This window comes from Anaerovibrio slackiae, from assembly GCF_009695585.1.
Lineage (GTDB): Bacteria > Bacillota > Negativicutes > Selenomonadales > Selenomonadaceae > Anaerovibrio > Anaerovibrio slackiae.
Map to the genome: position 1 here is coordinate 1 of NZ_VUNR01000026.1, position 45248 is coordinate 45248.

Consider the following 45248-nt stretch of genomic DNA (forward strand, 5'->3'; position numbering starts at 1 on the left):
AGCGTGTTTTCTATGGGTAGCTGTCCCGCTCAGCCCATTTTTAATCTGAACAGAGTGCACAAACCAACAAAACTCATCCGTTAATGTTCCAAAAGTCTCGTACCTTCACGACGATAAACTGAAATTTAACATTTTTCATAGGAACTTCGCAGATAGTCTTGCGTTTTTCATAGGAAAAACGTAGAATAAGGATGCCGGAGTTAAATTGTTGTGCAATATACTCGAAAGGAATTGATATATATGGAACGTAGCATTATGACAGAGATGCTGGCGTGGAGCCGGAAGTCAAAACACAAACCACTGTTGATTACAGGCGTAAGGCAATGTGGCAAGACATATATTTGTAAGGAATTTGGCAGAAGGTACTTCGAGGACACGGCTTATTTTTATTTTGAAGGAAATCACGGATTGCAATCAATATTCGATTATGACCTTGACCCGCATCGAATATTAAGTGAATTAGGCGGGTTAATATATAAAAAGCCCATCGTCCCCGGGAAAACCCTTGTGATTTTTGATGAAATACAAGCATGTCCCAGAGCTGTCACATCCCTAAAATATTTTTGCGAGCTAATGCCTGAGCTTCATATCATCTGTGCTGGTTCCTTGTTGGGTGTTTCCCTGCAGCGTGATGGCATTTCATTTCCTGTAGGCAAGGTTGAACGTCTAGTCATGTATCCTATGAGTTTTGCTGAGTTTTTGTTAGCTTGCGGCCAGGAACATCTTTTATCGGGCGCGGATAAATATCTGCCGGATAAGCCGTTGGCAGAGGCGTATACAGAGCCTTTAAAAAAATTCTTAAAATATTACTATATAACAGGCGGTATGCCGGAAGCTGTTGCCACATGGCTGGAAACTAAAAATTTTGATGCCGTAACACAGATACAAAACAACATCCTTCATGATTACAGTGCAGATTTTGCAAAGTATGCACCTGTCAATGATGTACCGAAGCTGCAGCTTATCTGGCAATCTGTACCTCAGCAGCTTGCCAAGGAAAATAATAAATTCGTGTTTTCACATGTAAAAACTGGCAAGCGGGCGGCGGATTTGGAGGATGCACTGGAATGGCTGCACTCAGCTGGTCTTATACATCGTCTTCAGCTGGTCAGCAATCCACAGCTGCCACTTGCTTTTTATGCCCAAAGTACCTATTTCAAGGTGTATTTGTCAGATGTTGGTCTGTTGCGCTGTCAGGCCAGTCTATCACCAGAAACTATTCTGCAGGAAAACCAGCTTTACAACAGCTTCAAAGGAGCTTTGACTGAGAATTATGTTCTTTTAGAGCTTCTCAAGCAGAACCTCGAGCCTTATTTCTGGCGTTCCGGCAATACGGCAGAGCTGGATTTCCTCATTGCCAATCAGGAAACTATCATTCCGATTGAAGCCAAGGCAGAAATACATACCAGAGCCAAAAGCTATCAATGTTTTTGCAAGCAATACAAGCCTGAAATTGGTTTCAAAATTTCCATGAAAAATATTGCTGTAAACGATGTGGTGGAAACCGTTACTTACAGCCTGCCGCTGTATCTGGCCAGCTTTGTGAAGAAGATTGCCTTCAATAAGAACTAAACTAATCTGCAAGTGTAGAGAATAAAAACTCCCTTTCGTAAGAATGTACAAATTCTTTGAAAGGGAGTTTTTTAGGAAATTGAAATTTAAATTTGCCAAGTGCCTAATGTGCATATTTTTGCACATTGGGTTTGTTAGAATAGATTTGCAGCAGGAATTTAGTTGCTATTGCCTGGGCAGCCTTGTTTTTCCTTCAGTGATTGTACCAGAATCCTGATGGATTGTATCTCCTGTGTCGTCAGTCCGCATAACTCGACGTGTTCTACAGGGGTTTTAGTGGTCAGTCCCAGCAAAAAATCCGTGCTGCAGCGATATAAGTGTGCCAGCTTCAGCAGTATTTCCACACTGGGCGTTCTTTCAGAGTTCTCATATCCGGAAATAATGCTGGGGCTGACCATGAGCTTGTCAGCTACCTGTTTTTGTGAATAACCATTCTGCCTGCGCAGGTCTTTTAATTTATTCGCCAAGCCTTCTACCATAAGATACCCCCTTCCAAATTAATTTTAAGGGGAGTACAGTTACTTTAGGTGTATCTAATATTCACTAAAAGTGTTGAAAATATTTTATATTATTAGTATAATAAGGCGTATAGCAGGAGTTGTTATGATTGGAGGAATGAAGTTATGGAGGAATGGTTGATATGAAAGTGTGGAGAGATTTTTTATTCAAGTTATTTGGTCTTGGAATGGTTGTAGTGCTTGCAGTTATGATTGCAAGTATTTTACCAAGTAAAACATGCCATGCTGATGATGGGATGAGATTTAAAAGTATAAGCAAGGTGCATTATATAAGTTTTGGCGGGCAGAAGGATATGATGGATTTTTACCAATATGACGGTGAAAAAGTAACCTTTATGATAACTGGGCAGAGAAGATTGACGATGTATTACAAGGGCGGCTCCATGTCGTTTGATTATTATGAAGGGCGCAATGAAGGTTCTTATGGGGTGTATGAAATAATCACCGAAAATCCTAGAATGATACTTTACCAAATTACGGCTACATCAGGTGCTCATGCCATGAACAATGGTTATTGGCTGGTTGGGAAGCATAAGGGAAAATGGGTAAAGTTTATTTCGTTGGACAATCTGGCAAAAATGGGGCATACTCCGCTTGAATGGCATCAGATAGAAAGCCGTATTACGAACACGGGAAATATGAGGATAATTAGTTCCCATGAGTATTTACCGCCAGGTGTTATTTACCAGGTGTATCGCAAGCATGCCGTGGATATGGTGGTAGAGCTGTTTTGGGATAAAAATGCCCAATGGTTTGGCATGAAAAGGGTACTATGAGGATAGGTGTATTAAGAGAAAACAAAAAGTTTGAGGAGGAGCAGTAATGGAAGGAATTATTAAAAAGGTAGCTGTATGTATGTGTGTTATGGCATTGTCTTTTGGATTTGCAGGAGTGAATTGCTCATTTGGTACGTTGTCAATTGCGGAAGCAGGTCAATCGTATTTTCCAGAAACAGAAATGTATCAGAAGACTATTCAAAAATTGCAGGGGCATTGGGTTGATAAGAATGGCAATGTTTTGGATTTTAATGGGAATTACTTAAATGGGTGCTATATAATAAAAATCGGAGAAATGGCTGGTGGAGGAAGTAATTTTGGAGGACCATTTTATATACAGGAAAAAGAAGGTGTTAGAAGATTGATTATTGGGGCAAATTTACATTTTGAAGCAGGAAAGTCTACTTTTGATGATGGTGGTAATGAACCATTGTTAAGATATAACAATTCATATTATCATCGTAGATGATAGAATGTTTCAAAGTATATAGAATATTAATAATATTGTTTTAGAAATTCTATTACATGATATAATATACGAATAGTTACAGAAGGTATAGTTTATGGTGTAAAAGATATGCCGTAGATGGAAATTCATTTAAGTGCTACTATGAGGAGGGGCTTTATGACTGTATGGAGGTTACATGTTAATACTGGCGGAAAAAGTATTGCACAATATTGCTTGCAAAACAATGTAGCTGCAATGGGATGGAGTTTGGATCATTTAACTGCCGAGGAAAGAAAGAGAATAAAGAGTTTCGAGGATTATAAGGTATTAGCTGATCAAATTTATAATGATTACAGTAGCGTTATAAGATTGCATGATGTGCAACCCAATGACATAATTTGGATGCGTTCCGCAGATGAAGGAAAATATTATTTTGGAAGAGTAACAACTGAATCAAAGTGGGTTTTTAATGAATCTGCTGTTAGTGTTGATGCAGCAAATCAGTTGACGAATATACAGTGGCATCCGGCTTCGATAACAGCAGATGAGGAATCAGTTCCAGGTGCTATTTCAACTGCTTTTATACGAGGGTCAACTTTTCAACGTATCCATAAAGAGGGGATAGAAGATTACAGCCGTATGTCGTATAATATGGTATATAAAGCAGGTGATGATGGTTTCAGATATCCTAGCATAGACTTGAAATTAGATGAGGAAAAGTTTTATTCTTTACTACAACCTGAAGATGTTGAAGATTTGTTGTCATTGTGGTTGTTTGATAAGTATGGATATGTATGCATACCTTCTACCAATAAGATTTCTACACCTAAATATGAGTGTGTGATGTTGGATCCTGCTGCTGAGAAAAGAAAGCATATATATTTGCAAGTAAAGAAGGGAAAGGTAGATATATATGCTTCAGATTACAAGAATCTCAATGGAGATGTTTATTTATTAACAACGGAGGGTAATGTAATAGGTGCAGAAGAATATAATCATATTTATGCTGTTTCTTCAACTGATATATATTCTTTTGCAATTGATCCAGAAAAGGCTAATATCATACCAGAGAACATTTTATTTTGGATAAAGTTTATGACAGATGTTGAGAACATAAATTTACCGCCAGGTTCTAATAAAGGTATTATGTTTGATACAAATCTGTCATATTCAGCTACCAATGAATTTGAAATGCTTTCTGAAAATAAAGTTTCTGCGTATGGTGATGCCAAGAGGTTTGTTAATAGCTTTTCAAAGGGAGACTATGTACTGTTTTATTCGAAAGGTAAAGGGATTATTGCTGTTGGTCGTATTAAATCTGATAATCCTATGAATAATGGGAATGAGCGTTATCATGAGGTTGACATGATTTTGCCTAAATCATTACCAGAGGATATATCTGCGTTACCAGCATTGTCACCAGCAGAGATAAAAACAATTTTAAATCGTAATTTCTATTTGGCATCTACCATAAAGACTCCTTTCTTAAATAAATCTCAAGTTGAAAAGTTGGTAAATGCATTGTATCAAAAGTATAGTTAAAGTTTTTATTTTTGGTGAGAATTTTAGTTTATCGTCGTGAAGGTATGAGACTTCTGGAACATTAACGGATGAGTTTTGTTGGTTTGTGCACTCTGTTCAGATTAAAAATGGGCTGAGCGGGACAGCTACCCATAGAAAACACGCTCTCGCTCCTAGTTGTGCCTCGCGTTACTAACATTCATCTATCGCCTGCGGCTCTGATGAATGAAGTAACGAGGCACAACAAAGGTTTTCTATGGGTACTGTCCTCACTCATCCCTTTCTTTGTCTGAACAGATATAGACAAAATGATAAAATGACATACGTTGCTTGTTGCCATAGTGCTACATACAGCTTTACGAGCAAGCCTGAAAAAGGGGGGCGAAGTGGCTGACGAAACCTGTCATTGCCAACCGTTGCATAAACGTATTGTGCAAACAACTCTGCTCATAATAGCAGATTGCCTTGCATAGCAGTTGGCAGTATCAGGTAGCGTCAGCCTCCCAGCCCCCCTATTTCAGGCTTGCTCGTAAAGTATCATCATGTTGCTATGGCAAAATATAAGGAATTGCTGATAAGTAAGTGGGGAGCTGCCGCAGGAGTGTAACTATCAGCAGATAATGCGATGGGCGGAGAAGGCGGTGCCAATGCAAGGCACTGAGACGCGCCTCGGTGCTTAGCGAGTCGCAAGCCGTAGGCGCAGCGAGAGCTTAGCATCCGCTAGGCGTGGATAGTAGCGCGAGCGTGCCTGCATTGGTATTGCCTCTCCGACCATTGGAGTATTTGCTGATGTTTTTCTGACAGCTCCCCTGCACTAATAATTAAAACGTACATATATCGCAAAAGTAACAATCAAGCACTACGACAAACTGAAATTGTTTATATAAAAAAATCAAAGCTATGATATAATAGTGGCATGAAGCGGTACTACACCATAAGTTTGGCAAAAAATGCAGGCTGGCTGGTGCCGGGTGAATTTTTAGTAAAAATGTGAGTTGGCGATATATGGTAAAAGAAATTATCCGTGATGTAAATTTGCTACAAATCAAGGCTGAGGATGCTGTTAAAGAGGATATTGACGGAGTAGCACAGGATCTGCTGGATACGCTGCAGGCTAATAGCCACAGGTGCATAGGTATGGCTGCCAATATGATTGGCATTGCGAAAGCGATTATTGCTGTAGACACGCAGGCAGAGGCAAGAGCTATGGCGGCTAATGCTGCTCAAGGTGCGGGTATGGCGGGGCTTGCTGCTACGGCGGGAAATGGGGAAGGCCTGTTGCTTATGCTCAATCCACGCTATACGAAAAAATCTCCTAGGACATATAGCGTGAAAGAAGGCTGCCTTTCCCTGTCAGGGGAGCGCGTTGCTGAACGTCACCAGTGGGTAGAGGTTATATATCGCGATATGCAGTGGCAGAAAAGGAAACAGCGTTTTGCCGGGCTGACCGCAGAAATCATACAGCATGAGATGGATCATCTAGCAGGTATATTGATATAGCGTATTGCGCATGTATCACCTACCAATCATTGCGTAGCAAAAAGCTGCGGATATTTTCATGCCGGATGCCGTTACGGCTGAAATCCAGTTCATCCGTTGATAAGACATATTTTGGGTAATTATCCTTTACATAATCGTATACTCCAAATTCACGCTTTATAGGTAAGCGTTCAAGTTTTCCCTGTTGTTAATAGGCACTAAAAAAGCAGCCCATACAAGAGCTGCTTGAGAATATTATTTATCTTTTAGGCACATTGGTGTATTCCATGGCAAGTATTTTTGAACAGTTTCATCATTCCTTTACAGCTGTTATAAATTTAATAATGGTAGCTGGCATCACTCCTAAATTTTAAACGGAATTCAAGGTTTCACATGAATAGCATAGGCCGTATGATAACTTGAAATACCTTGCCTGCTATTATTATTGCACATTATCAATCAGGAGGATAGCCGTTATTATCTTGGACGGTTACATTGAAACATCAAGCTATCTTTTAATAAAAATTGATTCTTGCTGTACTCAATAATTCCGTCTTTTTGCATTTTTGAAAGCTCGTTACACATGGTACTGCGGTCCACATTCAGATAATCAGCTAACTGTTGGCGGTTGTAGGGGATGAGGAAAGAATTGCTCCCGGCGCGTTTGGCGCATTCCGAAAAATAGGACATCAACCGCCCCCGAATGGATTTAGAACTGGTATGCTGGATTCTTTGAGAAAGCTGAAGGTTTCTGTGAGCGCAGACAGTCAGCAGATTTCGGACAAGTCTTGTGTGGAATGGACAGGAATTGGTACAAGTAGCCAGGACACGCCCCACATTCATAAACAATATGGATGTATCCTCCGCAGCGGACACCGTAACCAACATCGGCTCCCCAGGAATGCAGGCATACACCTCGGCGAATACAGAGCCGGGCGCAACATGACCCAAAATACTGGTATTGCCCCAGATATCGTTGCAGGAGATCACTGCCAGGCCGGACAGCAAGATCCCGATATTTTCCGTGATGTTTCCTTCTGAAAGGATTACCTCTCCTTTTTGGAAACTACGCGTTGTGGCATTCAGGCAACCCAAAAGAGATGTAATCTCTGCTTCTTCCAGTCCTCGAAACAGTTGTGTATTGGATAGATTCATATTTTTCACTCCTTGTTGTTATAACAACAGACTTTCATTTCATATTATAGTATACTAAATTCAGAAACGCAAGAGAAAGGATGAAGCAAACATGATTCGGAAAATTATTCAGATAGACGATAAAAAGTGCAATGGATGTGGGGCCTGCGCCGAAGCCTGCCATGAAGGGGCTATCGGCATGGTAAACGGGAAGGCAAAACTCCTGCGGGACGATTATTGCGATGGTCTGGGCGATTGCCTGCCCACCTGCCCCACCGGTGCGATTTCCTTTGTGGAACGGGAAGCTGCTGCCTATGACGAAAAGGCTGTGCAGGAAAATATGAGAAAAAAGAACAGAATGAATTCTCCTTCCGTTGGTGTTCATGCGGGGTGCCCGGGCAGCCGAATGCAGCGAATCCAGCATTCGCAGGAATCTGCTCCTTCTGCCCCGATGCAGGCTGAGTCACAGCTGAGGCAGTGGCCCTGCCAAATTAAGCTGGTCCCAGTAGGTGCCCCCTGCTTTGAAGGAGCCAAGTTGCTGATTGCGGCAGATTGCAGCGCATATGCCTATGCCAGAATGCACGAGGATTTTATGCGTGGGAAGGTTACGCTGATTGGCTGCCCCAAGCTGGACAACGTGGATTACAGCGAAAAGCTGACGCAGATTATCCAAAACAACAATATCCAGAGCGTGACCATTGTGCGGATGGAGGTTCCCTGCTGCGGCGGACTGGAGTTAGCTGCTAAAAAAGCATTGCAGGCAAGCGGAAAATTCATTCCCTGGCAGGTGGTCACTATCTCGATTGATGGAAAGATTCTGGAATAACCACTGATTCGTTTCTTCAGTTTTTGGAATATATCCGACAGACAAAACAAATTATATTGCAGGAGGTGACTGTTATGAGTAAAAAAATGAAAAACATTGCGCAAGCCGAGGTTCTGACGCTGAAGGAGCAGATCTCCTATCAGGAGGGGCAGGTAGTCAGCAAGACGCTGGCGCAAAATCCGGCAGTAAGTATTACCCTGTTCTCATTCGCAAAGGGCGAGGAAATCAGCACCCATGAATCGGGCGGCGACGCTTTCATAACCTGTCTGGACGGCGTTGGAAAAATTACCATTGACGGCACAGAATATCTGTTGCATGAAGGAGAATCCATCGTCATGCCAGCTGGACACCCTCACGCGGTATATGGACAGGAAGCGTTCAAGATGCTTTTGGTCGTTGTATTTTAATCAAATGTAAAATTGACAGAGGGAGGTGATTTTATGAAAATAAAAGTAGATCAGAATCTCTGCATTGGCTGCGGGCTTTGCTGTGGGATCTGCGACGAAGTTTTTCGTATGAATGAGTACGAGAAGGCGGAAGCATACCAACCAGCAAACGATGACAATCAAAGCGCCGTGCAGGATGCAATTGATTCGTGTCCTGTGTCTGCAATCGCTTGGGTAGATTAATTCAAGCGCATCTATATACTTTTTTGATTGAAAAGTAACTACATCATTTCAAATCTTAAAAGTTTTTAGGAGGTCTATTATGGAACAAAAAATGTTTTGCTATCAGTGTCAGGAAACCGCCGGGTGCAAAGGTTGCACCATGTCCGGTGTATGCGGGAAGAAGCCTGATGTGGCAGCTATGCAGGATCTGCTGGTCTATGTCACAAAAGGGATTTCAGCTGTTACAACTGCACTGCGTCAGGAAGGGAAGCAGGTATCTGCGGAAATCAATCACTTGATTACCCTGAATCTGTTCACCACCATCACCAATGCAAATTTTGACAAAGAGAGCATTGAGGCAAGAATCCGTGCCACACTGACTGAAAAAGATGTGCTGTTGGCGCAGATTGCCGATCCTTCCGGTCTGCCCGAAGCGGCAAAATGGAATGGCTCTGGCAATTGGGAAGAAAAAGCCGCAACTGTCGGTGTTCTTTCTACTGAAAACGAGGATATCCGTTCTCTGCGAGAACTGATTACCTACGGTCTGAAGGGATTGTCCGCATACTCCAAACACGCAAATGTTCTACTGAAGGATGATGAGGAGGTCGATGCCTTCCTTCAGCGGGCGCTGGCAGTTACACTGGATGACAATCTCAGCGTAGAAGAATTGATTGCTCTGACAATGGAAACCGGAAAACACGGCGTATCCGGTATGGCTCTGCTGGACAAGGCCAACACGGAAGCCTATGGAAATCCCGAAATTACGAAGGTAAATATTGGCGTTGGGACAAATCCCGGTATTTTGGTTTCCGGTCACGACCTGCGGGATTTGGAAATGCTGCTGGAGCAGACACAGGGAACCGGCGTGGATGTTTATACCCATTCCGAGATGCTCCCTGCCCACTATTACCCGGCATTCAAAAAGTATCCCAACTTTATCGGCAACTACGGCAATGCGTGGTGGAAGCAGAAGGAGGAATTTGAATCCTTCAACGGTCCTATCCTGATGACGACCAACTGCATCGTGCCTCCTAAAGACAGCTACAAAGACAGAATCTACACTACTGGCGCAGCAGGATATCCGGGATGTACCCATATCCCAGGAGAAATCGGGGAGCAGAAGGATTTTTCCGTTATCATTGAACACGCAAAAAGATGCGCTGCACCTACTGAAATTGAAACAGGAGAGCTGATCGGCGGATTTGCACACGCGCAGGTTCTGGCTCTGGCGGATCAGGTGGTTGATGCGGTAAAAAGCGGCGCGATCAAAAAGTTCGTTGTGATGGCGGGCTGTGACGGCCGTGCCAAGAGCCGGGAATACTATACCGAATTTGCCAAGGCACTGCCGAAAGATGCTGTGATCTTGACAGCCGGATGCGCGAAATACGAGTACAACAAACTGCCTTTGGGCGACATCAACGGCATTCCTCGTGTTCTGGACGCCGGGCAGTGCAACGATTCGTATTCTCTGGCTGTCATTGCTTTGAAGCTCAAGGAAGTTTTCGGTCTGGACGATATCAACGACCTGCCCATCGCCTACAACATTGCGTGGTATGAGCAGAAGGCTGTCATAGTTCTGCTGGCGCTTCTGTATCTTGGCGTGAAGAATATCCATCTCGGTCCCACTCTCCCGGCATTCCTCAGCCCCAATGTGGCAAAAGTTTTGGTAGAGAACTTTGGTATTGCGGGAATTAGCACAGTAGAAGAAGATCTGAAATTCTTTTTTTAAACTCATGCATAATTGAACTACTCCCTCCTAACGCTTAGCGTTTGAGGAGGGAGATTCCCACTTCTACGAGAACAGCCTTCTGCCTTAGCAAAAGGTCTTACACACTCTCCGTGGGCGTTAATTTCCGTAGTTCCTACGGTATTTTTTTATGCTTTGAAGCTTATGCAGCTATTATTTCTTTTGCTTTAGCCAGAATATTCCTGGCTGCATTCACATCTCTATCGTGATGATACCCGCATACCGGGCAATCCCATGCACGAATAGCAAGATTTTTTGTATCTTTATTCTGATAGCCGCATTTACAGCAAGTTTGAGAACTTGGGTAGAATTTAGGAACCCTTACCACTCTGCAGCCATGGGGCACTGCCTTATATTCAAGCATCCTGAAAAACTCCGACCATGATACATCAGAAATGGCTTGTGCCAGTTGATGGTTTTTCAGCATATTCCTGACCTGCAAGTCCTCTATACCGATCAGTTGGTTTTCCTTGACCAGTTTAGTGGAAACCTTGTTCAGATAGTCCTTGCGGATATTTGCTATCTTTTCGTGTATCCTGTCAACGATGATTCTCTGCTTATTGCGATTATTACTGCCTTTTGCTTTACGTGAAAGCTTTCGCTGCTCTCTTGCCAGTTTTTTGCTATAACACATCGTTCACCTCCTGTCACTTACTATTATATCACCACTATGTTCTATTGTCCACCTCAATTACTTGCGTAAATTCGGTGGACGTGGCATTCATCTCCCTCCTGTAGAGGAAGGGAGTCTTCTGCCACATTAAGATAAAAAAGACAACTTTGCTTCTGTAAAATCAGAATAGCAAAGTTGTCTTTTTATTTTCTTACATTTGTTAAATATGGTATTACTTTAGTAGTAGATTATTACAGTTATGTATTTTATATCGCCATGATTATGCAATTAGACACGTTATTTTTTATCATGTATAACAGACAAAAAACAGAAAAATCAAATTCATACTATCGTAATCGAAGAAATGAAAAATATTAGATATATCATCCTGAGTTCACTAAAGCGGCTATTGGGATATAAGTTCTTTTATTATTATCATCGAAAAAATTTTTCATAATTTTTCACAAAAAGAAGGATTTTTACGATAATTGCAGAATTCAATATATATGAATTATTAACATATTCAGGAGGAAAATATGATGGGAAAAAATAAAGTCTTTATTGCCATAGGCATTATAGTTGCTTTGCTCGCGGCAGCAGCAGGTGGGTATATGTACTATAAGCGTACACCTACTTATACGTTCAATCTCATAAAAGAGGCGGTAGAAAAACATGATTATGATACATTTTCACGTCATGTTGATACAGAAAATATAATATCTTGTGCTTATGATGATTTGATGGCCTCTGCTTTGGACGATGAAGACACGGACGAAACTATCAAAGGGTTTGCTGATGGATTTATAAAAATGCTGAAACCGGGTATTGTCGGAGCATTGGATGATTCGGTCAAGCAGTTTGTAAAGACTGGCAATAGTGATAGTGAAAATGCACAGCAGGAAAAGACGGATAATTTGGACAGCCAGCAGGCGGCTGACAATCTCAAAAAGAAAACGAACTTTGATAACATAAGCTTCAAAGGCATTGGTGATTTGAGAAAAGAGGGTGATTTTTCAGTTGTTGGAGTTATTTTTTCCGATAAGCAGTTAGGCAAAGATTTTACCATTGAGCTCAAGATGCTGCAGCTGGATGATGGAACCTGGAAAATTCTTCAAATTTCCAACATGAAAGAGTATCTGAAAGCGATAGAGGATGCGAAAAAGGAAAAATTGGCAGAAATTAACAAGCCGTTGCAAAGCGAAATTGATTCGCGTATCAGCTTGCAGGCTCCAGTGGCAGAAATAGTCAATCGGGACTCCTGGGGATTTTCTCAGGCGATACAGCTGAGTATTCCTGCTAATATCAATAGTGACAAGCGAATTGCACATATTGCAGGGACAGTGAAGATTACAACAAACGAAGGTAAGAACTTTGCGGTTCCCTATGAGAAGGACCTGAACAATATGAATGGCAATACGACCATTGGCATGCAGTATGACCTCAATCCATTTTTGTCCCGTGATAACAAGATGATAAAGGAAGGCATCAACGGTTACAGCTTTGAGGTGACTGTGTCCAAAGTGGTATTTGCAGACAATAGCAGTATTGAGTTGAAAACAGAATTAGAATAAGCTGACGGCAAAGCACAGCTTTTAGTTTGTCGTAGTGCTTGATCGTTACTTCGTGCATATACTAATGATGTAGTTTGATAGTTCGTGGATTCTGTTCAGACATTATAAAGGGACAGGTAGCGGCAGTACCCATAGAAAACTCGCTCTCGCTCTTAGCACAGCCTCGCGCTTCTAAGCTCCTGCGTCGCTTACGCTCGCACTCGCTAAGAAGCGAGGCTGCACTCAAGGTTTTCTTTGGGTACATGCCGCACCTGTCCCTCTTTTTGTCTGAACAGATATGCACATAATAATCCAACTGCATTCAATTAGTATGTAACTGTAGCAACTAATCTGACTTTACGAAAAAGCTGAAAAGGGGGAGCTAGGAGACTGACGAAGCCTGCTACTGCCAACCGTTGTATAAACTGAAATTCATCATATAATTTTACAGCATAGATAGTATTATGTATACATCATAGAAATTATAGAAAAACTATTGACATTCTTTTTTTAGAGTGGTATTCTAAGTACATCTTAGGAGCGAGGTACTGCAGGCCCCTCCGGAGGCAATAATAAAATATATCTTCAATCAGACGACGGTGTCTAAATATGAATTTTAGCTAGATTCATGTTTAGGCATTTTTTGTTTGAAAAAATGAGTTGAAAGGATTTGATTCTAATGAAAAGCATTAGAGCTTCTATAACGGGAGCGGCGGCGTTTGTGACCGCGATGGTGCCATCCATCGCCTTGGCAGCTGACGATCCTGGCCGTTATTCTTCTGTAGATACCCTGTGGGTAATCTTTGGTGCATGCCTGGTATTCTTTATGCAGCCTGGCTTTGCCATGGTCGAGAGCGGTTTGACCAGGGCAAAGAACGCCGGTAACATTGCCATGAAGAACTTTTCTGACTTGGCACTTGGTTCCATCTTTTTCTGGGTTATAGGCTTCAGCCTGATGTTTGGTGATACTATTGGAGGTTTCATCGGCACGCCGGATTTCTTCTTCCAGCACTGGGATGTAGGTGAGGATGCCGGTTATCCTGCCTTTGCCTACCTGATTTTCCAGACTGTGTTCTGTGCAACCTCCGCCACCATCCTTTCCGGTGCTCTGGCAGAGCGTACCAAGTTCTCCGCTTATCTGATTATCAGCGCGCTGCTGTGCCTGGTGGTTTACCCTGTTACCGGCCACTGGACCTGGGGCGGCGGCTGGCTGGCAGATATGGGCTTCCATGATTTTGCCGGTTCTACCGTTGTTCACATGGTAGGCGGCGTGGCTGCCCTGGTTGGTGCTTATGTGCTTGGCCCTCGTATTGGCAAGTACAACGCTGATGGCACTTCCAATGGTATTCCTGGACATAACCTGACCTTGGCAGGTCTTGGCGTATTCATCCTGTGGTTCGGCTGGTTCGGCTTCAACGGTGCTTCCACCGTTTGCGCAACTGGTGATGATACTTTGGTTTCTATGGGCAGCATTTTGGTGAACACCAACATGGCTCCTGCCGTGGCTGCTGTAACTGCTATGTTTGTCACCTGGGCCCGCTATGGCAAGCCTGATGTTTCCATGACCATGAACGGTGCTCTTGCCGGCCTGGTTGGCATTACCGCTGGCTGCGATATGGTCAGCATTGCCGGTTCTTTCGCAATCGGCCTGATTTCCGGTATTCTCGTTGTTTTCTCTGTTGAGTTCTTTGACCAGAAGCTGCACATTGATGATCCTGTCGGTGCAATTTCCGTACATGGTGCCTGTGGTGCCGCAGGTACTATCCTCACCGGCGTGTTTGCGCTGGATGGTGGTCTTCTGTACAGCGGTTCTGCTGATATGCTGCTGACTCAGATTATCGGTGTAGCTGCTACTGCTGCTTATGTATTCGTGGCTATGGGCATCGTCTTCTATGCTTTGAAGGCAACTGTTGGTGTCCGCGTTACCAAGGCTGAGGAAATTGCCGGCCTTGATGCTACTGAGCATAACCTGTCCTCTGCTTATGCAGGCTTTATGACTGGTGATGCTTTTGAGGCGCCTATCCCTGTGGGCGAGGCTTCCGAGGAAGCAAAGGATATGGCTGTGGAGGTTTCCGCTGCTCCTGCTGCTTCCCATGATGAGGTTGTTGATACCAACAAGACTCATATTTCCTGCGTAACCATTATCACTTCCGAGGAGCGTTTCGAGCGCTTGAAGGTGGCTTTGGAGCGCATCGGCATTACCGGTATGACGGTTACCCGTGTCCTTGGCTATGGCATCCAGAAGGGCCACGGCCAGATGTATCGTGGTGCTGCCGTAGCTTCCAAGCTTGTGCCGAAGGTACAGATTGACATCGTTGTATCCAAGATTGCTCCTGCTGCAATCATCAACGTTGCCAAGAAGGTTCTTTACACCGGCCACTATGGCGATGGCAAGATTTTCGTTCACACCATGGACAATGTTGTGAAGATTCGTACCGGCGAGGAGGGCTTTGATGCTTTGCAGGACAAGCCGTTGCCGGAGGGCAAGTAATCACTGCTGTTATGGGCATGGTGGTTATCCCTGTTGTTTTTATCGGATGCTGGCTTAGTAGTACACAGCAATAGCGTATTCTCTGCGCTATATACTAACTGAGCATCAACCATATATGGTAGCTGTTTGGAGACCCCTAGTTCCGGCAGTTATCGACCAATTATATATCTCCTTTAGAAGACGCAGCTTTCCATCATCCCCGGAAAGCTGCGTTTTTTTTGTTTTTCCTATATAAATTTTCTGCGTTTTGTGGTACAATGTAGATAATATATTCCAAACGTATGCAGGGAGGGTAAAAAATGCTTCCAAAGCTGAATAATATGGATTTTGATAATGACAAGGCGGTGCCATTCAAGGTGGTGGCGCCCTTTGAGCCTATGGGGGATCAGCCTCAGGCGGTGGAGGATTTGGCGGCAGGCATCGAGAACGGGCAGGAGGCCCAGGTGCTGCTGGGGGCTACCGGCACGGGCAAGACTTTTACCATAGCCAAGCTGATTGAGAAGGTGCAGCGGCCTACCCTGGTCATTGCCCACAACAAGACGCTGGCGGCACAGCTGGCCAGCGAGTTCAAGGCTTTTTTCCCTGACAATTATGTAGGATATTTTGTCAGCTATTATGATTATTACCAGCCGGAGGCCTATATTGCCTCTACGGATACATATATCGAGAAGGATGCTTCTATCAATGACGAGATTGATGAGCTGCGGCACTCTGCTACCTGCTCTCTCTTTGAGCGGCGTGATGTGATTGTCGTGGCCAGCGTGTCCTGCATCTATGGCCTGGGTTCCCCGGAAAGCTATCATGAGATGGTGCTGTCCCTGCACAAGGGGCAGGAAACCGACCGTGATGCCATCCTCAGGCGGCTGGTCACCATGCAGTATGAGCGGAATGATATGGTGCTGGAACGTGGCAATTTCCGGGTGCGGGGGGATGTCATCGAGGTCTTTCCGGCCGGGTACAACAACAGGGCAGTGCGCATCGAGCTGTTCGGGGACGAGGTGGACAGGATTCTGGAGTTTGATGTGCTGACAGGGCAGGTTATTGGCGAGCGCATTCATTCCATGATTTTCCCTGCCTCCCACTATGTCACCAACAGGGAGGATTTGGAAACAGCTATGGGCACCATCCGGCAGGAGATGGAGGAACAGGTCAAGTATTTTAAAGGGGAAAACAAGCTGATTGAGGCACAGCGGATTGAGCAGCGGGTGAATTATGATTTGGAAATGATTCAGGAAATGGGCTACTGCTCCGGCATTGAGAATTATTCACGCCATCTGACTCAGAGGGCGGCAGGGGATGCGCCATATACGCTGCTGGATTATTTCCCGGAGGATTTTCTGATTGTCATTGATGAGTCCCATGTTACCCTGCCTCAGATTCGCGCCATGTATGCAGGGGACCGCTCCCGGAAGGAATCCCTGGTCAATAACGGCTTCCGGCTGCCTTCTGCCTATGATAATCGTCCCTTGAAGTTTGAGGAGTTCGAGAAGCGTATCAACCAGATTGTCTATGTATCGGCAACCCCTGCCAAGTATGAGCTGGGGCAGGCCCAGCAGATTGCCCAGCAGATTATCCGCCCTACGGGGCTTCTGGACCCGGAGATTGAGATTCGTCCTTTGGAAGGGCAGATGGATGACCTGCTGGGGGAGATTCATCTCAGGGTGGCAAAAAATCAGCGGGTACTGGTGACAACCCTGACCAAGCGCATGGCGGAAAACCTGACGGATTATTTGAAGGATATGGGGGTAAAGGTGCGCTACCTGCATTCGGATATTGCTACTATTGAACGGGCGGAGATTATCAAGGAGTTGCGCCTGGGGAAGTTCGATGTGCTGGTGGGCATTAATCTGCTGAGAGAAGGGCTGGACATGCCGGAGGTATCGTTGGTAGCGATTCTGGATGCGGACAAGGAGGGCTTTTTGCGTTCTGATACTTCCCTGATTCAGACCATCGGCAGGGCGGCACGGAACGCCGAGGGCAGGGTTATCATGTATGCTGACGTGGTTACTGACTCCATGCGCCGGGCTATTGACGAGACATCGCGCCGCCGCCAGGTGCAGCAGGAGTACAATCAGGCTCATGGCATTGTGCCAAAGACCATTATCAAGCCGGTGAAGGATTTGATTGAGCTTACCCTGGTGGCAGAGTCCAGTGGTGAGTACAAGGTGGATGTGGATGCCACGGCACGGGCGGCAGCCAAGAAGCTGCAGGTGCCGGGGAAGAAGATGACCAAGAAGGAGTCTGAGGCACTGTTGAAGGCATTGATGAAGGAAATGCAGATGGCGTCCCGTTCCCTGGAATTTGAACGGGCGGCGCAGCTGCGGGATATGATTTTTGAGCTGGAGGATGCCATGGGGAAGAAATCCAGCAGGAAGAAGAAAAGCTGAAAATATTAGCTTAAACTATTAGCTGAAAATATTAGTTGAAATATCAGCTGAAAATAGTATTTGCGAAGAAGCAGGCATAAAAAAGCGTGTGAGAAAGAGCCGGTCTGAATGGCTGGCATGTATTGGAAAGGATAAAGCAGGTTAGCTATGGATAAATATATCAGGATACGAGGTGCCAGGCAGCACAACCTTAAAAATATCAATCTGGATATTCCCAGGGACAAGATGGTGGTGATTACGGGGCTGTCCGGCTCCGGCAAGTCATCACTGGCTTTTGATACGATTTATGCCGAGGGGCAGCGGCGGTATATGGAGTCCCTGTCCTCCTATGCCAGGCAGTTCCTGGGGCAGATGGACAAGCCGGATGTGGACTATATAGAGGGGCTTTCCCCGGCGATTTCCATTGACCAGAAGACCACCAGCCGCAATCCCCGTTCTACGGTGGGGACAGTGACGGAAATTTACGATTATCTCCGTTTGCTGTTTGCCAGGGTGGGGCATCCCCACTGTCCGAAATGTGGCAAGCCGGTCAATCAGCAGTCCATCGACCAGATGCTGGACCAGCTTCTGCTGCTGCCGGAGCGGACGAAGCTCCTGGTGATGGCCCAGGCTGTCCGGGGCAAGAAGGGGGAGCACAAGAAGCTTCTGGAGCATATTCGCAAGGAGGGCTATACCCGTCTGAGGATTGACGGTGAAATGCGGGATGCCGGTGAGGAAATCCTGCTGGAAAAGAATAAGAAGCATACTATTGAGGTGATAGTGGACAGGCTGGTGATTCGCGAGGAAATCCGTGCCCGTTTGGCGGAGTCCATGGAAACTGCCCTTAAAATGGGACAGGGGGTTGCCTATGTGCAGATTGTGGATGGGGAGCTGCTGATGTTCAGCCAGAATTTTGCTTGTGAGGACTGCGGCATCAGCCTGCCGGAGATTACGCCGCGGATGTTTTCCTTTAACAGTCCCTTCGGTGCCTGTCCAGTGTGCAGCGGCCTGGGCAGCCAGATGAAGCTGGATCTGGATATGGTGCTGCCGGATAAGTCCCTGAGCCTGGCTGGTGGAGCGGTGGCTCCTTTGTCCAGCAATACCAAGTCATATTCCATGTGCCAGATGAAGGCGGTGCTGGAAAAGCATGGCTGTGATTTGGATACGCCTTGGCAGGATTTGCCAGCCAAGGTGCAGGATTTGCTGTTGTATGGCACCGGGGAGGTGCGGTATGATTTTGGCTATGAGAACATGTTCGGCATTTACAAGATACATAATGGCCCCTTTGAGGGGATTATGCCTCTGCTGGAACGCCGCTACAAGGAGTCCGACTCGGATATGATGCGTGAGGAATACGAGAATTACATGAGCATCAGCCTCTGTCCTGAGTGCCATGGCGCCAGGCTGAAGCCGGAGGTGCTGGCGGTGACGATTGGCGGCAGGAATATCCAGCAGGTGACGGATATGACGGTACGGGACTGCCGGGAGTTTTTCCAGCAGGTGGATTTTTCTGACAGGGAGCGCACTATCGGCAAGCAGGTGCTGAAGGAAATCAATGCCCGGCTGGGTTTTCTGGTAACAGTGGGACTGGAATATCTCACCCTCTCCCGGGCGGCAGGTACTTTGTCCGGCGGCGAGGCCCAGCGCATCAGGCTGGCTACCCAGATTGGCTCAGGGCTGGTAGGTGTATTGTATATACTTGACGAGCCAAGCATCGGGCTGCATCAGCGTGACAATAATAAATTGCTGGAAGCGTTGCAGAATTTGCGTAATATGGGCAATACACTGCTGGTGGTGGAGCATGACGAGGATACCATGCGTGTGGCAGACCATATTATAGATATCGGTCCCGGTGCCGGTTCCCAGGGGGGCTATGTGGTGGCACAGGGGACGGCTGAGGAAATCATGCAGGTGCCGGAGTCCGTTACCGGCCAGTATCTGAGCCACAGGAAGGAAATTCCTGTGCCGGAGGTGCGGCGCAGGGGCAACGGCAAATTATTGGAAATTGTGGGTGCGGCTGAGAATAATCTGAAGGATGTGCATCTGAAGCTGCCCCTGGGGGTATTTACGGTGATTACCGGCGTGTCCGGCTCCGGCAAGAGTACCCTGATTAATGAAATTCTCTACAAGGCTGTGGCATCAAAATTGTATCGTGCCAAGGGCAGGCCGGGGAAATTTAAAAAGCTGCTGGGCATTGAAAATGTGGACAAGGTTATTGATATTGACCAGTCGCCTATCGGCAGGACGCCACGCTCCAACCCTGCTACCTATACCGGGGTATTTGATTTGATCCGCACTCTTTTCAGCCAGTGCTCCGAGGCGAAAATGCGGGGCTATAAGCCTGGGCGTTTCAGCTTTAATGTGAAGGGGGGACGCTGTGAAACCTGCAAGGGGGACGGTATCATCAAGATTGAGATGCACTTTTTGTCCGATGTGTATGTGCCTTGCGAGGTCTGCGGCGGTGCCAGGTACAACCGGGAAACCCTTGAGGTAAAGTACAAGGGCAAGTCGATTGCTGATGTGCTGGACATGACTATTGAGGAGGCGGTGGAGTTCTTTAAGAATGTGCCGCGGATTGCCAACAAGCTGCAGGTGCTGCAGGATGTGGGGCTGGGCTATGTGCGGCTGGGACAGTCGGCTACTACCCTGTCCGGCGGTGAGGCGCAGCGCGTCAAGCTGGCAACGGAGCTGTCCCGCCGTTCTACCGGCAAGACACTGTACATTTTGGATGAGCCGACTACGGGACTGCACACGGCTGATATTCACAAGCTGCTGGGAATTCTCCAGCGATTGGTGGATGGCGGTGACTCGGTGGTGGTTATTGAGCATAATCTTGATGTAATAAAGAGTGCCGACCATATCGTGGATTTGGGACCGGAAGGCGGTGACAAGGGTGGCACTATTGTGGCACAGGGAACGCCGGAGGAAATCGTGCAGGTGACGGAGTCTTATACGGGCAGGTTTTTGAAGCCGCTGCTGGAGTGAGTGGTTAGATGGTGGCTGTGGTGCACTGTGTTTTTTCGTGTGCCACAGTACTGGTTTTTGGAAGACTGCTAGTAAAAATAGTGTCCATAGATGGCACATGTGATATAATGTAATTGTAATGGTTAAGTTCGTTAAGGAAGGGCAGGTGATTGCCATGTGGAAAGCAGTTACAAAACCTTTTATGAATATAGAGAAAATACATCCTCAGCAGATGGAAGATGTAAAGGAGTTTTCAAAGAAATAATAAAAGATGTGTTCTACTTCATTAGATAGAATACATCTTTTTTCAATAGTGAATATTAAGTGCGCAATAGGGGATTAGACCAGTCTTTCAATCATAGCTAGACATTTTTGTTTTCCACCATTAGCTGGATGCCTGATGTAATGGTCATCATTGAGCTTTAATTGTTTCTGGGCAGTTCTGCCAATGGCATAAATATTTGATGAGTCTATGTTGAACATTTCGCAAAGAATCTGGAGCTGTTGTAATCCGAAATCAATTTCTGCTTTTGTCGGTTTGCGGTTGGACCGGATATTTCCAGCTTTATATGGGTGGAACGGAAAGGCGTTCCACATAAGCGGTATAATCTTAGTATTTCGTAACCCTTCCCATATAACATTAGCAGATATTTCGGATGTATCGCTAGTGTCAGGATGACGTTTCCATTTACCAAGGCCAAAGTAATTATCGGGACTTATTAGTTGTTTTTCATCGGTGAAGGGAATGCCGGTAAGCTGGCAGCCTCTATAGCCGGGTGCTTCGCCAACCAGCATAATGCCTGAACCGTGTTTAGCAACATGCAAAAGGTAATTTTCAAGATTATACCTGCAGTTTTCTTTTTCGTATGGATTTTGTATGGGATGATTACTGATTGTACTGTCAAATTGGCAGAGGCTTTCAACAAAGGAATGAATTGCTTTTTCCATAGTAAACCTTCTTTCTATATAGTAAGTTTATGTATCTCATAAGGCTATTATAGGTCAAATGTTAAGAATCCTCAAGAGAAGTATGTATTTATTCAAACTCTTTTTTCTCAGGTGGTATCATAAAGTCAATAATATGATATGCCCCTTCGATTTCTTCATAGGTCTTTTCATCGCTTGTCAGTATGTCGAGCAGGTAGACATCAATGAACATATTTTTTTGCATTGAGTTCATGGCAAGCAGGGATTCTGGGGTAAAGCCTGCCTTGAAAATAATGTCAGTGGCACATTGCAGAATCAGCTCATTGTTACTGGGACGACATTCTATAACCTCATCGTTTTCTTTTTTGCTTTCATTTTCATTTTCGTTGTTCATGTAATCACCTCATAATGCAGCTTGGATTTTGATTTTTGGGTTTCAATTGCTTCTGTCATCATTGTACATCAGATGAATAACAAAAATGTCCTAAAATACGGACATTTTGACTTCGGGGATATGCTAGAATATGCATGTAAACAGGTGATGTGATGATATGTGCAGGCTTTGAAAAATTGAAGGGGGCTACTGCATTATGAATGAGGCAATAACTAAAAAGAAATATCGTAGCCAGGGCAGTTATACCGAGAGAATGAGGTTGAAGAAAATTGCGAAAGAGACCATGAAGATTACCCGGCAGGGCTATTATGAGCTGAATGGTATGCGCATTGAGCTGCCAAAGCGCAAATATGATGAAGTGATTGCTATCACGCCTGAACAGGCTGATGCGGCAAGATGGTCCCTGCTGGGGCGCAAGCTGTCAAAAAACTATCCTGGTAATATTTATGTATGGTGTATCAGTTCCTTTGGGGCTGTGGCATGCTTTGACAGGTTTCTTGTGCTGAATTTTGCCAATGCCTTTACGCCTGGGGGTGGTTTTATGAATGGTGCCGAGGCGCAGGAAGAAAGCCTGTGCCGTGAAAGTACCTTGTATGCATCCCTTGTCACTGAAAAGGCTGTCGGCATGTATGAGTATAACCGCAGCCTGAATAGTCCGGCTGCTTCAGATTATATGCTCCTTTCGCCAGAGGTGTGCGTATTCCGTGACCATGACAGCCATAAGCTGCTTGAAAAGCCATATACGGCTTCTGTTCTTACTGTGCCTGCCGTAAACCTGCATGGCTACGATGACTGCGTTCATAAGCCTGCTTCGCAGGAGATTGATGAGCTTATGTACAGGCGCATTGAAAATATGCTGGCTGTTGCTATAGCGCATGAGTATAAAAATCTCATTTTGGGGGCGTGGGGGTGTGGTGCCTTCGGTCATGATGCCAGGCGTGTGGCTGAGTATTTTTACAATCTTTTGGTGACAAAAGGGTATCGCAATTATTTTGACAATATCTGCTTTGCCATTCCTGACGATGCTCCGCAAGCCAATCAAGAGAATAATCTCGAACAGCATGCTCATTCAGATAAAGAAGATAATTTTGATGTTTTTGACGAGGTTTTTGCTGATGTGCTGAGATATGACATTGATACATATTTCTCATCATCCAAGCCGGAGGCAGCTGAGCTGCTGGCTGCTAAGGCTGCCGATGTGGCACAGGTTGACTATCGTGAGTTTGCTATTAATAATGTCTTAAAAGGGTATTATCCGGCACAAGCTGCCTATGTGCGCTATAATTTTCCGCCTGCCAATATCAGTAAGCTGAATATCGGCTATGCCTATGGTGTTACCAGGCTGTGGGATGCCTATATGGCAGAGCAGTGGGGGTGTGAGGGCGATAAATCCGTGTGTTTCTATCTGTCTGACATTCATGATATATGGTGCAGCAGTTATGAAGATATAGACAAGCCCTATCCTTTTAATGAGCGTTCCGAGGCAGAGCCTTTTACGGCTGATACCCTGGGGAAGGGGCACCATGTCCTTTGCCGCGGTATGCGCTATCTGGGGTGCGTAGACGATGTCTATCGCATCAGTCCATATCTGTCCTATCTTGTTGACAGAGGGCTGTTAGAGTTTTTGACAGAAGAACACAATGGGTATGTTTTGATGCTTAAAGATGCAGATAATAATTCGGTGGTGGGCGTTACAGTAGCCCTTGAAAAAGCAGGTGAGCTGCTTGCCAAGACACCGCTGGCATGGAAGAAGTTTCCAGGCTGCAAGAGTTAAAAACGATAAATTGTAAATATAAAAGGCAGATAATGCTGATATATGCGAGGTGCTTGTTATGCCAATGGTTGTTGTGAGAAATGATATTACCAGAATTGAGGCTGATGCTATTGTCAATCCTGCCAACAGGCGGCTGGAGCATGGCAATGGCACCAGCGATGCCATCTTCCAGAGGGCAGGGGCAGAAAAGCTGGAAAAGGCTTGTCATGCCATCGGCACCTGCGAGCCGGGCTGTGCCGTGGCAACGGAGGGCTTAAGCCTGCCGTGCAGGTATATTATTCATGCAGTGGGGCCTCTGTATGTGGATGGAGGCCGCGGCGAGGAAGCGTTGCTGCGCAGTGCTTACCTGTCTGCCTTGAAGCTGGCACAGGAAAAGGGCTGCAAGTCCATTGCTTTTCCTCTTTTGTCCAGTGGCAACATGAAATATCCGAAGGAGGAGGCGATGCGTGTTGCCCTGACTGTGATTGGCGAGTATGTGATTCAGCATGATTTGCTGGTGTATCTGGTGGTTTACGATAATGAATCCTTTGAGCTTAGCAAAAAATTATTTGCCCAGGTGCGCAACCATATTGATGAAGAATATATCGCCAAAAATCCTGAGAAGCATGTTGATGACAGGGATTATAAGCTCCATGAGGCACTCTGGTCCTGGCAGTATGAGAATGAGGCAGAGGCTGGCAGCACTGACAATGAATACTGGGAGCGCGTGATGGCAAGGCGGCTGGCAGCTCCCGGGGAGGATTTTCAGCAGATGCTGCTGCGGCTGATTGATGCCAAGGGGGTAAAGCCGTCAGTGGCTTATGATGGGGCAGGCATTGACAGGCGTGAGTTTTCCCATGTGATGAATTATGAGCAGAAGCCTGACCGCCAGTTTGTGGCAAAATTTATTTTATACTTTGGCATGGGGCTTGAGGAAGCAGAGCGGTTTATGGCAAAGGCTGGCATGGGCTTGTCTGATGCAGATGATTTTGACATAATTTTACGGGTGTTTATCGAAAACAGCATTTTTGAAATAGATACCTTTCAGGCGGCACTGGCACAGCGGGGCATTAAGCTGAAGGTAAAGTACCGGGAAAGAAAGGCGAGGCGCAAAAAAGGCAGATAGCTGATAGATAACAGATAATAGATAATAGATAATAGATAATAGATATTTGATAATATTTGCCAGATAATAGATGCGAATTATGGCTGGTTAGTGTATTTGGCAGGCTGATAAGCTGGGTGAAAGGAGTGCATTGGCATGAGCAGGGCAAGAAGATATGATGACTTGCGCAGGATAGCTGCGGAGTCTATGCAGGTAATTGAGCAGGGCTTCTATGAAAATGAGCAGGGCAGGCAGCGTCTGCCTGAATATAATTATGGGGAGGTTCTGTGCATTACCCCGGAAAAGGCGGAGGCAATCCGTCAGGCGGCAGAGCAGCATATCCCGGCAGGTCATAGGCCTTTGATGCTGCTGACAGATGCGGATAGCTTTACGGTGGCACAGAGCCTGGATAATTGCCTGGTAATGAATTTTGCCAATGCCTATCATCCAGGGGGCGGCTTTTTGGAAGGCTGCAATGCCCAGGAGGAGTGCCTGTGCCGGGAAAGCACCCTGTACAAGTCCATTGGCAGTGCTGAAGCTGCCAAAATGTATGATTATAACAAACAGCTGCACAGCCCGGCTGAGTCGGACTATATGCTCATCTCCCCTCATGTGTGCGTGTTCCGGGATGTAAAGGATAATTTCCTGCCGGAGCCATTTATGACCTCGGTGGTGACGGTTCCTGCCCTGAATCTGCGGCGGCAGGCAAGGCATATCCCCATGGATGAGGTTGACCGCATCATGAAGCATCGCATTGAGTGCATGCTGGCGGTGGCTGCTAACTATGGCTACCGGGATCTGGTGCTGGGGGCGTGGGGCTGCGGTGCCTTTGGGCATGATCCTTACCGGGTGGCAGGATATTTTCGTGAGGTGCTGATAGACAAGGGTTATATGGGCTTTTTCGATGGGATTATTTTCGGCATTATGGATGATGGGCGGACTAATAATTACCTTGCCTTTATTCATACTTTGGGCGACTGTGCACATCTTTTTGACCTGAAAAGGGCGGAGCCGGCACATGCCAATGCTGATGATGATACTGATGATGCTAATAATGCTAATGATGGGATTGCTATGGCTGATAATGTAAGTGATATTGATAATATTGATAATATTGATGACGTTAATGAAGATAACGAAGCTCATGTTGCTGATTTGGCTGGCAATAACGCTGCTGGTGGGGGAGAATATTATCAGCAGCAGTTCCAATCTGATTTCCCTTATATACAGTACAATTTTTCTTCGCGCAATATCGGCAAGGAGAATATCGGTTATGCCCACGGCGTAACGATTGATGGCATTCCCTATATGGCTGAGAAGTGGGAGATTGATGGCAAGGTTGATGTTTGCTTTTATCTGCCTGTGCTGGATGATTTAATTGATGGCATGGATGAGGAGGAAGTGGAAAAATGCGAGGCGATGGAGCAGAGTGCGGAGTGCCATGATGTAAAAGGCGGCCAGATGCTGTGCATAGGCATGGTGGATAATTGCGTAGAAAATGAAATTCCTGTTATGGAAGCGTATTTTGAATATCTTGATACTGTGGGGCTTTTAGAATTTACCACTCAGGTTCGGGCTGCATATTACCTTTTGCTGACAGATGTTAATGGCAATGATGTATTCGCTTTGACAATTACCATTGAGGAAGACGGCAATGTGCTGGCTGTTACGCCGCTGCGGTGGATTCCCTTTGACAATGGCTATGGCCAATCTGGCAATGTTAGTGGTAAAAGCGGCAATGCTTGTGAGAAAAATGGTAATGGTAATGGTAATGGCTATGGCTATGGCTATGGTAAGCAGGAGCCTGGGAAGGCGGCACCTGTCCTGAGGCTGGTGAAGAAATAATGGTTTTTGGTTAGCGGCATGTGTGCCAGCAGTTAATGGCTTCTGCTGGCACATGGCACAACTGGCGGTTTGCATTGGCGAAGGGAAACGGGGAAAGGATGATTTATGATGGGCGGTATGAAATCAAAGGTAGATTTGCACATGCACAGCAGTGCTTCTGATGGCGTGGACAGTATAGCCGAGCTGCTGGCGAAGGTAAAGGCGGCTGGCATAGAGTGCTTTGCCCTGACCGACCACGACACGATTGCAGGTGTGCTGGCAATGGAAAAGCTGCTGGCAGAGCAGCAGGCTGGTGACGGCAATCGTATGCAGTTTATACGGGGGATAGAGTTTTCCTGCATTACGGCACTGGGAAAATGCCACATTCTTGGCTATGGCTACGATTATAATGATGAAGCGTTTCGGTCAGTGCTGGCAAAGGGGGAAGCTTTGCGCAGGGAAAAGCTGGAGAAGCGGCTGGATTTTCTGAGGAAGGAATATAATATTGTCTTTGCACCACAGGATGTGGAAGCCATGCGTGGCATGGGCAGCGTGGGCAAGCCTCATCTGGCAGAATTGATGGTGAAAATGGGCATAGCGGCTTCTGCCTCGGAGGCTATCAGGAATTATATCAATCATTGCCCTGCCTTTGACAGCCGTCTGCCTGCCGGAGAGGCAATCAAGGCTATCCGCAGTGCGGGCGGTGTGGCAGTCTGGGCGCATCCTTATGGCGGTGTGGGGGAGCCTGTGCTTACGGAAAAAGAGCTTGTCAGCCAGCTTGAATTGCTGCTGTCATTTGGCTTGCAGGGGCTGGAATGTCATTATTCTCGCTACGACATGGCGCAGACAGGCAGGCTGGCCGGATATGCCAAAGAGTATGGTTTGTGTATATCCGGTGGCAGTGATTACCATGGGCGGAAGAATTTCCCGGAGCTGGGACAGCTGAACGCGGAAGGATTTGCTGTTGATATGGCAGAGATTTCCGTCCTGGCTGTTGTTTAATTTTTTGCATAAACGTAAGTATTTATTATTTTGTTGTTTATTATTTATTGTTTATTGTTTATTGTATTTATCGTATATATGTATGGAAGCGGCTTTTAGCTTGCTTCGCAGGCTTTCTGGTTTTAGCACTTCTGCGTATTGACCGTACTGCAATGCCCAATAGAGCATGGCTTCCTCGTTGCATTGCAGCTCAAGGGTGAGGGAGTCCTCCCGGTTTTCTGTTATGATGAAGTCCTTGCCGAACCAGTCGATAATTTCATCCAGAATAAATGGCTCGATGCGCAGAGTGATGGAGATGCCTTTGCCTGAGAACATGTAGATGTGCTCTGCCATGTGCCTGGGGAGATCGTAGCCATTGGCATATTCCGGCAGGGTGCGCAGGGGCTTTGCCGGGGTATCACCAAGGATGCATACATCGGTGATTTTGTCCACGCGGTAATGGGATATATCGCTGTGATGGCTGTGATTGGCAATGAGATAATACCTGCCGTTGTTGGCTACCAGATAGTAGGGGCTGACGGTATATTTGTAGTTGGCAGCCCGTCTTGAGTGCAGTTTTAGGTCACTGCCGTAGGAATTGTAGGTAAAGCTGATTTGCTTGTTTCCAGCGATGGCATCGCTTATGCGGTCGATGTTCAGCATGGTCTGGGGATTGCTGTTGTGCTGCAGGGCCTGCAGGTGGCAGATGTGCTTTACTTTGCTGGGAAAATAGGCATTGCCCAGCTGCTTTAGCTTTTTTATCAGCCTGTCCGCCTGGACATGGGAAATGCTTTTATTGAATAATACACTGTCTATCAGCATGCGCAGCTCGGCATCATCAAACTCCCTGTCGCTGAGGTAATAGCCTGAGCCTGTGCGCTCAATGGCGTAGCCCAGGTCCCTCAGGGAGTCAATGTTTGCCTTGATGGTTCTGCGATCATATTCCATGGCGTATTTGCTGTGCAGTATGCCCAGGATTGCCTGTTGTGTCAGGCAGTGTTCTTCATCGGTATATTCCCTGAGAATTTTTAAGATTAGGATATTCAGGCATTTTTTATCGGTGGGGATAATGTTTTCCAGTTCCATGATGTACCTCCATGTATGATGCATTTTATTGTGGGATATGTGTTATTATAGGATGTGTATTATTATAAGATGTGTACTATTATAGGATGTTGCAATGTATAAGGCTTTTATTTTTGTGTCGTGTGTTATATTACCAGTATTGATGTACATTTTTTCGTACATCAAAGAATGGACAATATGATTATAGCACGGATATACATCAGAAACATTGGGGATTTCAAGGAATTGCTGTTTATGTGTTTATGTTAGTTATATCATTTGTCAGGAGATGGCTTATTATGGAAAAGTTTGCTGATTTTATGCAGGTGGAGAATTTTAGTGAAAATGATTTGGAGTATGCAGTGGGCAGGCTGCTGGCAGCAAGGAAGCTGACGATTGCCTGTGCTGAGTCATGTACTGGGGGCTTGCTGTCCGGCAGGCTGACGGCAGTGCCGGGGAGTTCTGCTTATGTGATGGGGGGCGTGGTGTCCTATACGAATGAAGTCAAGGTCAGCCATCTGGGAGTGAAGCAGGCTACGCTGGATGCCGTGGGGGCTGTAAGCCAGGAAACTGCCGGGGAGATGGCAGAGGGGATACGCTGCCGCATGCACACGGATATTGGCGTAGGTATAACAGGGATAGCCGGTCCTGGCGGTGCTACGGCAGACAAGCCTGTGGGGCTGGTGTATATCTCCGTGTCCGGCTGTAATGGTACGGTGGTTACACGCAATGTTTTTCATGGCAATCGCCAGCAGGTGCGCTGGCAGGCAACAGAAAAAGCTCTGGAGATGGTAGCGGAGTACGCTGGTGGATTGCCAGATAAGTCATAAACAGCAAAATATGTGCAATATAAGTAAACGCAGGAGCTGTCTCCTGCGTTGTTAATTAATTATGCTTATAATGTGTGCGGCATTGATATATGATGATGGTATCATCAGTGGCAGAGTAGACTAAGCGATTTTCTGCATCAATTCTGCGGCTCCAACATCCCTGAAATTCATGCTTCAATGGTTCAGGCTTTCCAATACCGTCAAATTTGTTTCTAAGGATATCCTGAATTAACATATTTATGCGTTTTAGTGTTCTTTTATCCTGAGTCTGCCAATACAAGTAATCCTGCCATGCAATTTCCGTCCATGTAAGGTTCATGTTCATACCTCGATTAATTCATGAGATGCAAGCTGCCCGTTTTGAGCCTGTTTTATGGATTGGCGAAGCATGTTTAAATTTTCTTCATTGTAGAATGGATCAGCAGAGATTTCAAATGGAAGCTTCTGCTTTTGCAGTACAGCTTTTACATAGAGATTTATTGCTGAAGAAACTGTCAGCCCGACTGTGCTGCAGAAGGCTTCAAAGTTTTTTTTGTCAATGGGATCTATTCTCGCCGTTAATGTTGTCTGTGCCATAATTATCACCTCAAGGACATTATATGACAAATGTATTACAATAGCAATAAAATATGCGATATTGGTTGAATGGGAGCCGCACACTCGTGACTTTAGTCGTGAGTTAGGTGACCAAACTAGTTAGCGCATATTAGCTTTCCTGCTATCTGCTGATGCCGTAGGCGGCTGCGTACATGACAGGCAGTACCAGCAGCGTCAGTATGGTGGCTGCCAAAAGGCCGCTGGCGATGGCTACGGCCATAGGCCCCCAGAAGGTGCTGGTCATCAGGGGCAGCATGCCCAGGATGGCTGCCGCAGCCGTCAGCATGATAGGGCGGAAGCGCAGCACCGCGGAGTCGATGATGGCATCCCAAGGGGCTTCGCCTGCCGCCAGATGTTTTTGAATCTGGTCGATGAGAATGACGGAGTTGCGGATAATCATGCCGCTGAGTGCCAGCACGCCCAGGATGGCTACGAAGCCCATGGCCTGGTCAAGGAGCAGCATGCCGAAGGCAACGCCGATAATCCCAAGGGGTGCCGTCAGCAGGGTAAGGAGCATGTCCTTGCCGCTTCTGAGCTGGAACATGAGCAGTGTCATGATGATGAATATCATGGCAGGCAATGGCACCAGCAGGTACTTCATGGAATCGTCGCTGTCAGCCTGAGCTCCCTTCATCTTTATCTGATAGCCGAAGGGCAGATTTTCCCGGATGTCCTTGACGGATTCAAAAGCCTTGACGGTGGCATCGTTGGCTGTGCCTTCCTTGATATTTGCCTGTACGGTGATGGTCGGCAGCATGTTTTCACGCTTGATGAGCCCGTCCTCGGCGGCGAAGGAGATTTTTGCCAGCTGCTCCAAAGGCACATAGCCACCGGCAGAGTAGATTGGCAGCTCCTTTATCCGGGACAGGTCGCTCCTGTCTGCCTCACGGAGCCGCAAATCCACGCTGATGGTCCTGTCCCCGGCATAAAACTGGGCGGCAGAGGCACCGCTGATTTCCGTGTAGGCGGTCTGTGCCACCACCTGGGGGGAGAGCCCCAGCTGCCGGAGCTTCGCCTGGTCAAAATCCAGGTGCAGCACCTTGGCTTTTTCGTTCCAGTCCATGCTCACATCGTAGTTGTTGCTGTCCTGGATGAGCCTGTCTGTGACCTGAGTGGCAATCTGCCGTACCTTTTCCTCGTCATAGCCGGAGATGCCCAGCATTACAGGATAGTCTGCCGGAGGCCCGGTCTGTAGCACGGTAACATTGGTGCGTACCTCCGGGAAGGAATCAGCCAGCTGGCTGCGGATTTTCTCCATCAGGGCATCCCGGTTTTTTGGGTCCTTTGCTACTACCACAAACTGGGACAGGTTGTCGGCAGGCAGCTCCGGATCCACGGTCAGCACGAAGCGCGGGCATCCCTCCCCTACATAGTAGGTGTAGTTTTCGATTTCGTCAGCATGCTCCTCCAGAAATTTGGCAAAGCGGCTGGCGGTTTCTGCGGAAGCTTTTTTGGAGGCTCCCTCCGGCAGCTCCAGCTTGATGAGGATTTCCGGCCGCACGGATGGCGGAAAGAATTCCTCCTTGATGAGACCCATCATGCCGATGGAGGCAGCAAAGATGGCTGCGGTGGAGGTGAGGACGATTTTCTTATGGTCAAGGAACCAGCAGAGCACCTTGCGGAAGACGGCGTAAAACCTGCTCTGATATGGGTCATGCTCTCCTGCACCAGGGGCTGGCTTGATGAGATAGAAGCCAAAGAGGGGCGCCACCATGACGGAGACAACCCAGGAGATGACCAGCGCCATGCCGATAACCGGGAACAGGGTGCCGCAGAACTCGGCTGCCATGCCGTCAGAAAAGCTGACGGGGATAAATCCGGCACAGGTAATCAGGGTGCCGGTCAGCATAGGCTTTGCCGTTGCCCTGAAGGCATAGCAGGCTGCTTCAAAGCGGTCATGGCCTTTTTCCAGCTGGACGCTCATCTGCTCCACAGCGATGATGGCATCATCCACCAGAAGCCCCAGGGAAATAATCAGGGCTCCCAGGGAGACCTTGTGCAGGTCGATGCCGAAGATGTACATGCCGCAGAAGACAGCAGCCAGCACCAGCGGAATGCAGCCAGCCACCACCATGCCGGTGCGGATGCCCAGGCTCATGAAGCTGACTGCCAGCACGATGATGACGGCTTCCCGGAGGGTGCTGACAAAATCATCAATGGACTCGGTTACTACTGCCGGCTGGTCGGAAACCTGATGGATTTCCAGCCCGGCTGTCATTTCTGACTGGATGGCTTCCATGTGTTTTTTTAGCTCGTCACCCAGGGTGATGATGTTGCCGCCTGTTTCCATGGATACGGCAATGCCGATGGCAGGCTCGCCGTTATAGTACATGGCAGTGTCGGCAGGGTCAGCATAGCGGCGTTCAACGGTGGCAATATCACCCAGGAAGAAGGTCTTGCCGTTGGCACTGACAGGGGTCCGCCTGATGGCGTCGATGTCGTCAAAGCTGCCGCTGTAGCGCAGGTATACGTTGTCGCTGCTGGTTTCGATCATGCCGGCAGGTGTCATTTCATTCTGGGTTTTCAGGGCATCTGCCAGTACGGCAGGGCTGATGCCCAGTTCCGCCAGCTTGGCGCTTTCGATTTCTACATATACCTTTTCAGTCTGGACACCCAGGAGCTGAACCTTCTGCACCTTGTTGATAGTGGCAAGGCGGCGCCGGATGCGCTCTGCCTGCTGGCGCATTTCCTCCATGGAGTAGCCGTCGCCGGTCAGGGCGTAGATGGAGCCGAATACGTCATCGAAGCGGTCGTTGTAGTAGGGGCCGTAGACACCGTTAGGCAGCTCACGCTCCAAATCCCTGCCAAAGTTGCGGACATCACGCCAGGTATCCCGGATGGCGGAGCGGTCCACGTCGTCCCGGAGGGTGACATAGACATAGGTGGTGCCAGCCCGGGTGGTGCTGTCCACCTGCTTGACGCCGGGGATGTCACGGAACTTGGATTCCAGCTTGTCTGTGACCTGTTCCTCCATCTGCTTGGCGGAGGCTCCCGGCCAGGCGGCGGTGACAATCATCTGGTTGATGGTGAAGTTGGGGTCCTCCATGCGCCCCAGCTTGAAGTAGAAGAAAATGCCGCCAATGGCGGTAACAAGGATAAAATACCAGATTAGTGCTCTGTTCTTCAGGGAAATTTCCGTTAGGTTTCTCATTTAATGCTTGTCCTCTTTATCGTTATCATCGTTTGTCAGACGTACTTTTGTACCCTCGTGGAGCTTGTGCACACCGGCTACTACGACAATGTCACCGTCATTGAGGCCGTGCACCTTCAGCTGGTTTTTGTCAAAGTCCTCCACCTGCACTTCCTTGAGGGAAAGTGTCATGGCGTTGGCATCTACCACCCAGACTGCCGGATTGTTGTCAGTCTGATAGATGGCGGCCATAGGCAGGATGACAAAATCTGCGGCGTTGGAAGCTGGCTGATTTTTATCTGCGGCATTGCTGCCGGTTATTTTGGCGGAGGCGGTCATGCCCAGCTGCAGGCCATGGGGTGGATTTGGCAGGGCAATGCGGATTTTGTAGGTTCTTGCCACTGTGTCAGCCATGGGGTAGATTTCCCGGATAATGCCTGTTACCGGCTGGTTGTTGAGGGACCAGAAGGAAACCTCGACGCTCTGCCCCTTGGAAACATCGCCAATCCTGTTTTCCGGCAAATTGATTTCCACCTCCAGCTCCTGGGACTGAACCAGGGTGAGTACCGTCTGCCCGGCACCGACTACCTGCCCGACCTCGGCGGTGACGGAGGAAATGACTCCGTCGGAAGCGGCGATGAGCTTGGAGTAGCCCACGGCATTTTTGCCCTGCTTGGCAATGGCAACGGCCTGATTGTAGCCTGCCTGGGCGGCATCAAAGGATGTCTGGTACTGCTCAAGCACGCTCTCCGAAATGGCTTCCTGGGCATAGAGGGATTTGTAGCGGTTCAGGTTGGAACGGGCCAGGTCAAGCTGTGCCTTGGCGGCTGCCACCTGGGCTTCCCCCTGCATGGCCTGCTGCACTACATCCCGGCTGTCGATAGTCATTAGCACGTCACCGGCATGTACATGGTCACCTGCCTGCACGAAGCGCTGCAAAATCCTGCCGCCCACCTGAAAGGACATGGTGGTTTCGTAGCGCCCCTTGACAGCGCCTGGATAGTTTCCTTCGCTGGCACCTGTGCGCAGGGAAATCGTCTTTGTCTTTACTAGCGGATTATTCTCCGTGGCAACCTCCTCGCTGCCACAGCCGGCTAATACTGCTAAAAATAACAGGCAAAGGATGGACGAAATAAATCTTTTCATAAAGCAAGTCTCCTTTGAACCAATTCAATGATATATTCTACCTCTAATTTTACCAAATTTGCAAGAATTAAACAACAATAATATATGTATAACAAATTTTGAGAAATTTTGCTATACAAAAAAATAAATATTTGTTATAATATCATTAGTTAAAGAGTCGGGCTGTCAGGGGACAGCCTGTCGCAATAAAAGGAGGAATTGTTAAATGAAAGTAACAGTTGTAGGCGCAGGTAATGTAGGAGCAACAGCAGCGAACGTGATTGCCAGCGCAGGTTATGCTAGTGAAGTAGTTCTTCTCGACATCAAAGAGGGTGTATCCGAAGGCAAGGCAATGGATATGATGCAGACCTCCCAGATTCTGAACTTTGACACCACCATTACCGGTGTTACCAACGACTATGCAGCTACTGCAGGCTCCAAGGTTGTTGTTATCACCTCCGGTATTCCTCGTAAGCCAGGCATGAGCCGCGAGGATCTTATCGGTGTTAACGCTGGCATCGTAGGCAGCGTTATCGAGCAGGCTGTAAAGTATTCTCCAGATGCTATCTTCATCGTAATCTCCAACCCTATGGATGCTATGACCTATCTGGCACTGAAGAATTCCGGCCTGCCAAAGAATCATGTAATCGGCATGGGCGGTATGCTGGATAGCTCCCGCTTCCGTTATTTCCTGTCTCAGGCACTGAAGAAGAAGGGCATCCCTGCTACCCCTACTGACATTGACGGTATGGTAATCGGTGGCCACAGCGATAAGACCATGGTTCCTCTTGGCTCCATTGCTACCTACAAGGGCATTCCTGTATCCCACTTCCTCGATGAGGCAGAGCTGGAAGATGCTATTGCTCAGACCAAGGTTGGCGGTGCAACCTTGACCAAGCTGCTGGGCACTTCCGCTTGGTACGCTCCGGGCGCAGCTGCTGGCGAGCTGGTTAAGTCCATCATCACCGATGGCAAGAAGCTCATCCCTTGCTGCGTATATCTCGAGGGCGAGTATGGTGAGGATGACCTCTGCATCGGCGTTCCGGTAATCCTGGGCGAGAACGGTGTAGAGCAGATTGTTGAGCTGAATCTTGAGGGTGTAGAGAAGGAGCGTTTTGCAGAGTCCGTAGCTGCAGCTCGCAACACTCAGAACAACTTGGGCGACGCTCTCAAGAAGTAATCGAATACCGGCTTTTGTTTTTGACTAGCATAACCACAAGGGGGCCTGCAGCTTTGCAGGCTCCTTTTCTTTTTGGATTTCCTCATTTGCTTGAGGCTTTAGTTTGCAGGCTGGCGATGTGAGATTTTATTGTGTTTTTTGCTTTGCAGCAGCAATTTTCCAGCAATATAATTTATGGTTGCATAAATTATAGGCAAAAAGGCTTAATTTTTATTTAAAGTGTAACGATATATTGGTATAAGCATATAAAGTGCAGAGGTTTTTGGGTGCGCAAGGCTCAAATCTGAAAGGCGGTGGTTATCGTGATGAGCAAGGTTTACAAAATTAACAGGGTAAATGGTGTCAATCTGGATATGAACAGCCCGTGGCTGCAAAGGCGGAATCGTGATGACCAGTCCCAGGGGGAGGGCAGCTTCCGGGAGATGCTGCAAAGCAGCATGGCACGCCGTGGACGCAAGGAGGAGGCACCTCAGGTTTCTGAGGCGGCAGTGTGGGAGGGCAGTAGTGCCACCCAGTCCCTGTTCTATGAAAACGGGGTGGATTTGAGCTTTTTCTACAAGCTGCGTGCTGGTCTGGGCTGAGTAAGATAATAAGATGATGGTGATGAGATGATACTTGATGATGAGAAATATATGCGGCTCGCCCTGGCGGAGGCTGAAAAGGCTTATGCCAGGGGCGAGATTCCTATAGGTGCCGTCCTTGTGCGCAATGAGGACGGCACTGTTGTGTCGCGGGGGCACAATCTGCGTGAGAGCAAAAATGATGCTACTGCCCATGCGGAGATGGAGGCAATCCGGGAGGCATGCGCCAGGCTGAACCGCTGGCGCCTCAGCGGCCTTACCCTGTATGTGACTATCGAGCCCTGCGCCATGTGTGCAGGAGCCCTGGTGAACAGCCGCATTGACAGGCTGGTATACGGCAGCACGGAGTCAAAGTTCGGGGCAGTGGAATCCATCTTCAACGTGGTCAATCACAGGCTGCTGAATCACAGGCTGTCTGTCACTGCCGGTGTGCTGGAGGATGAGTGCAGGCAGCTGATGAAGGATTTTTTCAGGATGCGCAGAGAGCAGAACAAGCAGAAGAAGCGTGAGGAAAACAGCGAGGAAAAAAGCGCAGATTCATGATGGGCAAAATAAAGGGAGTACCGCCGGGAAATGGGGTACTCCCTTTATTTTGCAAATTTTTTTGATGTGCTCAGATGTCCCAGTGGAGGTTGTCAGGATTTGGCGTAGCCTTGTCGATTTCAGCCAGTATCCAGGAGACATTCTCATGCTGTGCCTCAAAGGCATGCTTCAGCTTTTCCTGATTGATAGGCGGCAGTTCCATGGCGTGGAGCGCCATATGCATGTAGTCCTTGGCGATAAGGGCGGTACCACGCTGGGCAGCCAGCTGTGCCTTGAAGCGGTAGCCGTAGTAGAGGTAGCTGTTGTGGGCAGCCGGAATGTCCTTGAAGCACTCGATGCGCTCGTCCGCCTCCGCCTCTGCTTCCTCGGTGCGCTTCATCAGGTGCAGCAGGTTCCAGCGATCAGCCCACAGCTCCCCCCGCAGGATGTAGCGGTAGAGAAAATCCGAGTTCTCGGCAGTTTCCAGTGCCAGGTTGATGTATTCCAGTGCCGCCTCGTAGTTCTCCGCATCCCGTTCCATCTGGCTGAGATGCTGCATGGCGTAGGTTTTTTCCTCAATATCCTCGGCATTTTCCTCGTCCGGCTCCACCTCCAGCACGGAGAGGAACAGCTCCTTGGCTGCCTCCGGGCGGTTCAGCTCCGGCATGGCGAGAAAATGTGCCAGCCGTGCCCGGCAGTGCCAGTCATCATAGCCGCCAGCAAACAGGTTGCGGGGCGGCCTGGCGCTTGTTTCCAAAACTGTGTCCACCAAAATATCAAATTGCTCTTTATCCATGCATGTGACATCCTTTCATGTAGATGATTTATTATTGCTATCGTATTTGATTTTATCTCTAGTATTGCAGCGGTATCTGGTTGAGCAGCAGGATGGCCGCTGCGAAAATGCCGATGATTATGGGCAGCAGGGAGCCGTAGGCCGGCAGGCTGGCCAGGTTGAGCAGGAACACTACGGATAGCACCAGCAGCAGGTTGCAGGCTATGGCGATGAGCCGCCCTGTTTTTTTCTTGCCCATGACTACCCGGCAGATGCCCTTGGCGGTGGCGATGGTGCCCAGGCTGTTGGTGTGTATCAGTACATCCGCCATGCTCTTGACGGATTCCTCCGCATACTCCAGGGCAAAGCTCAGCTGGGAGCTTCTGATGGGCCCCTCAAACTTCATGGTCCTGCCTGCTGCACCGATGACGCGGCCGCTGGTCTGCATCAAAAGGAGCTCCTTAGCCTTGCCCATGGCATCAAGCTCGCTGCGTATCTGGTCGATGGTAGAGGGCTTGCCGTAGCTTTTGGCTGTGGAGCGGTTGGCACCTGTCAGTAGGGTGGTGGTGATGCCCATTTCCCGCAGGAAGCTGATATCCCCCGGCACGCTCCTTTTTATTTTGTCGTGCAGGGTGATAAAGCCCCGGCAGAATTTGCCGATGGCCACGAAGACGATAATCTGCCCCTTGTATGCCAGCTGGTCCGCCCTGGTAAAAAGCTCGGCAGGGATTTCGATGTTCTGCTCCTGCAAGAATTTGGCAGAGCCCAGGCTCAGTGTCTGGCGGTTCATGAGGGCTTCCACCCCCTTGCCGGGAACAGGGCTGGCTGCGGAAATCTCAGGCAGTGCCAATCCCCTGACACTGGCCTCGTCCACGATGGCTTCGGCTATGGGGTGGTCAATTCCCTTTTCGATGGCCGCCGCCAGTGCCAGCAGCCTGCCGGAGGAAATGCCGTTGGGAAAAATATCCGTCACTGCCGGTGCACCGTAGCTGATGGTGCCGGAGAGATTTACCACCAGGTCTTTCAGCTGCGCCAGCAGGGGCAGCTTGCCGGTGTCCTTGATGCCGATTTTCCATTTTTTCAGCAGTTTTTTTGCCTGCCATGGCAGCAGGAGCCTGTCCAGGAAAGCCCAGAGGCAGTTGAAAAGCAAAATGACGACAGCCGTGATCAGGTAAAGCCTGACGGGATTGTCCTCTATTGATATACATGCCAGGATATAATCCACATAATCACCCTCCAGCAAAAAACTTCATCTAAAATATTATCCTTTTCTTGTGAAGAAAAGTCAATAATCTTTTAATAACACTTGAAGAAAACCTGAAAAATTGATAAAATTTATGAGTGATATGCAAATTTGGACTGTAGGATGTGTTGCTGTCTTGATAACACTAAATGCAAATGCAAAAATCAATCTGACGCTGGATATTCTGGGACTGCGCGAGGATGGCTACCATGAGGTTGCCATGGTCATGCAGGAGGTGAGCCTGCACGATACCCTGTCCATGGAGAAATCCGGGGCAGGCATTCAGCTTTCCATCACCATAGAGGGACAGGATGGAGTGCTGCCGGCGGATGAGAGCAATCTCTGCTGGAAGGCTGCTGCCCTGGTGCAGCGGGAGTATGGGCTGACGGAAGGCGTGAGCATGGAGCTGGTAAAGCGTATCCCGATGGCTGCCGGCCTTGCCGGTGGCTCGGCGGATGCCGCTGCCGTGCTGAAGGGCATGAATCAGCTCTATGGCCTGGGCATGACGGAGGAGAGGCTCTGTGAGCTGGGGGCGAGGCTGGGCTCGGATATTCCTTTCTGCCTGATGGGGGGCACCATGCTTGCCACAGGCAGGGGCGAGATTCTGACCAGGCTGCCGTCTTTCCCGGAGACCTATGTAGTGCTTGCCAAGCCGGAGGCAGGGGTTTCTACTGCCTGGGCGTACAAGACATACGATGCAGGCTATGATGGGCCCCATCCTGACAATGAAGCCATGCTGAAAGCTATTGGGGAAGGTGACCGCCGCAAGGCAGCAGGGCTTTTGTGCAATGTGCTGGAGGGCATAACCATCAAGGAGCATGCTGTGATAGAGTCCTACAGGAAGATGATGCTGAAGCAGGGGGCGATGGCCAGCATGATGTCAGGCAGCGGCCCTACTGTGTTCGGCCTGGCAGAGGACGAAGCATCTGCCGGAAGGATTGCTGCCGCGGTAAAGGCTTTGGATGACAAGGCTGCGGTCTATGTGGCGAAAACTGTGGTATGACGTTATGAGGCTGTGAAGACGTCATGCTGTTGGGGATGAAGTTTTCCAATTTGTTAGTGGCTGGCAGGCAGCCTGGCACCTTGATGGGGATGCCGGTTTGGCTTGCCCTGGCAGCCTGGTAGGGAATAGAAGGATTTTGATTTAGATGGAAAAAAAGCTGACACCGATTAAACTGGATAGTTATCAGCCTCTCAGGGAGGTTGTGTGTGAAACCCTGCGTGATGCCATCCGCAAGGGTGTGCTGGCACCTGGGGAAAGACTGATGGAAATTCAGCTTGCGGAGGAGCTGGGGGTGAGCCGTACCCCTGTACGTGAGGCTATACGCAAGCTGGAGCTGGAGGGCTACGTGATTATGATGCCCCGGCGGGGTACTTATGTGGCGAATCTGTCCATCCGTGATGTGAATGAGGTTTTTGAAATCCGCACGTCATTGGACTCTCTTGCCAGCGGCCTGGCGGCGGAGCGCATTACGGATGAGGAGCTGGAGCATCTGCAGCGGCTCCTGGTATCTATTGGCGAGTATATCGAGGAAGGGGATATGGACAAAATCGTGGAGACTGACATGGAGTTCCATGATTTGCTGTATCAGGCCAGCCGCAATTCCCGGCTGGTGGGGATTATCTTCAATCTCAGGGAGCAGCTGACCCGCTTCCGCTCTACCTCCATGTCCTATCCTGGGCGCCTGAAGGCAACCCATGAGGAGCATTGCCGTATTGTGGAGGCAATAGCCAAGGGGGATGTGAAGGAGGCACAGGCAGCTTCTGAGTACCATATGGAGCAGGCGGAGCATACCCTGCTTGCCAGCATGGAGGAGCTGAAGAAGAAGGCTGCTGCCAAGTCAGGGAAGCAGCAATGATGTGATGATATAGTGGTATGATGGATGGCATTGTGATATTATGATATTATAATGCGATAAGATAATGATGTAATTACATAATGGGTAATTGATAAAAAATATTATGTGTGTTTTGGAGGCAATATAATGCTGGATTTAGTTACCGTAATTTTGGCGGCAGGCAAGGGAACCCGTATGAAATCAAAGCTGCCGAAGGTTCTGCACAAGGCGGCTGGCAAGCCGATGCTGCAGCATGTGCTGGATGCTGCCAAGGGGGCAGGTGCCAAGCGCAATATTGTGGTTGTGGGCTTTGGCGGTGAGCAGGTAAAGGAAGCTATGGGTGACCAGGCTGAGTTCGTGGTGCAGGCAGAGCAGCTGGGCACAGGCCATGCTGTTCGCCAGGCGGAGCCTCTCCTGAAGGATGAGCAGGGAACCGTTGTGGTTCTCTGCGGCGATACGCCTCTTGTGACCTCTGATCTGATTGCCAAGCTTTACGAGGGACACAAGGCAGCCGGTGCCAAGGCTACCGTGCTGACTGCCATCATGCCTGATGCTACCGGCTATGGGCGCATTATCCGCACTGCGGAGGGGGATGTGGCCCGCATCGTGGAGCAGAAGGATGCTACCGAGGCAGAGCGCCAGGTGAAGGAGGTCAACTCCGGTATTTATTGCTTTGAGTGCCAGGATTTGTTTGCGGCCTTGGAAAAGGTTGGCTGCGACAATGCCCAGGGCGAGTATTATCTGCCGGATGTGCTGGGGATTCTCCGGGAGCAGGGGGAGAAAATCTGGGCTGTGGCCGCAGATGATTATGAGTCCACCTTGGGCATCAATTCCCGGGTGCAGCTGGCCGGGGCAGAGAAAATCCTGCGCCGCCGCAAGAATATAGAGCTGATGGACAAGGGGGTTACCCTCATGGATCCTGACAGCACTTTTGTGGATGCCGATGTGGAGGTTGGTGCAGATACGGTTATTTATCCGTTCACCTGGCTGGAAGGCAAAACAGTTGTAGGCGAGGGCTGCGAGATTGGCCCTAACAGCCGCTTTACCAATGCGCAGATTGGTGATAATGTGGCTGCCCAGTTTACCTATGGCCATGACTGCGTGATTGACAGCGGCGTTACCATGGGGCCTTATGTGCATATCCGCCCGAATTCCCATATCTTCAACGATGTGAAGATTGGCAATTTTGTGGAGGTAAAGAACTCCAATGTAGGCGTTGGCACCAAGCTGCCGCATTTGCAGTACATCGGTGATTCTGATGTGGGCTCCAACGTAAACCTGGGCTGCGGCACTGTTACTGTCAACTATGATGGCAAGCTGAAGCACCGCACGGTTATTGGCGATAATGCCTTTGTTGGCTGCAATACCAGCCTGGTGGCTCCTGTCAGCGTAGGCGAGGGAGCATATATCGGTGCAGGCTCCGTGATTACCAAGGATGTGCCTGCCGGGGAGCTGGCTATCGGCCGCGCAAGGCAGAAGGTGATTACCGGCTGGGCGGATAAGCGCAAGTAATCAGGCGCAATTCAAGGGCAATTGCTGCCTGATGTATTTTGTTTATTTTGTGTATTGGGATATTCTGGTATATTTTTGTGTATTTTGGTATATTCAGCGCAAGCTGTTTATATATAAGAGGATAAGGAAAAAAGGAAATATTGGAGGCATTCAAAACAATGAACGAAGCTGCAAACAATTTACGACTTCTGGCCGGCAACGCAAATCCTGAGCTGGCAAAGGAAATTTCTGAACATCTCGGAATTCCGCTGGTTGATGCTCAGGTGGGCCATTTTAACAATGGTGAGATTCAGGTCATGATTAGTGAAAGTGTTCGTGGAAAAGACATCTTTATTATTCAGCCAACCTGTCAGCCTGTCAACGAGAACCTGATGGAGCTGCTGATTATGACAGATGCCTGCAAGCGCGCATCTGCCAAGAGCGTGACTGCAGTTGTGCCTTATTATGCATATGCTCGCCAGGACCGCAAGACCCGCGGCCGTGAGCCTATCTCTGCCAAGCTGGTGGCAAACCTCATGTCTGCTGCAGGCTTGAACCGCGTGGTGACCGTTGACCTGCATGCAGGCCAGATTCAGGGCTTCTTTGATATCCCTGTGGATCATCTGGCTGCTGCTCCTGCTTTGGCTGAGTATTTCCAGAGCCTGAACCTGGAGAATGTGGTTGTGGTATCTCCTGACCTGGGCGGTGTTACCCGTGCCCGCAACATGGCTGACCTTTTGGGCACCAGCATTGCTATCGTTGAGAAGCGTCGTCCGCGCCCTGGCTGTGCCGAGGTTATGAACCTGATTGGCGATGTAAAGGGCAAGACCTGCATCATGATTGATGATATGGTTGATACTGCCGGTTCTCTCTGCGAGGGTGCCAAGGCTCTGATGAAGCTGGGTGCCAAGGATGTATATGCCTGCTGTTCCCATGGTATCCTGACGGACCCTGCAACCCAGAGGATTCAGGATTCCTGCATCAAGCAGCTCGTTATTACCAATACTATTCCGGTTGATCAGAAGAAGAAGTGCGATAAGATTATCAGCATTTCCCTTGCTCCGATGCTGGCTGATTTCATTAAGTGCATTTATGAGAACCAGCCTGTAAGCAATCTGTTCAACAAGAAGTGGGGCAAATAAGTACGTAAGCAGATGAATATGTAAGCAGATGAATACGGCGATAGATGAATGTGGAAGCAGATAAATATGGCGGCAGGGCAGTGCCATTGCAGGCACGCTCTCGCTAGGCAATGAACCTAGCGGTACTAAGCTCTCACTGCGCCTTTGGCTTGTGAGTCGCTAAGTACCGAGGTTCATCAATCTGCCTGCAATGGCACATGCCCTGCCTCTTGTTCGTTGCCAGTCCGTTTCTAAGAAGCTTTAAGTTCTGTTAGTTCCTGGTTGGCAACTTGTTTGCTATTGGTACAATTATTCTATTATTAATAGCGATATTGTTATGGGGCGATGTCCGATCGTCCCTTTTCTGTTTTCAGGGAGGGTATGTGCATGGAATTTGCAAAGCGAATGGAGCAGTTCGGGGAAGGAGTTTTTTCCCGGCTGGCCGAGATGAGAAAAAATCGTGTGGCAGAGGGAAAAGAGGTCTTTGACCTGAGCATCGGTGCGCCCAATATTCCTCCTGCCAAGAGGATTATGGAGGTCATGGCGAAGGCCGTCATGGAGCCGAAAAACTACGTCTATGCCATCAATGATACACAGGAGATGCTGCAGGCTGTGGCACAGTGGTATCAGAGGCGTTACGGTGTAACAATGGACGCAGACACGGAAATCTGTTCCCTGCTGGGCTCCCAGGACGGGCTTTCCCATATAGCATTGTCCATATTGGATGCCGGTGATGTGATGCTGGTGCCTGACCCTTGCTATCCGATTTTTGCTGATGGGCCGCGGCTTGCCGGGGCGGAGCTGTACTACATGCCTCAGAAAAAGGAAAATGATTATGTCATCCAGCTGCAGGACATTCCGGAGGAAGTGGCGCAAAAAGCCAAGTTCATGCTGGTTTCTTATCCGAATAATCCTACGGCTGCCATGGCACCTGAGTCCTTTTATCATGAGCTGGTGGCATTTGCCAGAAAATATGATATTATCGTGCTCCATGACAATGCCTACAGCGAGCTGGTATTTGATGGCAGAAGCTGGGGCAGCTTCCTGAGCATTCCGGGGGCAAAGGATGTAGGAGTGGAGTTCAATTCCCTGTCCAAGACCTACGGGCTTGCCGGAGCAAGAATTGGCTATTGCCTGGGCAACAGCAGGGTTGTCAGTATGCTGAAGACCTTGAAATCAAATATGGACTATGGCATGTTCCTGCCGATTCAGGCAGCAGCAGTGGAAGCTATTACAGGAGACCAGTCCGTGGTGGCAGAAACCAGGGCAGCCTATGAGCGGCGCCGGGATGTGCTTTGTGACGGCCTCATTGCCGCAGGATGGCAGATGGACAAGCCGCCGGGAACCATGTTCGTGTGGGCCCCGGTGCCGGAGCAGTATGCTGACTCGGAAAGCTTTGTCAGGGATTTGCTGGACAAGACCGGCGTGCTGGTGACACCGGGCAGTGCCTTTGGCCCTTCCGGCGAGGGATATGTGCGCATGGCACTGGTACAGTCCGAGGAAGATATGCAGCGGATTGTGGAGGCTGTGAAGCAGAGCGGGATTTTTGCTTAAAATAAATTTCTAATCAAATAAAAAATCTGTTTGCGACTATTGCAAACAGATTTTTTATTTGGTATAATTTACTGGGTGCTACCAATACGGTAGGCGGTTAGCCCTCTCCGGAGGGACTGTTACCCTCCGTTTACATAGAAACCTTGCAAAAGGAATCTCACGATGGAGGGAAGTGATAGACATGTCAGTTGAAATCCTCGGCGTGCTCATCGGATCTTTGTGTCTGGTGATAGCCGCCATCCAGTTAGGATACACAATCGGCAAAGATATCCATAAACAAAAATAGCCGCCTCACGTCCAAAGTTGAGCGGCTATCTTTGCCAACCAACACGGGCTAACCGTCTATCGGTAGCACCTTTTTTCAATTCCCATTATACAACAAATGTAGTCACTTTTCAATATCTGCCGGATTTTCTTTGGGAGCTGGCAGATATTATTTTTTGCTGAAAACAGCGGCAGTGGGTACACTGCCGCTCAGACCGTAGACAAATATGGCAGCGAGTTATCCACACTCGCTGCCATATTTTTGCCTTATAAAGTAGTTTGTATTTTATTTTTTCAAAAAAACTATTTTTGCCATGTACAGACGGCTTTTGCAG

General features: G+C 48.2%; 38 protein-coding genes. 26 read left to right on the forward strand and 12 right to left on the reverse strand.

The genetic code is table 11. The features are described from left to right. Positions 1 to 240 precede the first annotated feature (240 nt). Positions 241 to 1572 carry an ATP-binding protein gene (locus FYJ84_RS11270; protein WP_154407710.1) on the forward strand — a complete coding sequence of 444 codons (1332 nt, stop codon included), beginning with the start codon at positions 241 to 243 and terminating at the stop codon, positions 1570 to 1572. 158 nt (positions 1573 to 1730) lie between these two features. Here FYJ84_RS11270 and FYJ84_RS11275 read toward each other — a convergent pair whose 3' ends face one another. Next, entirely contained in the window at positions 1731 to 2051 is a 321-nt protein-coding gene (locus FYJ84_RS11275) for a helix-turn-helix transcriptional regulator (RefSeq protein ID WP_154407711.1), read from the reverse strand. Between the two features lie 152 nt (positions 2052 to 2203). Between FYJ84_RS11275 and FYJ84_RS11280 the strand changes: the two genes are divergently transcribed. The 4 genes from FYJ84_RS11280 (at position 2204) to FYJ84_RS11295 (ending at position 6335) form a co-directional block, all read left to right on the forward strand. Next, entirely contained in the window at positions 2204 to 2866 is a 663-nt protein-coding gene (locus tag FYJ84_RS11280; RefSeq protein ID WP_154407712.1) for a hypothetical protein, read from the forward strand. A 46-nt stretch (positions 2867 to 2912) separates the two neighbouring features. After that, positions 2913 to 3335, forward strand: a complete 423-nt coding sequence (locus FYJ84_RS11285) for a hypothetical protein (RefSeq protein WP_154407713.1) — start codon at positions 2913 to 2915, stop codon at positions 3333 to 3335. A 156-nt stretch (positions 3336 to 3491) separates the two neighbouring features. Then, positions 3492 to 4856: a hypothetical protein gene (locus tag FYJ84_RS11290; RefSeq protein ID WP_205764222.1), complete on the forward strand. Its 1365-nt coding sequence runs from the start codon at positions 3492 to 3494 to the stop codon at positions 4854 to 4856. Between the two features lie 984 nt (positions 4857 to 5840). Further along, positions 5841 to 6335: a peptide deformylase gene (locus FYJ84_RS11295; protein WP_154407714.1), complete on the forward strand. Its 495-nt coding sequence runs from the start codon at positions 5841 to 5843 to the stop codon at positions 6333 to 6335. Between the two features lie 456 nt (positions 6336 to 6791). On the opposite strand, the gene FYJ84_RS11300 is transcribed toward FYJ84_RS11295, so the two are convergent. Beyond that, on the reverse strand, positions 6792 to 7469 hold the full coding sequence (locus tag FYJ84_RS11300) for a Crp/Fnr family transcriptional regulator (protein WP_154407715.1): 678 nt from the start codon (positions 7467 to 7469) through the stop codon (positions 6792 to 6794). Between the two features lie 91 nt (positions 7470 to 7560). Between FYJ84_RS11300 and FYJ84_RS11305 the strand changes: the two genes are divergently transcribed. The 4 genes from FYJ84_RS11305 (at position 7561) to hcp (ending at position 10611) form a co-directional block, all read left to right on the forward strand. After that, positions 7561 to 8274, forward strand: a complete 714-nt coding sequence (locus tag FYJ84_RS11305) for an ATP-binding protein (RefSeq protein WP_154407716.1) — start codon at positions 7561 to 7563, stop codon at positions 8272 to 8274. A gap of 74 nt (positions 8275 to 8348) precedes the next feature. Then, positions 8349 to 8681 (forward strand): cupin domain-containing protein, encoded by a 333-nt coding sequence (locus FYJ84_RS11310; RefSeq protein ID WP_154407717.1) that lies wholly within the window; start codon positions 8349 to 8351, stop codon positions 8679 to 8681. A 33-nt stretch (positions 8682 to 8714) separates the two neighbouring features. Continuing rightward, positions 8715 to 8903 (forward strand): ferredoxin, encoded by a 189-nt coding sequence (locus FYJ84_RS11315; RefSeq protein WP_154407718.1) that lies wholly within the window; start codon positions 8715 to 8717, stop codon positions 8901 to 8903. A 79-nt stretch (positions 8904 to 8982) separates the two neighbouring features. Then, positions 8983 to 10611: a hydroxylamine reductase gene (hcp, locus tag FYJ84_RS11320; protein WP_154407719.1), complete on the forward strand. Its 1629-nt coding sequence runs from the start codon at positions 8983 to 8985 to the stop codon at positions 10609 to 10611. Positions 10612 to 10771: 160 nt separating this feature from the next. On the opposite strand, the gene FYJ84_RS11325 is transcribed toward hcp, so the two are convergent. Continuing rightward, positions 10772 to 11263 (reverse strand): RNA-guided endonuclease TnpB family protein, encoded by a 492-nt coding sequence (locus tag FYJ84_RS11325; RefSeq protein ID WP_154407720.1) that lies wholly within the window; start codon positions 11261 to 11263, stop codon positions 10772 to 10774. A 518-nt stretch (positions 11264 to 11781) separates the two neighbouring features. On the opposite strand from FYJ84_RS11325, the gene FYJ84_RS11330 reads away from it, so the two are divergent. From FYJ84_RS11330 to uvrA, 4 genes are all read left to right on the forward strand, one after another. After that, positions 11782 to 12813 (forward strand): hypothetical protein, encoded by a 1032-nt coding sequence (locus FYJ84_RS11330; protein ID WP_205764223.1) that lies wholly within the window; start codon positions 11782 to 11784, stop codon positions 12811 to 12813. Positions 12814 to 13471: 658 nt separating this feature from the next. After that, positions 13472 to 15283 (forward strand): ammonium transporter, encoded by a 1812-nt coding sequence (locus tag FYJ84_RS11335; protein WP_154407722.1) that lies wholly within the window; start codon positions 13472 to 13474, stop codon positions 15281 to 15283. A 299-nt stretch (positions 15284 to 15582) separates the two neighbouring features. Next, on the forward strand, positions 15583 to 17670 hold the full coding sequence (uvrB, locus tag FYJ84_RS11340; protein WP_154407723.1) for an excinuclease ABC subunit UvrB: 2088 nt from the start codon (positions 15583 to 15585) through the stop codon (positions 17668 to 17670). 147 nt (positions 17671 to 17817) lie between these two features. Continuing rightward, positions 17818 to 20634: an excinuclease ABC subunit UvrA gene (uvrA, locus tag FYJ84_RS11345; RefSeq protein ID WP_154407724.1), complete on the forward strand. Its 2817-nt coding sequence runs from the start codon at positions 17818 to 17820 to the stop codon at positions 20632 to 20634. Between the two features lie 318 nt (positions 20635 to 20952). Here the strand turns inward: uvrA and FYJ84_RS11350 are convergent, their stop codons facing one another. Beyond that, entirely contained in the window at positions 20953 to 21561 is a 609-nt protein-coding gene (locus FYJ84_RS11350; RefSeq protein ID WP_154407725.1) for a uracil-DNA glycosylase, read from the reverse strand. Positions 21562 to 21649: 88 nt separating this feature from the next. Further along, positions 21650 to 21934 (reverse strand): hypothetical protein, encoded by a 285-nt coding sequence (locus FYJ84_RS11355; protein WP_154407726.1) that lies wholly within the window; start codon positions 21932 to 21934, stop codon positions 21650 to 21652. 196 nt (positions 21935 to 22130) lie between these two features. Here FYJ84_RS11355 and FYJ84_RS11360 point away from each other — a divergent pair, with 196 nt between their 5' ends. From FYJ84_RS11360 to FYJ84_RS11375, 4 genes are all read left to right on the forward strand, one after another. Then, positions 22131 to 23708: a TIGR02452 family protein gene (locus tag FYJ84_RS11360; protein ID WP_154407727.1), complete on the forward strand. Its 1578-nt coding sequence runs from the start codon at positions 22131 to 22133 to the stop codon at positions 23706 to 23708. A gap of 58 nt (positions 23709 to 23766) precedes the next feature. Then, positions 23767 to 24813: a macro domain-containing protein gene (locus FYJ84_RS11365; protein ID WP_154407728.1), complete on the forward strand. Its 1047-nt coding sequence runs from the start codon at positions 23767 to 23769 to the stop codon at positions 24811 to 24813. Positions 24814 to 24948: 135 nt separating this feature from the next. Next, the gene (locus FYJ84_RS11370) at positions 24949 to 26637 is read left to right on the forward strand and encodes a TIGR02452 family protein (protein ID WP_154407729.1); all 1689 of its coding nucleotides are present in this window, start codon (positions 24949 to 24951) and stop codon (positions 26635 to 26637) included. Between the two features lie 108 nt (positions 26638 to 26745). Then, positions 26746 to 27618 (forward strand): PHP domain-containing protein, encoded by an 873-nt coding sequence (locus FYJ84_RS11375; RefSeq protein WP_205764224.1) that lies wholly within the window; start codon positions 26746 to 26748, stop codon positions 27616 to 27618. A 51-nt stretch (positions 27619 to 27669) separates the two neighbouring features. Here the strand turns inward: FYJ84_RS11375 and FYJ84_RS11380 are convergent, their stop codons facing one another. After that, the gene (locus tag FYJ84_RS11380) at positions 27670 to 28683 is read right to left on the reverse strand and encodes a helix-turn-helix transcriptional regulator (RefSeq protein WP_154407731.1); all 1014 of its coding nucleotides are present in this window, start codon (positions 28681 to 28683) and stop codon (positions 27670 to 27672) included. Positions 28684 to 28982: 299 nt separating this feature from the next. Here FYJ84_RS11380 and FYJ84_RS11385 point away from each other — a divergent pair, with 299 nt between their 5' ends. Then, positions 28983 to 29492 (forward strand): CinA family protein, encoded by a 510-nt coding sequence (locus tag FYJ84_RS11385; RefSeq protein ID WP_154407746.1) that lies wholly within the window; start codon positions 28983 to 28985, stop codon positions 29490 to 29492. A gap of 55 nt (positions 29493 to 29547) precedes the next feature. Here the strand turns inward: FYJ84_RS11385 and FYJ84_RS11390 are convergent, their stop codons facing one another. From FYJ84_RS11390 to FYJ84_RS11405, 4 genes are all read right to left on the reverse strand, one after another. Beyond that, positions 29548 to 29811 (reverse strand): Txe/YoeB family addiction module toxin, encoded by a 264-nt coding sequence (locus FYJ84_RS11390; RefSeq protein ID WP_154407732.1) that lies wholly within the window; start codon positions 29809 to 29811, stop codon positions 29548 to 29550. Positions 29812 to 29813: 2 nt separating this feature from the next. Beyond that, positions 29814 to 30068: a type II toxin-antitoxin system RelB/DinJ family antitoxin gene (locus FYJ84_RS11395; RefSeq protein WP_154407733.1), complete on the reverse strand. Its 255-nt coding sequence runs from the start codon at positions 30066 to 30068 to the stop codon at positions 29814 to 29816. Positions 30069 to 30210: 142 nt separating this feature from the next. After that, positions 30211 to 33240 carry an efflux RND transporter permease subunit gene (locus tag FYJ84_RS11400; RefSeq protein ID WP_154407734.1) on the reverse strand — a complete coding sequence of 1010 codons (3030 nt, stop codon included), beginning with the start codon at positions 33238 to 33240 and terminating at the stop codon, positions 30211 to 30213. Beyond that, positions 33241 to 34365 carry an efflux RND transporter periplasmic adaptor subunit gene (locus tag FYJ84_RS11405; RefSeq protein ID WP_154407735.1) on the reverse strand — a complete coding sequence of 375 codons (1125 nt, stop codon included), beginning with the start codon at positions 34363 to 34365 and terminating at the stop codon, positions 33241 to 33243. Between the two features lie 205 nt (positions 34366 to 34570). On the opposite strand from FYJ84_RS11405, the gene FYJ84_RS11410 reads away from it, so the two are divergent. The 3 genes from FYJ84_RS11410 (at position 34571) to tadA (ending at position 36648) form a co-directional block, all read left to right on the forward strand. Next, the gene (locus FYJ84_RS11410; protein ID WP_154407736.1) at positions 34571 to 35524 is read left to right on the forward strand and encodes a malate dehydrogenase; all 954 of its coding nucleotides are present in this window, start codon (positions 34571 to 34573) and stop codon (positions 35522 to 35524) included. A 305-nt stretch (positions 35525 to 35829) separates the two neighbouring features. Then, complete coding sequence (locus FYJ84_RS11415) at positions 35830 to 36105, forward strand: hypothetical protein (RefSeq protein ID WP_154407737.1); 276 nt, start codon at positions 35830 to 35832, stop codon at positions 36103 to 36105. A 27-nt stretch (positions 36106 to 36132) separates the two neighbouring features. Continuing rightward, positions 36133 to 36648 carry a tRNA adenosine(34) deaminase TadA gene (gene tadA, locus FYJ84_RS11420; RefSeq protein WP_154407738.1) on the forward strand — a complete coding sequence of 172 codons (516 nt, stop codon included), beginning with the start codon at positions 36133 to 36135 and terminating at the stop codon, positions 36646 to 36648. 70 nt (positions 36649 to 36718) lie between these two features. On the opposite strand, the gene FYJ84_RS11425 is transcribed toward tadA, so the two are convergent. Together FYJ84_RS11425 and FYJ84_RS11430 are read right to left on the reverse strand one after the other, a co-directional pair. Then, the gene (locus tag FYJ84_RS11425; protein ID WP_154407739.1) at positions 36719 to 37423 is read right to left on the reverse strand and encodes a tetratricopeptide repeat protein; all 705 of its coding nucleotides are present in this window, start codon (positions 37421 to 37423) and stop codon (positions 36719 to 36721) included. Between the two features lie 58 nt (positions 37424 to 37481). Further along, positions 37482 to 38645 carry an HAD family hydrolase gene (locus tag FYJ84_RS11430; RefSeq protein ID WP_154407740.1) on the reverse strand — a complete coding sequence of 388 codons (1164 nt, stop codon included), beginning with the start codon at positions 38643 to 38645 and terminating at the stop codon, positions 37482 to 37484. Between the two features lie 136 nt (positions 38646 to 38781). Between FYJ84_RS11430 and ispE the strand changes: the two genes are divergently transcribed. The 5 genes from ispE to FYJ84_RS11455 all read left to right on the forward strand — a co-directional run bounded on the left by ispE (position 38782) and on the right by FYJ84_RS11455 (position 44649). After that, positions 38782 to 39648, forward strand: coding sequence for a 4-(cytidine 5'-diphospho)-2-C-methyl-D-erythritol kinase (gene ispE, locus FYJ84_RS11435; protein WP_154407741.1), 867 nt, complete (start codon positions 38782 to 38784; stop codon positions 39646 to 39648). A 145-nt stretch (positions 39649 to 39793) separates the two neighbouring features. Next, positions 39794 to 40504, forward strand: coding sequence for a GntR family transcriptional regulator (locus FYJ84_RS11440; RefSeq protein WP_154407742.1), 711 nt, complete (start codon positions 39794 to 39796; stop codon positions 40502 to 40504). A 126-nt stretch (positions 40505 to 40630) separates the two neighbouring features. Continuing rightward, on the forward strand, positions 40631 to 41995 hold the full coding sequence (glmU, locus tag FYJ84_RS11445; protein ID WP_154407743.1) for a bifunctional UDP-N-acetylglucosamine diphosphorylase/glucosamine-1-phosphate N-acetyltransferase GlmU: 1365 nt from the start codon (positions 40631 to 40633) through the stop codon (positions 41993 to 41995). 158 nt (positions 41996 to 42153) lie between these two features. Next, positions 42154 to 43116, forward strand: coding sequence for a ribose-phosphate diphosphokinase (locus FYJ84_RS11450; RefSeq protein WP_154407744.1), 963 nt, complete (start codon positions 42154 to 42156; stop codon positions 43114 to 43116). Between the two features lie 366 nt (positions 43117 to 43482). Beyond that, on the forward strand, positions 43483 to 44649 hold the full coding sequence (locus tag FYJ84_RS11455) for an aminotransferase class I/II-fold pyridoxal phosphate-dependent enzyme (protein WP_154407745.1): 1167 nt from the start codon (positions 43483 to 43485) through the stop codon (positions 44647 to 44649). The last annotated feature ends 599 nt before the right edge of the window (positions 44650 to 45248 follow it).

Coding starts and splice junctions, on each gene's coding strand:
- FYJ84_RS11270 (WP_154407710.1), top strand. CDS start 241: ATGGAACGTAGCATTATGACAGAGATGCTGGCGTGGAGCCGGAAGTCA.
- FYJ84_RS11275 (WP_154407711.1), bottom strand. CDS start 2,051: ATGGTAGAAGGCTTGGCGAATAAATTAAAAGACCTGCGCAGGCAGAAT.
- FYJ84_RS11280 (WP_154407712.1), top strand. CDS start 2,204: ATGGTTGATATGAAAGTGTGGAGAGATTTTTTATTCAAGTTATTTGGT.
- FYJ84_RS11285 (WP_154407713.1), top strand. CDS start 2,913: ATGGAAGGAATTATTAAAAAGGTAGCTGTATGTATGTGTGTTATGGCA.
- FYJ84_RS11290 (WP_205764222.1), top strand. CDS start 3,492: ATGACTGTATGGAGGTTACATGTTAATACTGGCGGAAAAAGTATTGCA.
- FYJ84_RS11295 (WP_154407714.1), top strand. CDS start 5,841: ATGGTAAAAGAAATTATCCGTGATGTAAATTTGCTACAAATCAAGGCT.
- FYJ84_RS11300 (WP_154407715.1), bottom strand. CDS start 7,469: ATGAATCTATCCAATACACAACTGTTTCGAGGACTGGAAGAAGCAGAG.
- FYJ84_RS11305 (WP_154407716.1), top strand. CDS start 7,561: ATGATTCGGAAAATTATTCAGATAGACGATAAAAAGTGCAATGGATGT.
- FYJ84_RS11310 (WP_154407717.1), top strand. CDS start 8,349: ATGAGTAAAAAAATGAAAAACATTGCGCAAGCCGAGGTTCTGACGCTG.
- FYJ84_RS11315 (WP_154407718.1), top strand. CDS start 8,715: ATGAAAATAAAAGTAGATCAGAATCTCTGCATTGGCTGCGGGCTTTGC.
- hcp (WP_154407719.1), top strand. CDS start 8,983: ATGGAACAAAAAATGTTTTGCTATCAGTGTCAGGAAACCGCCGGGTGC.
- FYJ84_RS11325 (WP_154407720.1), bottom strand. CDS start 11,263: ATGTGTTATAGCAAAAAACTGGCAAGAGAGCAGCGAAAGCTTTCACGT.
- FYJ84_RS11330 (WP_205764223.1), top strand. CDS start 11,782: ATGGGAAAAAATAAAGTCTTTATTGCCATAGGCATTATAGTTGCTTTG.
- FYJ84_RS11335 (WP_154407722.1), top strand. CDS start 13,472: ATGAAAAGCATTAGAGCTTCTATAACGGGAGCGGCGGCGTTTGTGACC.
- uvrB (WP_154407723.1), top strand. CDS start 15,583: ATGCTTCCAAAGCTGAATAATATGGATTTTGATAATGACAAGGCGGTG.
- uvrA (WP_154407724.1), top strand. CDS start 17,818: ATGGATAAATATATCAGGATACGAGGTGCCAGGCAGCACAACCTTAAA.
- FYJ84_RS11350 (WP_154407725.1), bottom strand. CDS start 21,561: ATGGAAAAAGCAATTCATTCCTTTGTTGAAAGCCTCTGCCAATTTGAC.
- FYJ84_RS11355 (WP_154407726.1), bottom strand. CDS start 21,934: ATGAACAACGAAAATGAAAATGAAAGCAAAAAAGAAAACGATGAGGTT.
- FYJ84_RS11360 (WP_154407727.1), top strand. CDS start 22,131: ATGAATGAGGCAATAACTAAAAAGAAATATCGTAGCCAGGGCAGTTAT.
- FYJ84_RS11365 (WP_154407728.1), top strand. CDS start 23,767: ATGCCAATGGTTGTTGTGAGAAATGATATTACCAGAATTGAGGCTGAT.
- FYJ84_RS11370 (WP_154407729.1), top strand. CDS start 24,949: ATGAGCAGGGCAAGAAGATATGATGACTTGCGCAGGATAGCTGCGGAG.
- FYJ84_RS11375 (WP_205764224.1), top strand. CDS start 26,746: ATGGGCGGTATGAAATCAAAGGTAGATTTGCACATGCACAGCAGTGCT.
- FYJ84_RS11380 (WP_154407731.1), bottom strand. CDS start 28,683: ATGGAACTGGAAAACATTATCCCCACCGATAAAAAATGCCTGAATATC.
- FYJ84_RS11385 (WP_154407746.1), top strand. CDS start 28,983: ATGCAGGTGGAGAATTTTAGTGAAAATGATTTGGAGTATGCAGTGGGC.
- FYJ84_RS11390 (WP_154407732.1), bottom strand. CDS start 29,811: ATGAACCTTACATGGACGGAAATTGCATGGCAGGATTACTTGTATTGG.
- FYJ84_RS11395 (WP_154407733.1), bottom strand. CDS start 30,068: ATGGCACAGACAACATTAACGGCGAGAATAGATCCCATTGACAAAAAA.
- FYJ84_RS11400 (WP_154407734.1), bottom strand. CDS start 33,240: ATGAGAAACCTAACGGAAATTTCCCTGAAGAACAGAGCACTAATCTGG.
- FYJ84_RS11405 (WP_154407735.1), bottom strand. CDS start 34,365: ATGAAAAGATTTATTTCGTCCATCCTTTGCCTGTTATTTTTAGCAGTA.
- FYJ84_RS11410 (WP_154407736.1), top strand. CDS start 34,571: ATGAAAGTAACAGTTGTAGGCGCAGGTAATGTAGGAGCAACAGCAGCG.
- FYJ84_RS11415 (WP_154407737.1), top strand. CDS start 35,830: ATGAGCAAGGTTTACAAAATTAACAGGGTAAATGGTGTCAATCTGGAT.
- tadA (WP_154407738.1), top strand. CDS start 36,133: ATGATACTTGATGATGAGAAATATATGCGGCTCGCCCTGGCGGAGGCT.
- FYJ84_RS11425 (WP_154407739.1), bottom strand. CDS start 37,423: ATGGATAAAGAGCAATTTGATATTTTGGTGGACACAGTTTTGGAAACA.
- FYJ84_RS11440 (WP_154407742.1), top strand. CDS start 39,794: ATGGAAAAAAAGCTGACACCGATTAAACTGGATAGTTATCAGCCTCTC.
- glmU (WP_154407743.1), top strand. CDS start 40,631: ATGCTGGATTTAGTTACCGTAATTTTGGCGGCAGGCAAGGGAACCCGT.
- FYJ84_RS11450 (WP_154407744.1), top strand. CDS start 42,154: ATGAACGAAGCTGCAAACAATTTACGACTTCTGGCCGGCAACGCAAAT.
- FYJ84_RS11455 (WP_154407745.1), top strand. CDS start 43,483: ATGGAATTTGCAAAGCGAATGGAGCAGTTCGGGGAAGGAGTTTTTTCC.